Origin of the sequence: Enterocloster sp. OA13 (assembly GCF_022440595.1) — a bacterium.
GTDB classification, from domain to species: Bacteria; Bacillota; Clostridia; order Lachnospirales; family Lachnospiraceae; genus Enterocloster; species Enterocloster hominis.
Map to the genome: position 1 here is coordinate 1 of NZ_JAKNTF010000001.1, position 57,671 is coordinate 57,671.

Sequence of the window (57,671 nt, forward strand, 5' to 3'; positions counted from 1 at the left end):
TGTGCCGGAACAGTATCAGTCCGATGTACTGCAGGCGTATCTGGTGGAGATTGCCGCTATGGCAGGAGGTGGAACGGATGCCACACCGGAAGGTTGACAAGTACGTAGCCCTGTTGGCTACCGGAGGGCTGTTGTACATAATCCTGGAGATGGCCTGGCGTGGCAGGAGCCATTGGACGATGTTCTTTCTGGGCGGCATCTGTTTCATCAATCTGGGCCTGATTAATGAGGTATTACCCTGGGACATGCCCCTGTGGCAGCAGATACTATCCGGCGCCTGCATCGTGACGGCGCTGGAGTTCCTGACCGGGTGCATCGTCAATCTGTGGCTGGGTTGGGGCGTATGGGACTACAGCGGCCTGCCGGGCAACGTCCTGGGGCAGATATGCCCACAGTACTGCCTGCTCTGGCTGCCGGTGTCATTGGCCGGGATAGTGCTGGATGACTGGCTGCGGTATCGGTGGTGGGGCGAGGAGCGGCCGCGTTATAACGTAGGCATTACACGGCGCAGGCCTAATGGATAAACCTAAGAAAGGATATGATAATCATGGATATAAGTGTCAGTATCGCAGCGCTTGTTGGTGCCATGTGCATACCATCAGCAATCACGGGGTTCTGTTTCTGGCTAATACAACGGGAAATCAATAAACGCGATGAAAAAGACAAAACAGAGCGTGAGGCAAGGCAGCAGCTTCTTGATGAGCGCGAAGCCACGCGCGAGAAGAATGAACTATACATTATTAAAAGTGTAAGCGCTTCAATTGCTTTAGGGGAAGCAACGGCTCGTGCTGTCCAGCGGATTCCTGACGCACACTGCAACGGAGATATGCATGCTGCACTGGAGTATGCACAGACAATCAAGCATGAGCAAAAGGATTTCCTTCATGAGCAGGCACTTAAGAATTTGTATTAATAAAACTTAGCATAGAACAAGTAGAAAGAGAGGAATGGATTATGGATTTATCGTTTTTGAGTAACTACACGGTGGCAGTCATTGTAGGAATCTGCCTGGTGACCGGATACATAACCAAGAAGTGGGTGAAGGACCTGGATAACAAGTACATCCCCACCCTGGTGGCCCTACTGGGAGCGGCGCTTAACATTTGGATTATGGGCGGTGTAAGTCCGGATATCATTCTGGCCGGGGCCTTTAGCGGTCTTGCAAGTACAGGCCTGCACCAGGCATTTAAACAGATGATAGAGGGTCAGCAGTAATATAATGCTCGTAACTATTAATCAACCAAGAAAGCGAGGTACACAATGAATTATCCATTACCGAATGAACCATGGAAACCTGTTAACATTGCAGAGATTCCTGACCTGGAGGCAAAGATTGCGGCTGCCAAGGGAACGCCTGAATACGACACCCTTAAATCCCAGTATGATGGCCCGGACCACGGGATTGACTATCACGATGATACCGGGAAGTTTGTGATTGCATCCGGTTGGCATGTGGATGCATCCGGGAATATTGTCCGGGATTAGTTGCGATATCGCAACGATGTAGGCAGGCCTGGGGATATCCCTGGGCCTTATTTTGATTGGAGGAAAGATATGACAGCATTATTAAGTAGACAGGCCGTAATCGATAAATATGCAGAGATTATAGGCCGCAACATATATAGTCAGTCCCTGAGGGACTACTGCTACGTACGGTATAAGGATGGCAACTATTACAGTGACTGCAGCAGTTCCATCTGCCGGACTTATGAGGCGGTAGGACTGGAGTTCGGAAATCTTAACACCGCAGGCATCTACCAGTCCAAAAAGCTGACCACGGTGGATGCGGACATAGCCCAGGGCATCCCGGATACGTCCAGGCTCCGGCCGGGGGACATGCTGCTGTTTGCAGGTACGGACGCCAGCCGTCCCCTGCGGATAGGCCATGTGGAGATGTACTGTGGCAACGGCATCATCTGTGGCCACGGCAGCGGCAGGCCATCCTATAAAGACCTGGTGGCCTACTGTAAGAGCCGGTATAACTCCTGGGCGTCCGGAGGATGGCGTAAGGGGCTGGTGTGTGTGCGCAGATACATACAGGATGATGTGACCTCGGAGCCGGAGCAGCCGAAGAAGTCCGGTTGGGAGCAGGGCGCGGACGGTGCCTGGAGCTTTTACCTGGGAAATACCGGTGAGCCGGTCCGCAACTCCTGGTACCTTGATACGGATGGCAAGTGGTACTGGTTTGACGGCACCGGCCACATGGTCACCGATACCTGGTATCAGTACAAAGGTGACTGGTACTACCTGGGCGCGGATGGGGCTATGGTTCAGGGACTGCAGGCCGGTGGAGGCAACTACTATTACCTGATGCCGGATGGTAAGATGGCCACGGAGCCTGTGACACTAACACCGGATAAGGATGGGGCGTTGCGCTGGCCAGGACTAGGAGAGTAATAAAAAGCGGCGGGGATTATCGGTCCTCGCCGTAATGTTACCTTTTCTTCTTGGGATACGGATCCTTAACATCTGTCCGTCCTATCAGATAATCAACACTGGTGTCATATAAATCAGCAAGCGCAGATAGAATCTGGAACGGTATCATCCGTTGGTCATTCTCATACCTGGAATAGGTCCGTTGGTTTATATGCAGGTAATCCGCAACATATTGCTGTGTCAAATCCTTGTCATCCCGTAAATCCCGTAGTCGTTCCAATCTCATAATCATCCTCCAATACAGAGCATTATAATTTAGTCTGTATTGGCCTATTGAAATTTACTCCAATTTGGCCTAAAATATGTAGCGAGGGGGGATTGTGAGATGGATATAAGAAAAGACGGTAACTACCATAATTTACCATGCTCCATTTGCGCTGGACAGGCGTACAATGTCCTTATAAAGGAGGGACACGGTATGGAAAGGAAACAGGAAGACAAGCCGCCAGAAGAACCACCAGAAGAACTGCTGAAGGAGTTTGAGTGGGCCAAAGACCACATCCCGGATGATGAGGTGCCGCAACCGGCGCCAGATGAGTTTGAGAAGGTGTGGAAACGGATTCAGGATGGACATGGAAAGTAAGGAAAAGGCGGGAACCGGATTGACCGGACCCGCCAATTTCATACTATTTCATACCTATATATGCCGCCCTATTAGACACAGTAAAGTCACAAATGCACTGAAAAACCTTGTAAAACCGTACTTTTTAGGCCATAAATATTAACGACACTTTAATGGCAGAGGGAAACCCGGCAGGCTAAGTAAGGCGCCTGCAGGGTTGGACTTGGCACTGGTTCCTATTCCTTGGTATCTTTGGGCGGACAGCACAGGGCCTGGTGGGCGGCAATGGTAGCTAATGTGTCGCCCAGCTGCATGAAGATGGAACTGATCAGTGCGATTTCCTCAGGGCTTTTGCCCTCGGCAATGCAGCATGCCAAAGTCGATACGGAAAGAGCAAGTTCACAGGATTGCATGATATTCACCTCACATAATGGTATGCGGGGGAAAGGGGATGTAGAATACATACCGGTTTTTCACCGGATGGAATTGGCTGTCATTCCCTCTTTATTAAATGGATCTATCAGTTCTGCTGCAAGAACCGTATTCTGAATATACGGATTACTGGCCGGGACCAGGAGATGGAGGCTTTCAGGTTTCATATAGGGTTATAACATAATTTAGTAGATGAAACGATTTAACATGGGTGATAAAAGTTTTATCAAATTTTCCGTGTGCTGCTGCGCACAATCAGCTTTAAATCAAAGTGTGATATGACAGGTTCCGCATCCTCGTGTTCCGCTGCATGAATCAGGATCCTGGCCGCTTCTTTCCCCATGTCAAAGATAGGCTGATGTACGGTGGTCAGTGGGACACTGAGTATGCCTGATACAAAATGGTCATCGTAACCTACCACAGAGACGTCATCCGGGACAGAAAGGTTATATTTGGCCAGCCCGTTATACACACCGCAGGCCATCAGGTCATTAAATGCAAATACAGCGGTAAATTCTTTATCACTTAGGTAATCAATCCCATCCAGCCCGGACTCGTAGGTGTAATTCCCCACATACACCATATCATCGTCCCATTCCATTCCATAATCATCAAAGGCCTTTTTGCAGCCTTTCAGTCGGCTGTCAGAACCTTCCAGGTAGCTGGGGCCTGTGAGGAAAGCTATTTTTCTGTGTCCCAGCGACAGAAGGTGCCGGGTAGCCATATATCCTCCCTTTACATGGTCGGAAATCACAGCGTTGACAGGCGGACGATAGGATGTCAGGTCCATCTGGACAACCGGGATATTCAAGGAAAGAATCAGTTCAACGTGGTCTGAATTGGATACAGGCGGATTGGGCGGGGTTGACACTACGGAGATACCGTCAATACACTTTGTGCGTAATGTCTCGATATACTGCCTTTCCCGCTCATAGTTAAAGTTGGTGGAACACAGGATCATGCTCCATCCGCATTCCTGGCAGGTATCCTCAAGGCCCTTTGCATAAGTGGCATAGTAGTCATTGCGGATATCCGGCACAATAAGTCCGATTGTATAGCTGCGGTTGGTTTTCAGGCTGACGGCAGCTGAATTTGGCCGATAGCCCATCTCACGGGCAATGGTCAGGATGCGCTCCTTTGTCTGGGGGGCGATTCTGGAAGGCCGGTTGTTCAATACCAGGGATATGGTTGCGGGAGAAAGGCCGGCCGCCTGTGCGATATCTTTTATGGTGACTTTCATTATATTGATTCCTCCTAGATAAAACTTTTATCAAAAGTTTAACACTTAAATGGAAAAAAAGCAAAGGATATTAAAAAATAAAAGCAAAATAGAAAAATATACATAAATAAGTGGCTGATAAACAAGAAAAAAATAAGAAAATGCACAAAAAATTATTGACAAATCGTTTTATCATATGCTAATATAAGACTCATAAGATAAAACGATTTATCATACAAATGGCCATTGTATCATTGATTGTTTCTTACTCACCATCAACATTATTAAAGAAGGACGGTTAAAAGATTATGAATCAGAAAAGAAGGATTATTATTGACTGCGACCCAGGACATGACGATGCGGTTGCCATTATTCTGGCAGCCAGGAACCCCAAGCTGGAGCTTTTGGGAATCACCACTGTAAATGGAAACCAGACCCTGGAAAAGGTCACCAGGAATGCGCTGAATGTATGCCAATACCTGGACATTGATGTTCCGGTTTGCAAGGGGCTGGCAGGACCCATTGTACGGGCTGCTGTTCCTGCGGAGGAAAGGATTCATGGGGATACTGGTCTGAATGGCCCTGTATTCGGGCCACTGACAAAGGAACTGGACCCTCGCCACGCAGTCGATTTTATTATTGAAACAGTGATGGATTCCAGTGAACCGGTCACACTTGTACCCACAGGCCCTCTGAGCAATATTGGTATGGCTATCCGTAAAGAGCCAAGAATTTTGAATAACATAGACGAGATTGTCCTGATGGGAGGGGCATATCAACATGGAAATGTGACGCCGGCAGCAGAGTTTAATATATATGCTGATGCTGAGGCCGCACATGTGGTGTTCAGCTGTGGGCGTCCCATCGTCATGATGGGACTTGATTTGACACGGCAGGCCCTTTGTTATCCTGAGATAGTTGACAGGATGGCCAAGATAGATACAAAGGCAGGCAAACTTTTTGTGGATTTGATGAGATTTTTCTGTATGACCCAGAAAAAGGTATTTGGATGGGAGGGAGGCCCGCTTCATGATCCCACTACCATTGCTTATCTGCTTGACCCAACCTGTATAGAGGTAAAGGCAATGCATACGGAGATTGATATAACGGGAGGACCGAGTCAGGGCAGGACGAATTGCGACTTTTTTAACCTGACGGACAAGGTGAAGAATACAAAGGTGGCTGTTAAACTGGATGCGGAGAAGTTCTGGGATATAGTGGAGGACAGCTTGAAACTGTATGATTAGTTAAATATAAGGAGGGGTTACATAATGAAAAAAAAGATATTGGCTTTTTTACTATGTTGTGCAATGGTAGTGGGAATAACTGCATGCAAAGGCTCTGAAAAACAGACACAGGCGGATACAGGAAACGAAGCTCCTGCGGCAGCCTCAGAGGAACAGGGGAAGGAAGCTGAGGCGGGCCGGGAGCCTGTAAAGGTTGCACTTATTTATTCTGGTTTCCTGGGAGATAAATCCTTTAATGACCTGGCCCATGACGGGGCCATGAAGGCAAAGGAGATGTATGGGATAGAAGTACAGGAACTGGAATCAGGGGAGGCAGCTGACTGGGAGGCTAATTTCGTGGCCATGGCTGATGCAGACTACGATTTGGTAATAGGTGTGTCAACGCAGTTTTTGGATATTATGAAGAAACACTGCCCTGATTATCCAGATACCAAGTTTGCGCTGATTGATGGTGTCAGTGATGCGGGCGATAACGTGGTTTCCACGCTGTTTGCACAGAACGAAGGCTCGTTCCTTGCAGGTGCGGCTGCTGCCATGTTTACTACCAAGACTGAAATTGAAGGCGTGAATGATAAAAAGATTATCGGGTGGGTAGGAGGAATGGATATTCCGGTTCTTCATGACTTCTTTACAGGATATGAGCAGGGCGCCAAATATATTGACCCGGAGATTGAGGTGCTTCAGTCCTTTGCAGGAACATTTACTGATGCCCTGAAAGGCAAGGAACTGGCAACCGCACAGATTAATCAGGGCGCGGATATCATCATGAATGTGGCCAATATCACGGGCATCGGGGCTATGGAAGCTGCATCGGAACTTAATGTATATGCAATTGGTGTGGATACTAACCAGGACAGCCTGTATCCTGGGCATATCCTCACTTCCATGCAGAAAAGGGTGGATATATGTACGTTCCAGATGATTGAATCCGTTGTCAATGGCACATATGAGGGCGGTTCCATAACCTATATGGATCTGGCCCACGATGGTGTTGGCCTGACTGATTTTTCTGTCATGAAAGAAGCGTTGGGGGATAAGTTCCCTCAGGACATTGAGGACAAGGTGGAAGAACTGAAAGGAAAGATTGCAAGTGGGGAAATCGTAGTCAATTCTTATGAAGGGTATGGAAACCCTGAAAAGTAAAGATGTATTTATGGCACGAACTGCCCGGAGGAACTGCCCGGAGGAGGTCTCCGGGCAGTTTTTGCAGGGAGAAGGAGGGTGTACATGGAAAACAGCAGTTATATTGTGGAAATGACGGATATAGATAAAAGCTTTCCAGCGGTCCATGCCGTGGATGGAGGGCAGTTCAACCTGAAAAAAGGAGAAATCCATTCTTTGATTGGGGAAAATGGGGCGGGAAAATCTACTATGATGAAGATGCTTTATGGCCTGTACCAGCCAGACGGAGGAACCATCAGGATATACGGAAAGGAAATGACACATCTGACGCCGGGGATTTCTATTGAACAGGGAATTGGTATGGTCCATCAGGAGTTCATGCTGGTGGATGACCTGACTGTCCTGGAAAATGTAATCCTGGGTTTTGAACCCAGGAAAGGTGTTACCATTGATTTTGAAACATCCAGGGCCAAAATACAGAAATATGTGGACAGTTATCACATGGATATACAGCCAAATAAGAAAATAAACCAGATTTCCGTAGGGGAGGCCCAAAGAGTGGAAATCATTAAGACCCTGTACCGCGGGGCGGATGTACTGATCCTGGACGAGCCCACGGCAGTGCTTACTCCGTTAGAGTGTAAGAAATTTTTTGAAATACTCCAGGAATTGAGAAATGATGGGAAATCCATTATTTTTATTTCCCATAAATTAAATGAAGTCATGGAAATATCGGATCGGATTACCGTTATGAGGGGCGGAAGATTTATCGCAACGGTTAATAAGAGTGAAACAAATACCACAGAGCTTGCCAAGATGATGGTTGGGCGTGAGGTTTTTCTGAATATTGAAAAGGAAAAGACAGATATTGGAAAGCCGATTCTGGAGATTAAGGATGTCTGGACCTCCGGGGAGAAGGAGATGTCAAAGATAAGAGGCGTATCCTTTGATGTGCGTGCAGGGGAAATTGTCGGCATTGCAGGCGTTGACGGTAATGGGCAAAGTGAGCTGGTTGAGGCGGTTGCAGGGCTGCGCAGGGTTGAGAAGGGGAAAATCCTCCTGGATGGGGAGGACATAACGAATTACAGTCCCAAAAAGGCAAGGCTTGCAGGACTGACGCACATACCGGAGGACCGCAACCTGAGGGGGCTGAACAGGGCGATGACAATTGAGGACAACCTGATTGCCTGGAAATTTGAAGATGCTCCGTTTGCCAGCGGGATAACCAGGCATAAAAAGGTGGTTAGACAATACGCTGAGAAACTGATTCCCCAGTTTGATATCCGTCCAACAGAACCGGATGTGATTGCACAGTCACTGTCCGGCGGGAATGCACAGAAAATTGTAGTTGCCAGGGAGGTGGATGCGGATGGAAAACTTCTGATTGCATCCCAGCCATCCAGGGGTGTGGACATTGGTGCCATAGAATTAATCAGGAAGATTCTGAACGATGTAAAAAAGAGCGGAAAAGGAATCCTGTTGGTGTCGGCTGATCTGGAAGAGGTTTTAGCACTTTCTGATAGGATTGTCGTAATGTATGAAGGCAGGATCATGGGGATTGTGGACAGTGATGAGGCCACAACGGATAATGTAGGACTCCTGATGCTGGGGGAGACACAAGGACAAAATAAGGAGGTATCCTGATATGGCGGAAAAAAAGGAAAACCGGTATGTAACCCTGCTGCTTACACTGGTCCTGTCAATGGCAGTTGGGGCAGTGTTCATGATGATTGTCGGATATCATCCCCTGGAGGCATATATCCAGCTATTTAAAGGGGCGTTTGTGGGAAAGGTCAATCTGGGTACAACCTTGCAGAAATTCGTGCCAATCCTGCTGACCGGTGTTGGCTTTTCCATTGCTGCCAAGGTGGGATGCTTTAACGCCGGTATTGAAGGGGAACTATATCTGGGGGCTATTGCTGCTGCATGGGCAGGTCATTATCTGCACGGCATTCCGGCTCCCCTGCATCTGGTTATATGCTTTATGACAGCAGCTGCGGCAGGCGCTTTGTGGGCCGCCATACCTGCAATCCTGAAGGTCAGGTGGAAAGTAAATGAAATCTGTGTATGCATACTGGCTACCTATGTTGCAAAATATCTGACTTCCTGGCTGTGCAACGGACCTATGAGTGCAAAGACGGGAATCCCTCAGACACTCAGTGTTTCGGAGGGGGTCATGCTTGCCAAAATCATGCGGCCAAGCCAGGCCAATACAGGACTGTTTGTGGCCCTTCTGCTGGTTGCGGGGGCAATATGGCTGATATACAGGTCCACGCTGGGATATAAATTCACAACCGTGGGACTTAACATACATCACGCTGAATACATGGGGATTAATGCGCGCAGGACAGTCATCCAGGGAATGATGTTGTCCGGGGCGTTCGGGGGAATTGCAGGCGCAATCGAATCATTGGGGGTTTATGGTTATTTCCTGGATAATTTTTCACTGAACATTGCCAATGACGGCATGCTGTCTTCTATGATTGTGTGGAATGATATCTGCCTGGTCCCAATCATGTCATTCTTTGTGGCTGCGTTAAAAGCAGGAGCGCTTTCCATGGAACGGTTTGCTGGTGTTCCAAGGTCTATTGTTGATACAATCACTGCGGTATTCATTATTTTCGCAACCATGGAAACCCTGTTTACATTTCATAAAAAGAAAAAGGCTGTAAAGAGCGGGGCAGGGGACCAAAAGAACGCTGACAAAGGAGGTGAACGTAAATGAGCAATATTTTCGATTATACGTTAATTTATGCAACTATCCGGTCTGCGACCCCTATTCTGTTTGCGGCTCTGTGTGCCACCATAACACAGCAGGCAGATATCCTTAACATCGGTACTGAGGGAATCATGCTGACATCAGCCTTTGTGGCGGTGCTCACAAGCTTTGTTACTGGAAGCTGGCTGGTGGCCATCGTTGCCGCAATCATCAGCGGGATTGCAATTGCAATGATCATGGCGGTAGCCAACATCAAGTACAATGCCCATATCTGTGCGGTAGGCATTGCTGTCAATATGTTTGCGCTTGCCATCACAAAGTTTGGTATAAAGCAGTTTCTTGGAACCTCTGGTACATTTACCAGCCCTGAGATAGTGCCGATACCAAGAATCCATATAACGGCCCTGGAACAGAATGCCGTGCTTAATGGCATATTTAATAACTGGTGTGTCACGGAAGTGTTTGGAATCATCATGGTGGGGGTCCTTTGGTTCCTTTTATTCCGGACGGTCTGGGGGCTTCGGGTTCGCTGCGTGGGCCGCCTTCCTATGGCGGCTGAGACTGCGGGCATCAATGTAAGGAATTTAAAGTACCAGGTAATGATTATCTCCGGCATCATGGGCGGACTGGCTGGCGCCCATCTGTCCCTGGGATATTCACAGATGTTTGCTGAGAACATTACAAATGGCAGAGGTTTCATGGGGGTGGCAGCCATGAACTTTGGCGCGATGAATCCTATCCTTGTCTGGATGGGAACCCTGATATTCGGATTCATTGACTCTGTGGGGGCCAGGCTTCAGTCCTATGGACTTCCTTCTCAGTTCATCCTGATGCTTCCTTATGTCTTCACAATCACAGTGCTTGTCCTGGCAATGTGGAGAAAGGGCATAAAGGACGAAAAGGCTAAGAGCTCTTTGTGAGGATGATGGGGAATATGAGGAAGGGATGGTGGTATGAATGGGAGCGCAGGCATTACAACAGAGAAAAAAGGTGATATTGGATGTGGATACGGGATCCGATGACGCAATTGCAATTATGCTGGCGGCGTTATCTCCGGAATTGGATGTCCTGGGGATTACCGTAACATGGGGGAACCGCCCTGTGGGGAACTGTGTGGAGAATACCCTGAGGGTCTTAGGGCTTCTGGGAAAGGAAAATGAGATACCTGTGTATAAAGGATGTCCTCAGCCAATGGTACGTTACCTGACAAAGCAGAGAAATGGAGCATTGGAGAAGGATGGAATCAGCGTATGGAAGGATGGGAAGGAATTTTCTATACATCCGGCTTATCTGGATTTGCCGCCGGCAAAAATCAAGGCCCGTGCGTCCCATGCATGTTCCTATCTGGTGGAGACACTGCTGCGGGCAGAGGATAAGATTACAATAATTCCGGTAGGACCTCCTACTAATCTGGCAATGGCAATCAGGATGGAACCATCCATTATAACCCGTATGGAAGAAGTTGTTTTTATGGGAGGGGCTGTTGGGATGGGGAACATAACACCATGCGCAGAAGCTAATTTTTACCACGACCCTGAAGCGGCTAAGATTATTATTGACAGCGGCGTCCCATGCAGGATAATTGGGCTGAATGCAACACATTCCGCTGAACTGGACCTGGAAGATGCAGCCAGCCTCAGGGCCCTTAAAACACCGGCAGCCAGACTTGCAGCCAGCTTGCTTGAGATGCGGATTGAGGCATTGGGTGTAATGGGGGATGGAAACGGACATTCAGATGCTGTCCACGATGCCCTGGCAGTGGCCAGCGTTATTATGCCGGAGGTGATTACGGATATGAGGCGGAGCCGGTGCGATATTGATGTGAATGGCGGGGCAGCAGACGGCCAGCTGATTGTGGATACGCGTATCAGACATGAAAAGGATGGACTGCCCAACATACAGGTTGCCTATAAAGCAGATAAGGAAATGTTTTTCGGATTGCTCTGTGACAGGCTTGGATGTTGTCATACGAAAATATAAAGTCATTTCCGTTATGATATTAGAGGGGGTTACGTCCTCCAATCCTGGCGCCTTGCGGTAGACTTCTGTGGGGACATGGCGTCCCACGCCAGCATCATCTCATTGGAAATCAAGGGCAGATAAAAGATAATGCGGTATGTGTACGGATGGATTGGACACATACCGCATTTGCATTGTGCCTGATTTTAATATGCAGGAATATGCGGTCTTATTTTCCGGTCATTTTATCGTTTTATCGCTTTTGTATCAACTGCTATTGTAATCGCCATATAAATCCGCTATAATGAATACATTCTTATTTATCTAAAAACAGTACCTCCATCAGATCCATATCTTCATCAACCGGCATTTTGCCTGATCCTCACATCAACCCCATCAGAAAAAGCGATTATCACTTGAAGTAAAAATCAAACTCCCATATAATGAAAGGTATGGACAAAACACATTTTCACAGAAGGAAAGACAAATGACACAATATGAAATTTTAAAACAATACTTTGGATATGACACATTCAGGGACGGACAGGATGTGCTGATTAACAGCATCTTAGAGGGGCGGGATGTGCTGGGCGTCATGCCCACGGGCGCGGGCAAGTCCCTGTGCTATCAGATCCCGGCCCTTATGATGGACGGGATTACCCTGGTCATCTCACCTTTAATATCCCTGATGAAGGACCAGGTGAGCAACCTGAACCAGGTGGGTATCCTGGCTGCCTTTATTAACAGTTCCCTGACCGCGTCCCAGTATATAAAGGTGCTGGAACTGGCGAGGGCCGGCCGGTATCCCATTATCTATGTGGCGCCGGAGCGGCTGATGTCCGAGGATTTCCTCCGGTTCGCCCTGGATGGACGGGTTAAGATATCCATGGTTGCGGTGGACGAGGCCCACTGTGTGTCCCAATGGGGGCAGGACTTCAGGCCAAGCTATCTGAAGATTGTGGATTTTATAAACCAGCTGCCGGTGAGGCCCATTGTAAGCGCGTTTACCGCAACGGCCACGGCGGAGGTCAGGGATGATATCATCGATATCCTTATGCTCAGGAACCCCAATGTGATGACGACCGGATTTGACCGTTCCAATCTTTATTTTGCCGTCCAAAGCCCAAAGGATAAGTACGCCACCCTGGTGAACTATCTGGAACGCCATAAGGGGGAGAGCGGGATCATCTACTGCCTGACCAGGAAGGTGGTGGAGGAGGTCTGCAGCCAGCTTATGCGGGAAGGATTTTCCATGACCAGGTACCATGCCGGTTTAAGTGACAGTGAACGCAAGCGTAACCAGGAAGATTTCATCTATGACAGGGCACAGATCATGGTGGCGACCAATGCCTTCGGTATGGGAATCGACAAGTCCAATGTCAGGTTCGTGGTGCATTACAATATGCCGAAGAATATGGAATCCTATTATCAGGAAGCAGGAAGGGCCGGACGTGACGGTGAGCCTTCGGAGTGTATCCTTTTATACGGAGGACAGGATGTGGTGACAAACCAGTTCTTTATTGACCATAACCAGGATAACGAGGCGCTGGATCCGGTGACCCGTGAGATTGTCATGGAGCGGGACAGGGAGCGGCTGCGCAAGATGACATTTTACTGTTTTACCAATGAGTGCCTGAGGGATTACATACTGCGCTACTTCGGGGAATACGGCAGCAATTACTGCGGGAACTGCTCCAACTGCCTGAGCCAGTTTGAAGAGGTGGACGTGACGGAGATTGCCAGGGCGCTGATTGGGTGTGTTGAGAACTGCCGACAGAGGTATGGGACCAATGTGATCATTGATACGGTCCATGGGGCCAATACGGCGAAAATCCGGAATTACAGGATGGATGAAAGTGCATTTTACGGAGCGCTGTCAAAGGTTCCCACTTATAAACTGCGGCAGGTGATGAACCATCTGATGTTAAAAGAATACCTGGCAGTGACAAATGATGAGTATGCGATTGTGAAGCTTACCAGCAATTCCAGACGGGTAATGGAAGACGGCGAGCCGGTTACGATGAAGATGGCAAAGGAACTGGAACATCCGGCGAAGATAAAGGAAGGGAAGAAGCCTAAGAAGGGAAAGGCTGCCGGCATATCACTTCTGGATTCGGACGAAGGATTATTTGAAAAACTGCGGGCGCTGCGGACGGAAATCGCCAAAGAGGAAGGCGTGCCGCCTTATATTGTGTTCTCGGATAAGACCCTGGTCTCCATGTGCATGGTTAAGCCCGGGACGAAGTCTGAGATGCTTTCGGTATCCGGGGTCGGGGAATTTAAGTTTGAGAAGTACGGAGAGCGTTTTTTGGAGTGTGTAAAAGCAGAGGTGGGGGAAAGGAAGCCTGCATCTGCGCTGCCGGTCAACAGGCAGGAAAATGAAAAAAATGGTAGGAACAGCCCGGAGGACTGGATGGATGAGCCGTCCTATTATAGTGACGATGATCTGTATTTTACCAGCGACAGTGATGACTTTGAAGACTGGAACCTGGAGACGGCCATGGCTGCCTGGGAAACTGGAAGCCAGGAAAGGGAAGCAGAGGGCCATAAGCCTGCATCCAATGGCGGGGCCGTGGAGATGGGGACGGTTAAGAAGAAGGGCAAAAAGTCTAAGACAGAGTTCGTGATGACAGAGGAACTGGCAGAACAGATCCATTATTCGGAACGCGTCTCCCTCAGTGATTTCATCGGACAGATGAATGATCTGCGTGACGGGGATGCCATGAAGCGGCTGACCATAAAATCAGTGGAGCAGTGGCTGATGGACAAGGGATGTTTTGAAGTGTGGTTTTTAAACGGGACTCCCCGGAAGCGCCTGACGGACAAGGGGGAGGAGTTTGGGATCATGGTGGAGAAGAGGCTTAGTGAGAAGGGAAATGAATATGATGTGTTCTTTTATTCGGAAGAGGCACAGCACAGCATTGTGGAATGGCTGTCACGGAGTGGATGGGGCCGTGAATGATTTAATCCGGATAAATTGTCAATAACTTAACACAATCCAGCAGGGCAGACCATGGACAGTCTGCCCTTTTCTCCCCTGTTTTGTCTGGATTGCTTGTTCATCATGCATAAACATATTTTGCTTTATTACATTTCCGTGATATAATAACAGAAAAATACAGAAAGTGGAACCGTTGGGGATATGGGGATGCAAAAGAATAAAAAGTGGTATCGAAGGTTTTGTTTCACAGCCTTTTTCCTGTTAATCAATGTATTGGCTGTTCTGGTATTGGGCAAAAGGGAGGCCCTGTCTGTGGATGCCGGCATGTCGGAACATGCAGAAGCTTCCATGGAGGGGGTGGAGGACGTGATGGGGAACTACATACATTCCTTCCGGCTGTTTGCCCACATGATGGCCCGCGAGATTGAGGAACATCCGGACCCGGATGCAATCTGGGATTATCTGAAGGAGATGGATTCCCGGATGCTGGAGATTGAGGGGGACACATTTGACGGGCTTTATATGTATTACAAAGGACGGTACCTGTACAGCTGGGATACCCCGTATTCAGAGTATGAGGATACGGGCTATGAGGCAACGTCACGTCCATGGTATACGGATGCGGTGAAGGGGGATGGACGGATTGTGTTCACGCCGCCTTATATGAGTTATGCAAACCACTACATACTTTCCACCATTTCTCAGCTGCAGCCGGATGGGGAAACCGTGTTTGCCTACGATATACGCATGGGGGACATACAGGAGCTTGTGTCCTCAATGAAGGCGTATGACGGGGAGCAGATGCTGTTGTTTGATAACAATGGAACGGTTATCGGAAGTATGGATGAGGATTATCTGGGCGGGAACCTGTATACGTCCCAGGCAGAGGCAAAGTCCGCGCTGAACGCTTCCATGGAGGCTTCCCTGGAACTGTCCGGGGAACAGCGGGAGAAGATGGATGAGCAGATCCAGTCGGCATCTGCCTTCCATGCGTTCCGCGCAAGCCTTAACAGCGGTCTGCCAAGGCTGTTGGAGCAGGAGGGGACGGCACTGCGTGTAAAGCTTGGGAACAGGGATTACTATGGTTACCTGCGCCACGGGGATATGTACCATGTCATCATACTGGTGCCTGTACTGTCCATGCTGAAGGCCACGGTACAGGTCTGGCTTGTTCCGTTCCTGCTTCTGGAACTGCTGCTCATCTATGGGGCAGGGCGTGTTACCAAGGAACAGAAGAACAGGGAGCTGCGCGCGGCTTATGTGGAGCTGGGGCAGATGCAGAAGCGTCTGGAGCTTGCCCTGACGGCGGCCCAGAGGGCTGCTGCGGTTGATGACCTGACGGGCCTGATGAATTTTAAGTCATTCCGTGAAAATGTATCCAAATGCATTGAAGCCATGGAACCGGATCAGAGCGGTATCCTTATCATGCTGGACGGCGACCATTTTAAACTGATTAATGATAACTACGGACACCTGGTGGGCGATGAGGTGATTAAACTATCGGCCCAGATGATAATCGGGCGTATCAGGACAATCGACCTTGCGTCCCGGCTCCATGGGGATGAGTTTTCCATATTTGTGGCCAATACAAATGATTATTCGGTTGCCGCGCGGATTGTGGAGGATATCAACCATACCCTGTCAGGGGAGGCGGTAAGGAGGAATATCCCGCCCATAACACTGTCCGCGGGTGCCGTGATTGCACATGGAGGGGACAGCTACGCGGAGCTGGCAAAGCTGGCAGATGCCGCCCTGTACCGGGCCAAGGAAACCCATGACGGCGGGTTCGCCAGTGCGGCCGTTTCCTGACTATGAGGATGATCCTATGAAATTACACCAATTACAATACTTCTGCGCCGCATGCAGAAGCGGCAACATAACCAGGGCTGCTGCTGAGCTTCATGTCTCCCAGCCCTCTATCTCCATGGCAATCAGGGAACTGGAAAATGAGTTTGGGGTCCTGCTTCTTCAAAGGAACAACAAGGGGTTTGAGATAACCCGGGAAGGCACGTATTTTTATGAAAGGGCCATGGTGTTGCTGGAACAGGCGGATGAGCTGAACCAGATGATGTGCGATATGGGGAATCAGAGGAAACGGATTAATCTGGGTATTCCTCCCATGATCGGAACCTTCCTGTTTCCAAAAATGTACAGGGAATTCAGGAAAGCCTTCCCGGAGGTCATGCTCAACTCCCGGGAAGGCGGAAGCCGGTATCTCCTGGAAATGCTGGATGACAGTACCCTGGATTTCGCCATCCTGCCCACCAACCAGCTGTCGGAAGACGCTTATAATATCCTGAAGATGACGGATACGGAAACCGTGTTCTGCGTGTCAAAGGACCATCCTCTGGCCAACCATGAAACCGTTTCAATCCAGGAGATAAAAGAGGAGCCGCTCATCATGTTTAATGACGGCTTTTATCAGAATGTGGTGATTAAGGAGAGGTTTGAAAAGGAAGGCTACCGGCCGAACATACTGCATTATTCCAGCCAGTTCTATACCATCAGGGAGTTCATATCCGACGGGATTACAGGCGGGTTCATGTTCCGGGACATAGCCCAGGCCGTGCCGGATATCAAGGGCATATCCCTGGAGGACCCGCTGCATATCCAGATTGGACTGGTCTGGAAAAAGAACCAGCATATGTTCCATGATGCTGCAAGGTTCCTGGAATTCACGAAGAAGTATGTAAAATCCAATATGTAACGTGATTGATCATCCGGGAGCGCAGGTATCACGGGCTGTACAACGCAATATAGGTAATGCAGTTCCATGGGCAGTTCCATGGCAAATGGCCTGGACAGGAAAACGTCCGGTTCCGGAAGGGGGATAAAAAAGCGTGAAACGGCTTTTGGGGCTGGGTGCATTTAAGAATGCCCCCATCCGTAAGAAGTTGATATTGTCCACATGGCTGGTGGCGATTGTGCCCATTGTGGTCATATTTGCAGTGGTTTTCTTTGTGTTTGTCAATACGGGGGCGGAGAGCGCCAGGCGCCAGGCCCAGCTTTTGCTGGATAAGACCGTGGAGGAGATGGACGGGTATTATAACCAGGCCCAGGAAAGCCTGGGCTTCATGGTCACGGATATGAATGTGCAGACAGCCATTGATAATTATGTGGCGGGCACATATAAGGAGCAGCTTGACCTGCGGGATTTCCTTCGGAACAGGCTTGCCAATGTGTCCACGGTGGGAAGACGGACAGGCGCCATCGCCATCTATATCAGGGAGGCGGACAAGACGTATTCCAGGGATTTTTCGGACCAGCCGCTGTCCAGGATATATGGCGGGATGCCCTGGTTTTCGGACCTGCTGTCAGGAAGGGAAGCATTTGTGCGGACCGAAGGAATCTCCGTGCAGGATAAGAGGCCGGTCTGGATCCTGGCATCCAACATCATCAGCGTGCGCAACGGGGAGGTTCTGGGCCTGGTCTATATGGAACTGGATAAGCAGGCCATGATCCAGCCCTTTTATGACCTGGTGTCCGGGGATGGGGATTCCATTGTGTTTGAAGGCAACAGGATCATCTCAGGACAGGAACGGACGGAGGGAGGGTTTGTGTCCCTGTACTCCTATTCACGGATGTTTGACAGCCAGGTGGAGTACAGGCTTCAGATGAAGGAGCTGCGCCAGGGGTACACGGCGGCCTTTGTGTACTTCATGGCAGGCATGGCGGTGCTGGTGCTCCTGATTTATCTGATGGACAGGTTGCTGGCGGACTGGGTGGCCGGCAGGATCATACGGCTGGGGGAAGCCACCAGACGGATTGCAGCCGGGGACCTGGAGGTGGAGGTTAAGGACGGGCTGAAGGATGAAATCGGGGAACTTGCGCGCAGCTTCAATACCATGGCAAGGGATATGAAACAGCTGATTGAAAATGAGTACCTGGTGAAGATTGAGAGCCAGCAGGCAACCCTGCGCGCCCTCCAGAGCCAGATCAATCCCCATTTTGTCTATAATACGCTGGAGAGCATTTCCATGATGGCCCTGGTCAGGGACCACTATGAGATTGTGGATATGACCCAGGCATTTTCCATGATGATGCGCTATTCCATGGAGCCGTCCCCTCTGGTAACGGTACAGGAGGAACTGGAAAATGTAAGGAATTATGTGACCATCCAGAAAATCCGTTTCCCGGACCGGTTCCGGATGGAGTACCGGGTGGAGGAATCATGCCTGCAGGAAAAACTGCCCCGGCTTACCATACAGCCATTGGTGGAAAATGCCTTCCGGCACGGGTTTGAGGACACGCCTAACCATAAGCGCATCCTGGTTTCCATCTGCAGGCGGAGGGGATTTTTGGAGCTGAGGATATTTAATGACGGGACCACGGTTTCCCATGAGCGGTTATTAAGGGTGCGGTTCCTGCTGGACCCGGACTGCCAGGAGAACACCATGGACTGTTATGCGCTGCGCAATTTAAGCCGGAGGTTAAGGCTTCTGTTCGGGGAAAGGAGCCGGGTGACCCTGCGTTCCGGCGCAGGGACCGGGACCATTGTGTCCCTGAGGATTCCATTGGAAAGGGGGGAGGAGCATGAAACGGATCCTGGTGTGTGAGGATGAGGATTTAATCCGCAAGGGCATCTGTAAAATCGTGGAGAGCTTGTGCCAGGATGTCCAGGTACAGGAGTGTGATAACGGGATGGAGGGCTATAAGGCCATCGCAATGTGGAATCCCCATGTGGTGATCACGGATATCCGCATGCCTGTGATGGATGGCCTGGCAATGATTGAAAAGGCCCAGGCTGACGGGGCCAGGTGCAGCTATGTGATCATCAGCGCGTACCGGGACTTTGAATACGCCAGGACGGCTATCCGCTGCGGTGTGCGGGAATATCTCTTAAAGCCCCTGAACCGGTTTGAGGTGGCGGCCTGCCTGGAACGCCTTCTGGATATAAAGCCAGAGGTGAGGACGGCAAATGGCAGCGGTAAGACGGAGGTCGCGGATGATGGGGGAAGCATCGGGAAGGCAATCCAGTACATAGAGAATAATTTTTACCGCAGTATCAGCCTGGAGGAGGTGAGCCAGGCGGTCCACATGAATACGGCTTATTTCTCCACGCTGTTTAAGAAGCAGACCGGGAAAAAATACATTGATTATGTGACGGACCTGCGCATGGAGAAGGCGCGCAAGCTGATTCTCAACACGGACCTTAAGATTGGGGCCATTGCGGAGATGGTGGGATATGGGAGTACCAAGCATTTTACAAGGATTTATAAGGAAAAATTTGGGACCACACCCAATGCGGACCGTTGATATAGACAAAATATTAACGTATTATCGTCAAAAACTATAAAAATAGCACTAAAACCAAATTTTACGTCCCTTCAACTTTGGAGGGACTTTGTTTATAATTTAAGTATGATAGTTGAAACGGGACCATATGATCCGCAGCACAGGCTGCGCAGAGAAGAGGAGGTATTTTATGAAAAAAACACTTGCGGTCATGATGTCGGCGCTGATGGTGGGAGGATTGGCACTCAGCGGCTGCGGAGGCGGCCAGACAGCCACCACGGCAGCGCCCACGGAGGCGGCTAAGACAGAGGCGGCCGGGACAGAGTCCGCGGCAGAATCAGCTGCACCGGTGGCCGCTTCAGGGGAACAGGTGACGATTACGATCAGCAACTGGCTGGAGGCGGAGGAGGCCACATCGGCAATCTTTAAGGAACTGCTGGATGATTTCATGGCTGCCAACCCGGATATCAAGGTTGAGTCCCAGGCCATCCCATTCAACCAGTACAAGGACCAGGTCCTGATTGCAGGTACCTCAGGCAATGCAGCGGACGTAATCATGGGGAATTCACAGATGATGAGCGCCTTTAACGGGGCAGGCATCCTGGCTGAACTGGATTCCCTGGCTTCCAAGGATGTGCTGGATGATATCTATCCCGGTTACCTGTCCGGCACTACATATGGCGGCAAGGTAAAGGCACTGTCATGGGCGCCCCACCCCATTGCCATGTATTACAACAAGGATTTATTTACCAAGGCAGGCCTGGACCCTGAGAAGGCGCCTGCAACCTGGGATGAGATGACGGAGGCTGCCAAGGCAGTGGCAGCGCTTGGCAAGGACGATTCCGGCAATACCATCTACGGCCTGGGGCTTCCCACGGGCAAGGTTGCACACACGGGAACTGTGTTTAACGGTATCTTCTATACCTTTGGCGGACATTTTGTGGATAAGGACGGGGTGGTTGACCTGAATAATGAAGGCAATGTGGCAGCCCTGACCTGGACCAAGGAGCTGGTGGATGCCAAGGTGATTCCGGCAGGACTTGAGATTAAGGATTTGCGCGGATTGTTCGCATCCGGCCAGATCGGCATCATATTTGACGGTGACATGGGCCGCGGCGCGTTCCGGGCCAGCAGCGGTATCGGCGAGGAATTTGATAAGAAAATGGGAATCGCCATTATCCCGGCAGGAGAGACAGGCAGAAGCGAGACCGTGTATACAGAGCACCAGCTGGCTGTATTTGAGAAATCAGAGCACAAGGAAGCAGCCATCCGCCTGGTAGAGTACCTGATTGGCAAGGATGCAATGTTAAAGTACCACAAGTCCAATGCGGTCCTCTCTGCAAGGAAATCCATAGCAACCCTTCCTGAGATGAATGAGGATTATTTCATGGAGGTATTTAACAAGCAGTCTGAAACAGCCAGCCCGCTTCCGGCCACCAATGCCATGTTTGATAATGCCATGAACGAGGTGACCAAGGCCATTGAGCGTATTGTTGTCAATAATGAGGACATTGCCACGGTGCTGGACGAGACAAATGCAACAATCAGAGAGATGTATGGACAGTAAATAAAACGTGAATCCAGAAGTCAGGGAAGCATCAGTCTGAATCAGGAGCGGCTGCAGATCATCCTGCATCCGCTCCGCTTTTATCAATGGGAGGTCTGGCATGGGAACAAAGAAAAAAGTCAACTGGTTTATGGTGATGCTTCTGGTGCCCGCGGTGGCAATGCTCATGGTCACCATCATCATACCTGTGTTTGTTGTGATTGGGATGAGCTTTTACCATTACAACCTATTGGACATGAATCATATCACATGGAATGATTTTGCCAATTACAAGGCGGTGTTTAAGGATGCGGAGTTCATCCGTACCTTTGGGCGGACCCTTATCTATGTGTGCAGTACGGTGGCAGCCCAGTTTTTTATCGGCCTGGGCGTGGCGCTTCTGCTTAACAGCAAAAACCTGAAGGGAAGGAAGCTGTTCCGGAGCCTCCTGTTCCTTCCGTGGACCATCCCGTCCCTGGTGGTGGCGGTTACCTGGATGTTCATATTCCAGCCGCAGTATGGCATTGTGAACTATCTGCTGAACCTGGGGGATTACAGTGTCCTTGGAAGTCCGGGGACAGCCATGGCCGGCGTGGTGATATCCGCGGTCTGGAAGCAGATGCCCCTTATGATGATTATGCTTCTATCCGGGTTACAGACCGTTCCCGAGGATTTAAAGGAGGCGGCTGAGATAGACGGGGCCACGGGACTTCAGAAGTTTTTATGCATCACGGTTCCCTGTATCATGCCGGTTGTGAGGACAGTGACCCTTACCTCCATCGTGTCCAACTTCCAGATGTTCGTGCTGTTCTTCACCATGACAGGAGGAGGTCCGGTAAGGGCCACCACCACGTTGCCGCTGTACACCTATGAGACAGCATTCTCAGGCTTTAACCTGGGTAAGGGCGCTGCCATCGGTGTGTGCTGGCTGGTGTTCCTGATTATCTTCTCCACTATTTACAACAAGGTCCTTTCCGCCAAGGAAGTGGAATATTAAGGAGGTGCGCGGATGAAAAAGAAAATATGGCAGTCCATTCTTAAATATGCATCCATAACAGCCATTACCATATGCTTTGTTTTTCCCATTTACTGGATGCTGCTCACCTCCATCAAGCCCAATGAAGCCATCTTGAAGCTTCCGCCCCAGTTTGTCCCGGTGACCACCACCATGGCCAATTACAGGGGAATCCTGACGGACGGCAAGTTCCTTGTATTCTACAGGAACAATGTGATCGTATCGGGAATCACCACCCTGGTGACCCTTATCCTGGCGGTATTGGCAGCCTATTCATTTTCCAGGTACCGGTTCAGGGGGAGCCGGTTTGTGATGATGCTGTTTCTTTCCACCCAGATGTTCCCGGCCATGACCCTTCTCATAGCCCTTTACAACATGTACTTCCGTCTGGGGCTTTTGAATACCTATACGGCCCTGGTGCTGGCCTGCTCCACCAATGCCCTGCCCATGTCGGTGTGGATACTCAAAGGATTTTTTGACACCATATCCAAGTCCCTGGAGGAGGCTGCCTATATTGACGGCTGCTCCAAGGGAAGGACCCTCATGCAGGTCATCCTGCCCCTGGTAAAGCCGGGTATCCTGGCAGTGGGACTGTACTCCTTCCTGATTTCCTGGGAGGATTTCCTCTGGGGCCTGACCCTGGTCAACAAGACCGGGATGCGCACCCTTGCCTCCGGTATCGCAATGACCTATCTGGGCGAATACAATTACGATTGGGGAAGGGTCATGGCGGCAGCGGTGGGCGCGGCCATCCCCATCCTGGTCATATTCATCTTTTTGCAGAAATACATGATAGCGGGCCTTACCGCAGGGGCGGTGAAGGAATAGGCCTGGATAAAGGAACGGTGGTTTGAGAAATGGAGGAAGTCATGAAACAGAAGCAGAATATAGTATTTTTCTTTTCCGACCAGCAGCGGGCGGACACCCTGGGATGCAACGGGCAGCCCCTGCCGGTCACACCGTGCCTGGACCGGTTTGCATGTGAGGATGCGGTGAATTTTTCCAATGCATTCACGCCCCAGCCAGTGTGCGGCCCGGCCAGGGCCATGCTTCAGACCGGGCTGTATCCGACACAGACCGGCTGTTACCGCAACGCGGTCTCCCTTCCGGCGGAGCAGAAAACCCTGGCCGGATACCTGAGGGAGGCGGGCTACCGGGTGGCTTATGTGGGAAAATGGCATCTGGCTTCGGATGAGCATGAGAACCACTATGAAACCATTCCGGTTCCCCTTGAACGGCGGGGAGGGTATGATGATTACTGGATGGCCGCGGATGTGCTGGAGTTTACCTCCCATGGATATGGCGGCTATGTGTTTGACAAGGATGGCAATAAACTGGAGTTTACCGGCTACAGGACAGACTGCCTGACCGACCACGCGGTCCGTTACATTGAGGAGTATGACGGCGGGGAACCGTTTTTCCTGATGGTTTCCCATATTGAACCGCACCATCAGAATGACAGGGGGGATTATGAGGGGCCGGAGGGAAGCAGGGAGCGGTTCGGGGATTTTGTGCCTCCGGCCGACCTGGAACCTGGAAAAGGGGACTGGGAAAAGTTTTACCCGGATTACCTGGGCTGCTGCCATGCACTGGATACTAATTTCGGCCGTGTGGTTGAGGCATTGAAGGAAAAGGGGATTTACGGACAGACCATGGTGGTTTATGCCAGCGACCACGGCTGCCACTTCCGCACCCGCTCGGATGAGGTGGTGGAACACGGTTATGATGACTATAAGCGCAACAGTTTTGAGGGAACCATCCATGTCCCCCTGCTGATTAAAGGGGATGGGTTCAGGAAAGGCGTAAACGAGGAACGGGTGGTAAGCCTTCTGGACCTGCCGAGGACCATCCTGACAGCGGCCGGGATTGAAACCGGGAAACTGGACCTTCAGGGACGTCCCCTCCAGGAGGTGGATGCCCCTGACTGGGAAGAGGAGGTCTATATCCAGATCAGTGAAAGCTTTGTGGGCCGGTCCTTGCGCACCAGACGGTATAAATATGTGGTATATGCCCCTGAGGCCAACCCCTGGACGGAAAGCGGAAGTCCTGTTTATCAGGAGAAATATCTGTTTGACCTGGAACGGGATCCGTTGGAGAGGAATAACCTTATTGCAGAGCCTGGTTATGGGGCGGTGAAGGAGCGTCTGCGGGAACGGATTTTGAAGCTGGGGGTTAAGGCCGGGGAGGATTTTTGTGTGAAATGAAACCAGCAGAAAGGGCATGGCTGTTTCTGGTATGGAATATACCATGAGGCGGTTATGCCCTTTCTTTTTATGCCTTTTTTGCGATAAGATTTCTTGATGACCTGATTAGAAAAAAATATTTTACTTATGACGGATAAAAGATTACGATATAGGCAGACAAAAAAAAGGAGGGGTATGGCATTGAAGACACATAAGATTGCTGTAATCGCAGGTGATGGAATTGGGCCTGAAGTGCTGGCTGAGGGGGTCAGGGTCTTAAAGCAGGTGGCGGAATGCGACGGAGGATTTTCGTTTGAATTTACATATTTTCCGTGGGGATGCGAGTACTATTTAAAGACAGGGAAAATGATGGATGAGGACGGGATTGGAAAGCTGAAACAGTTTGACGCCATCTTCTTAGGGGCAGTGGGATATCCCGGTGTGCCGGACCACATCTCACTGTGGGATCTGCTCCTGAACATACGCAAAAGCTTTGACCAGTACGTGAACCTGCGGCCGGTAAAGCTGCTGGAAGGGGCGCCGTGTCCCCTGAAGGATGTGGACAGGAAAGACGTTGACATGATATTTGTGAGGGAGAACAGCGAGGGCGAATACGCGGGGAGCGGCAGCTGGCTGTTTAAGGGAAAACCTCATGAAGTGGTGCTTCAGGAGGGCGTATTCTCCAGGCACGGATGTGAACGCATCATCCGTTATGCCTATGATCTGGCAAGGGAAAAGGGCAGGACCCTGACCAGTATCAGCAAGGGGAATGCCCTGAATTATTCCATGGTTTTCTGGGATCAGATATTTAAGGAGGTGGGAGCGGATTACCCGGATGTGAAGACATTTTCCTATCTGGTAGACGCGGCCAGCATGTTCATGGTAAAGGATCCGGGACGGTTTGAGATAGTTGTCACCTCCAACCTGTTCGGGGATATCCTGACGGATCTGGGCGCTGCAATTGCAGGGGGCATGGGACTGGCGGCAGGAGCAAACCTGAACCCGGAACGGGAGTTCCCGTCCATGTTCGAACCAATCCATGGCTCTGCGCCGGATATTGCGGGACAGGGAAAGGCCAATCCCCTGGCCACGGTCTGGTCTGCAAGCCAGATGCTGGATTTCTTTGGATACAGACAGTGGGGGGAAAGGCTGATTGATATCATCGAGGAGATCCTGAAGGAGAAAAAGGTACTTACACCTGACCTTGACGGCACGGCAACCACAAGCCAGGTGGGGGACGAAGTTATTTCAAAGCTGAGGCAGTAAAAGCAAGACTATTATATGGAGGGTGCATATGTGGAGAGATAAGAACTGGGGAGATTATAAGTTCCATTTGGTGATTTTGGTTTGCTGTATCCTGGCAGAGGCTGTTGGCCCTATCAAGATACCGGTTGGCGGGGTTACGGTTACACTTCTTCCGCTGCTGTATTCCATGATTTTCGTTCTGATTGTTTATATGATTAAGCCAATCCGGTTTGTGAAGGAAAAGCAGGCAGAAATCGGTTCGGCGCTTCTGACACTGAGCGTGGCATTCCTGATGGCAAAGCTGGGAATTACCAGCGGCGCTTCCATTAAGGATGTAATCAGCGCGGGTCCTGTGCTGATCCTGCAGAACCTGGGAAATGTGGGGACCCTGCTGGTTGCACTTCCCATTGCCCTTCTTCTTGGAATGGGGCGTGAGGCTGTGGGCATGACCCATGCAATGAGCCGTGAACCTAACGTGGCCCTGATTTCCGATATGTTCGGGGCTGACTCCGCTGAGTTTAAGGGAGTCATGACCTGTTATATCGTGGGTACTATTTTCGGTACCATTTTCATGAGTATTGTACCGCCCATATTTGTGAGCCTTGGCATCTTTTCACCGGAATCAGCGGCCATGGCAGTGGGGGCGGGCAGTGCGTCCATGATGACGGCCGGTCTGGCTGGTGTCATGGAGGCGGCGCCTACAGCTAATCCGGATGTGCTGACTGCATTTGCCAGTATCAGCAATGTGATTTCTTCATCGATTTCAGTATATCTGGGGTTGTTCATCACGGTGCCGCTGGGGAACGTTATCTATAAGGCCATGAAAAAAGGAAAATAGGGGGATTTCATATGGATAAGGAGAACAGAGTCAGTTTTGGGAGTGAGTTTTTTGATTGGGTCATGACATTCATTATCGTGGCAATCCTGTCAGTTGCCTGTAACATTGTAGGCTATGGAGGAATACTTTTGGAGTCCATACCGGGGATGCTTATCTTTGCTGTCATCAGCCTGGCCGGGCTGACGGTGAAGCATTTTGTTCCTGGAAACCTTCCGGCGGTTGCTTACATAGCGCTGATCGGTATGCTGGTGGCAATGCCATTTTCACCCATATCCGGGTTTGTCATCTACTGGGCCAATAAGGTGGCGCTGATGGCGGTCGTGACACCGATCCTTGCATACGCAGGCGTGATTGTTGGCCGTGACTGGCGGGAGTTCGTGAAGATTGGCTGGAAGGGAATCGTTGTCTCGCTGCTGGTCATCCTGGGCACGTTCTTTGTTTCGGGCGGCATGGCGGAAGTGATGGGGCGGATATTTGGTATGTGACGGATTGTGCGTTAAGCAGAGGAAAGGAGAGGGAACATGGAGAATTTCCCATTATTGGAAATAGAGGGTACACCTTATGAGATTGGATATAGGCACGGCGAGGTTTTTAAGGAAAAGATAGCAGGAACCATCCAATGCTACCGGGAAATGTTTAAGGATTATTCGGATTTGGAATGGGAGCGGGCAAAGGAACTTTCCACCCGGTTTACGGATATCATCCGTGACTACAATCCGGATTATCTGGAGGAGATAAAAGGCGTTGCAGCGGGTTCCGGGTTTTCGTTTGAGGATATCCTTGCACTTAACTGCCGGAGTGAACTGGTATTCGTGGGCAACGAGATGGATAAGGCGGACGGCGGATGTACGTCCATCGGAATCAGCAGCGACGCAGGGGCGGGAGGCGACGCCTTCCTGGCCCATAACTGGGACTGGAAGACCAGCCAGAGGGCGTCCATGGTCATGATGAAAATCAGGCAGAAGAACGGAAAGCCGGATATCTTCATGGTGACTGAGGCAGGGATTATCGGAAAGACCGGCTTTAACAGCGCCGGTATCTGCCTGTACCTGAATGCCCTGTCCACTAACCAGGCCCCTAAGGGACTTCCGCTCCACCTGGCCATGAGGGGAATCCTGGACTGCAGCTCACTGGCAGAGGCCATTGGCGCCGCCACCAGGTTCCCGCTGGGGTGCTGTGCCAACTTTATGATTGGCCATAAAAATGGGGAGTGCGCTGACATTGAGATAGAGAACGAGGATTTTGATGTGCTGTATCCAAGGGATGGAATCCTGGTCCACACCAATCATTTTGTCAGCCCCCGCCTTCCTATCCTGCCCAGGAAGGACACGTCCAAGCAGAAGTTCCCGGATACCTTCGTACGGCTGGGAAGGGCGGATAAGCTGCTGAGGAAGAAAGGCAGGGATATATCGGAGAAGGATATCATGGAAGTGCTCAGGGACCATGTGGAATATCCGTCCAGTATCTGCAGACATGAGGATCTGACTGCGCCAAAGGGGAAAAGGATGGGAACCGTCTTCTCCATGGTGGTCAACCTGACCCAGGGGAGGATTTATTTCTGTAAGGGGAATCCTTGTGAGCAGGGGTATGAGGAGTATGGGATTTAAAAACGGAGGATATGGGATTTAAATCCGGATTATAAAGGCTTTAACGGTTAAGGAAAGATGCGTTGGTTATATGAGACAGATTGTGCTGCCCGGGAACGGGCAGCCTTTTTTGGCTGTCATGATGGCTTGATTATTTATTCACTATATGATGTTTGTGTTATGAAAGAAGTAAAAACTTTCTTAACTCTCCTAACAAAACTGGTTGGATTTATGTAATGATTTAGTATCATTTACCCGAGGGGAAAGCTGATTGGAATTAAAAACAGTGAAAATTGATAAAAAATATGTAGAAATTTAGAAAAAATATTGACTTTGCACAAAGAGTGTGGTAAATAATAGATATGAGTTACTTAAGAGGGTTAAGTTAGTCCGGAAAACTACTGAATATAAGGCAAAGGGGGATGGGAAGTTGGACTTGGTAATAGGGGTGGATTTCGGAAGTGACTCTGCCAGGGCAGTTGTGATTGATGCAAAGGATGGACATAAGGAGGGGGAAGGTATCTGTGAGTATCCCAGGTGGATGGAAGGAAGGTACTGTGATTCCTCCAAAGGAATGTTCAGACAGCATCCGAAGGATTATATAGAGGCATTGGAACAATGTGTGAAGGAAGCGCTGGAAGATGCGGGGCCGGATGCAGGGAAAAAGATAAGGGCCATGTCAGTCGATACGACAGGTTCTACCCCATGCCCTGTTGACGGGAACGGGATACCGTTAGCATTGCTTCCGGAATTTTCAGATAACCCTAATGCGATGTTTTACCTTTGGAAAGACCATACTGCAATTGCAGAGGCAGCAGAAATCAATGAAGCGCTTAGTAACTTTGAAGGGGAGGATTACACCAGGTTTCAGGGAACATACTCTTCAGAGTGGTATTGGGCAAAAATCCTGCATGGAGTGAGGACGGATGCAGAAGTAAGAAAAAGGGCTTATTCCTGGGTAGAGCACTGTGACTGGATTCCAGGGATGCTGACTGGGCAGATGAAACCGGATACTATGTACAGGTGCAGCTGCGCGGCAGGACACAAGGCGCTGTGGCACAGTGATTTTGACGGGCTTCCATCAGCAAAGTGCCTGGGAAACGTGGATCCCTATCTGGGGACCATGATTAAGCGGTATGTTTCAGAACCAAAGACCTCGGTACACCCGGTTGGAAGGATAACGAAGGAGTGGGCTGGCCGGTTAGGGCTGAATGAGAATGTAATCATTGGAGGGAGTTCCCTGGATGCCCATGCAGGTGCGGTTGGTGCCGGAATCAAGCCGGGCATCCTGGTCAAGGTAGTGGGGACATCTACTGTGGACATGCTGGTAAACACAAGGGAAGACCTGCGGGGCAGTGACCTTAAGGACTGCTGCGGACAGGCTGAGAACTCAATTATCCCTGGCTATATAGGAATGGAGGCAGGACAGGCGGCTTTTGGTGATATTTACTCATGGTACCGCAGGCTTTTAATGTGGCCGGTGAAGGAACTGGCGTGTCAGATGGGAATGGCGGGCAGGGAAAAGGAACAGTATATAGCCATGATGCAAAAGGAACTGATTAATAAGCTTTGCCGGGATGCCATGAATTTGGAGGATGAAGCGGATCTGATTGTCCTGGACTGGTTTAATGGCAGGCGATATCCCATGATTAATGAGTCAGTCAAAGGCGCGGTCAGCGGACTGACCCTGGGAACCAGCGCGGTATCACTGTTCCGGTCCATTGTCCTATCAACTGTGTTTGGTTCCAGACGTATTTTTGATTCATTTATCACCAGGGGCATTAAGATTGACGAGGTGATTACGGTAGGTGGCATAGCCAAGCGTTCCCCGCTGGTAATGCAGATGATGGCCGATGTGCTGAAAAGGCCCATTAAAGTGGCCAGGTCAGAACAGGCCTGTGCCCAGGGCGCTGCCATGTATGCGGCTGCCGCGGCAGGCATTTATGCAGATTTACTGGAAGCCCAGGAGCATATGGTGGAAGGTTTTGAAAGAATTTACACACCTGATGTGAAAATGTTTGGGAAATATGATATTCTATATAAAAAATATCTATCATTAGGACGTCATATTGAACAGATGCAGGGAGATATGTAATCCTTTTGAGGAAAGAGAAGAATACATATGCAAAAGGGTGACAACAGTTTAATTAATTTTACAAATAAAGTAAATGTACTCAATCTGTTATGGAAAGAACCATCAATCTATCGCGCTGAAATTGCAAGATGTACCAGTCTCTCCATACCTACTGTCATGAAAATCATAGATGATTTATCTGCCAGGGGTCTGGTAAAGGAAGTTGGCAAGGGAGTCTCAAGCGGAGGAAAACCGCCTGTGATGCTGGAGTTCAGTAAATCAGCATATTACATTATTGGGGTTGATATCAATGAGTCCTGGACTGAGGTTGTTCTTGTGAATCTTTTACTGGAAATAGAAGAAAAAAGGATTCAGGATATACGGGTAACAGATACGGTTGATTCTGTCATCCAGCGGGTCATAAAGGAAATACATACAATCCTGGAACATAATAGTGACAAAGCAGGGAAGATTCTTGGCATTGGAATGGGAATACCGGGGCTGATTGATCCCAAACAGGGATATATATCCTATTCGCCGGAACTTAACTGGCGTGATGTGAGGATGAAGGAAATATTCCGAAAGCATTTTGATGGCGAGATTGTCATTGAAGAGCGCACCCGTGCCATGGCATCTGCCGAGATGCGGATTGGCAGGGCACAGAATGTGAAGAATTTCCTGTATGTGAATATCAGTTCGGGTATCGGTTCTGCCATTGTAATGAATGGAAAACTGTATTATGGAAATAACAAATCCTCAGGAAGGCTGGGCCACATGGTGGTGGAAAAGGACGGTTTTTCCTGTAATTGCGGAAATCATGGATGTCTGGAGCTATATGCTTCCGGTAATGCCATAGCAAGGAATGCAAGGCAGATGATACAGAAGGACCATAATTCATTGATTTATGACCTGGTTTTTGGGGACGTGGAGAAAATAGATGTATATACTGTATTTGAAGCAGCCAGGAATAATGATGGACAGGCACTTAAGGTGTTAAAGGATGCAGCACAATATCTTGGGATGGCTGTTTCCAGTGTCATTAACCTGATGGATCCCCAGCTGATTATATTTGAAGGAAAGGTCTGCAGGACAGGGGATGTTTTTATGGGCCTGTTTGAGCAGGCGCTGAATGAACGCTATTCCGGGTATATTGACAATGAGATTGAAATCGTTATTGGCAAAGGAAGCAGTAATATGGCTTCCATTGGAGCAGCAACTTTTATATTGGAGCAGTTCCTTGCCACAGGGGGAGATTTTAGCAAAATCCTGGAGCCAGTAGAGAATGGTATAGGAGAGTAAGCGCCTTAAGGGAGATTGTTTTTTATAGCAAAAACAATGGAATGTATTAAGGAGGTATTTATGAGAAAGAAATTAGTTGCAGCAGTATTAAGTATCTGTATGTGCCAGTCGCTGCTGGCAGGGTGCGGTCAGAAAGCAGAGGAAAAGACAACCGGGGCACCGGACGGCACGGCCCAGACAACCGGACAGGAGTCTCCGGCAGCAGAGGTTAAGGAGGGGGAGGATATTACCCTTAAATTTGCCACTTGGGAAGCCAGTGACCTGGAGCGTCAGGCCATCCAGCGCGCGATTGACGGATTCGAAGATTCCCATCCCAATGTATCCGTGGAATATACGGTAAATTCCTTTAGTGAACATCATGCCAAGCTTAACACACAGATTAATGCCGGTGATGCCCCGGATGTATTCTGGGTGAATCCGGAATATATGAGGGATTTTGTGGACCGCGGCCAGCTGATGGACCTGACGGACCTTATGGATGAGAAGGGGGTGGATGTATCCGATTATCTGCCTTCATCCCTTGAGAAAATGCAGTATGAGGGAGAAAACGGGGATACACATATATATGGCGTTGACTGCTGTATTGTAGGACCGGTTATTTTCTATAATAAGGATTTGTTTGACGAAGCAGGGGTGGAATATATTCCTACTAAGAAGGAAGACCAGTGGACCTGGGATGAATTTGTGGAAAACATGGAGAAACTTACTAAGGTGGAGGATGGCAAGACAGTACAGTACGGTACCAGTAATTTCGAGGAAAAATTTTCCCTGTACACAACACTGGAACTGTTGGGGTCCAATGGAGCTGATTGGTTTAATGATGATTATACACAGGCGGTAGGGATTGATTCTGAAGCAACCAGGGACACCCTGACTAAAATAAAGGAGCTCAGGACCGTGTACGGTGTAGCCCCCAATCCCACGGCAGTTGGTGTTGACACAAGCCATTCACCGACCCAGATGTTCATGACGGGACAGGTTGCTTCTATTTTTGTCGGTTCCTATGCACTTCAGGAACTGTCACAGTCAGGAATCAATCTGGGGGCCGGTCTTCCTCCTAAGATGGCAGAAGGCACAAAACCAATTGGCTCAGCTAACCTTGATTGTATCTGGAAGGATACAAAGCATCCGGAAGAGGCATTTGAACTGGTGCAGTACCTGACAAGTGTTGATGTGTGCTCAGATGTTTATAAGACGGGACTTTGGATGCCGAACCGGGTTTCACTTTACAAAGAAGAGAACCAGGATAAATGGTACAATCCCGAGGTATATCCGGAAGGGTGGCTGGATATGACATGGCTGTGGACAGAAGCGTCCCTGAGGCCATTTGACCATCTGCGCAATACGGATGAAATCTATGATACATGTACCGTTTATATGGAGGATTATTTCTATAATGATGGAGATTTGGACTCCATACTTCCGGAGTGGCAGGAAGAGGTAAATGCGCTTCTGGAAGAATAGAAGGTCTGATTTCAAGTTGACTTACAGGACAGGACGTGGAGGGTACAATGGGTAAGGGACGAAAGAAAGTTGTGTACAATGATGCCTTCTGGGCAGGCATATTCCTGCTGCCCAGCCTGATTGGGCTGGTGATATTCACAATCTATCCGCTGTTTAAATCATTATATCTGAGTTTTACGGATTGGGATTTTGTGCATAAGGCTAACTTTATTGGTGCTGGAAACTATGTAAAGATGGTTTCGGATACAAAGTTTTTAAGGGTGCTGCAGAATACCCTTGCCTATACAGCAGTTACGGTTCCTGTCCTGATTATAGTTCCGCTGGTACTGGCGGTTGCACTTAATCAGAAGATAAAAGGAATCCGGTTTTTCCGGGCAGCCTACTTTGTTCCGGTCATTGCCTCCACGGTGTCTGTTTCATTAATCTGGCAGTGGATGTTCAATGCGGACTTTGGAATGGTAAACTACATTCTGGGGGTGCTGGGGATTCCCGGCCCTAACTGGCTGACAGATAAGTCCTTTGCGCTTCCGGCAGTCATGTTTACAAGCATTTGGAAAAATGTGGGTTATAATATGATGCTGTTCCTGGCAGGACTGCAGAATATACCGGGGGATTATTATGAGGTGGCAGAACTGGAGAAAATAACCATCTTGCAGAAGTTCAGGTACATAACCGTACCTCTGTTAAAGCCCACCACGCTGTTTGTGACGATTATTACAATCATCAATTCCTTTCAGGTCTTTGACCAGGTTGTCATCATGACAGGCGGTGGGCCTGCCAGGCACTCATCCGTCCTTGTGCATTACATTTACCAGAATGCATTCAAATTCTATAATATGGGTTATGCCTGTGCACTTGGATGGGTACTGGCTGCCATTATATTCATACTCACATTAATCATGTTCGTGATTAATGGACGCAGTGACGGTTAGGGGGTGCGGTATGAAAAAGAAAACAAAAGAACGGCTTGTAAAGACCTTTTCAATGATTATCCTGCTAGCTGGTTCAGCGCTGATGCTTCTTCCGTTTTTCTGGATGGTATCCACTTCCTTTAAGGATTTAAGTGATGTATTTGTGTATCCTCCCAAATTTTTTGGCTCATTCTTAAAATGGTTCAATTATGTGGATGTGCTGCAGCGGTTTGATTTCCTGCCCATGTTTACCAATACGCTTCTGGTGACCATCGGGGTACTGGTAACTGAGCTGATTACTAGTACTATGGCTGGATATGCATTTGCCTGCCTGAAGTTCAGGGGAAAGAACGTATTGTTTTTATTTTATCTGATTTCCATGATGATTCCGTTCCATGTCATGCTGGTTCCTACCTTTGAACTGCTGAAGAATATGAATCTGCTGAACTCCCTGTGGTCGCTTATCTGGCCGGTTCTTACACTTCCATTTGGCGTATTCCTGATGAGACAGTTTTTTGGGGACCTTCCTATTGAACTGGCTGAATCCGCCAAGATTGATGGGTGTACTCCATGGGGGATTTTCACAAAGATATATCTTCCCCTTTCAAAACCATCCGTTGCGACACTTTCTATTTTTATTTTTATTGCTACATGGAATGATTTTTTAAAGCCTTTGATTTATTTAAGTGACAGTAAGAAGAACACGCTGACATTGGGAATCTACCTGATGCAGGGCACCTACTCAACCAACTGGCCTGTCCTGATGGCAACCTGTACGTTGAGCCTGCTTCCGGCGCTGATACTTTTCCTGTGCATGCAGGATCTGTTTGTGGAAGGGATTGCAATGTCTGGTATTAAGGGTTAAGGAATGAATGTTAAAACACACCCTAGGAGGATGTATCATGCTTGAGACACGGGAACAATTAGAAGAACTGTTAAAAAACGGGGTCAGGGATATTGAAGATGCCGCAGAAATTGCTGACAAAGATCCATTGAGGCCAAGGTATCATTTCCATTCCCCTTCCCAATGGATGGATGACCCGAACGGTATTATTTATCATAAAGGATATTACCATATGATGTACAGCTTAAATCCCAATACATCAAAGCACCGCGCCGGAATGGTATATAAGACCGCCCACCGGGTGTGGGATCCACGGCATGAGGACTGGACAGGCGGAATTACGGTTTGGGGGCATGCGCGGAGCAAGGACATGGTGCATTGGGAGCATCTGCCCATAGCCCTTTACCCTGTCATTGAAAAGGGTGAGCATTTTATCTGGTTTGGGACAACTGCTTTAAATGATAATGGAACCCCGATAGCTGTTTATACAAGTGTCGGTCCTGAAAAGCGTCCGGAGGATACGGCAGACCAGTGGCTGTGGTTTGGGGACGATGACCTGCTGGAATGGAAACCTGCTGAGGATAATCCTGTACTGGATTATGATCTGCACGGGGATGAACGGCTTACTGAGTGGAGGGACCCCTTCGTCGTGAAGCACGGCGGGAAAGGATATCTGATTCTGGGAGCCAGACGCATTGGGAAAGAAAAGAACGATGCGGTGATTGCACTGTATGAAGCACGGAATCCTGAATATACGGAATGGTCCTATAAAGGCGTCATCTTCAGCTTGGAAGACAGGGAGGTGCCCAGCTGTGAATGTCCTAACCTTGTAAAGATACAGGATAAATGGGTCATATTGGTATCGCCTCATGGCGCGGTTGAATACTATGTGGGGAACATGGATTTTGAACACGCGCATTTTACTGTGGAATCCAGTGGGATGGTGGATTTTAGCACTAATTTTTATGCAACGAATGTTCTTGAGGATGACAGAGGACGTAAAATCATGTGGGGAGCAGTGGAAGGCTTTTCCAACACAAAGGGATGGAATGGGTGCGTATCCCTTCCAAGGCAGCTTTCTGTTTCTCAGGACGGACATCTGCGTCAAAATCCGGTGGAAGAGCTTAAATCCCTTAGGGATGACCATACTGCATTTTCCGGTGCTGTGACAAGCGATAAGAACCAGAAGCTATTTGACATCAGGGAAGGCACCGCAGAAATCAAGCTTTGGGTCAGGCTGGACAGCGCCATCAAGCTCATCCTGCCTTCAGGAAAGGGCGAGGTAATCAGGATAGGATGTGATTTTGTCAGCGCAGGTACAAAAAAGGCTCCTTGGGAGAAAAAGGATGAACATGAACTGACTATATTCCTGGACAGGACGGTTATTGAGATATTCCTCGACGATGGTACATGCCTGACATCCGTGCTGCCACAGGCTATTACAGAGGGAACTGTGGAAGCCGCAGCCGAAGGCGGGCCGGCCGAAGTAAAGGCGGATGCATATAATCTGCGATGTGCGGATTTATTTTCGAAAGAGTTATTCCGCTAGTGGATGATTGCAAAAGAAAACAGCAGGCGGCTGGATGAAGGGAATGGGTTCATTCAGCCGCTTATTTTTTGGAGGTAAAAATGAAGGATACGGAACTTAGAAAAAAAGCGGTAAAGGTGCGTAAAGGCGCGCTTGAAGCAATCTATGAGGCTGGTTCGGGGCATCCGGGGGGCTCGCTTTCCTCGGCTGATTTATTTACATATCTTTATTTTGAGGAGATGAATGTGTCGCCGGAATTGGCTGACAGTGGGGACAGGGACAGGTTCGTACTGTCCAAAGGACATACGGCGCCTGGTCTGTATTCCGTTCTGGCGGAAATGGGATATATTCCCCGTGAGGACCTACGTACTCTCCGGCACACCGGTTCTTATCTGCAGGGACATCCGGATATGAAGCATACCCCAGGAATTGATATGTCTACAGGTTCCCTTGGACAGGGGATATCTGCTGCAGTGGGGATGGCTCTAGCAGCTAAAATGCAGAAAAGGGATTACAGGACCTATGTATTGGTGGGGGACGGTGAGATTCAGGAAGGACAGGTATGGGAGGCCGCCATGTTTGCAGCTGCCAGAAGACTGGATAATATGGTTGTGATTGTGGATAATAACGGATTACAGATTGATGGAAGGATTGAAGATGTTTGCAGTCCTTATCCGATTGCGGATAAATTCCAGTCCTTTGGGTTTCATGCCATGTGCGTGGACGGTCATGATTTTTCAGCACTGAGAAGTGCTTTTCAGGAGGCAAGGCAGATAAAGGGAAAGCCCAGTACCATTATTATGAAGACTGTAAAAGGAAAGGGTATTTCTTTTATGGAAAATCAGGCAGGATGGCATGGAAAAGCACCCAATGAAGCAGAATACCGGATGGCAATGAAGGAATTGGAGGAATGGGAGGCAGGATTATGCAGCAAGTAAAAAAGACTGCTACAAGGGAGAGCTACGGCAATACCCTGGTTGAACTGGGAAAGGAAGATAACAGGATTGTGGTTCTGGATGCAGACCTGGCGGGGGCCACCAGGACGGCGTACTTTAAAAAGGCGTATCCTGACAGGCATATTGACTGTGGTATTGCAGAGGCTAATATGATAGGAATTGCTGCCGGGCTTGCTACAGCCGGTATGATACCTTTTGTCAGCAGCTTTGCCATGTTTGCGGCAGGAAGGGCATATGAACAGATACGTAACTCTGTTGGATACCCTCATCTGAATGTAAAAATAGGGGCAACCCATGCAGGTATATCGGTGGGAGAGGACGGCGCTACCCATCAATGTAATGAAGATGTGGCGCTAATGCGCACGATTCCGGGCATGGTGATAATCAATCCGTCCGATGATGTGGAGGCAAGGGCTGCAGTACGTGCTGCTGCCATGTATGACGGACCGGTATATCTGCGGTTCGGCAGGCTTCCTGTACCGGTAATCCATTCGGACCCGGATTATAAGTTTGAGATTGGAAAAGGAATCCAGTTGTCAGAAGGGGAGGATGTTACCCTGGTCGCGACCGGGCTGATGCTTGCAAAGGCATTGGAGGCTATAAAGTATCTGGAGGCAGATGGGATTCATGCAGGTGTAATTGATATTCATACTATTAAGCCGTTAGATGGTGAAATTATTCTGAAGGCAGCCAGAAAAACAGGAAAGATTGTGGTTTTGGAGGAGCATTCTGTTATTGGGGGACTGGGAAGCGCTGTAACAGAACTGCTGTCAGAATTTTTCCCGGTACCTGTGAAGCGTATCGGAATGAATGATGTATACGGACAGTCCGGTCCGGCAGAAGAACTGCTGCAATATTACGGGCTTAACGCAGAAGGCATTTACCGCCAGGTGAAAGTATTCCTGTGAAACTGTAAAGTTTCCGCTATCTGGTACGATAATATAAATAACAGGAATTTACTATCGGCCAAGAGGGAGGATACAGGATGAGGATACAGTTCAGTGCGGGCCAGCCCCGCAATACGGTCATCAATGCTGCGAGGGTCAACGCATCCTTTGCAAAAAGAGGGGCTGCCGGCAGCAGGGAAAGTCAGGGGAACAGGGCCAGGAAGGACCGCCTTACGCTCTCGCCCCAGGGGAAGCTGATGAGCATGATAGACAACCTGACAAAGCAGAAGCAGTCCATCATGGACCGGAAAAACAGCCTGATTGAGGAGACGCTTAAAAACGGCGGGAAGGTGGAGGATATTAAGGACCAGCTGAAAAATTATGGCAGGCAGCTGGCTGATATCGATAAGCAGATTACGGGACTCTATGCCCAGCAGGCCAAAGAGGCCGCAGGACAGGAGGATAAGAAAAAGTCAGGAAAATCCCATGCCGCCAGGACGGAAGAACAGGCTGAGACAGAATATCTGAGCAATCTGGCCAACCTGTCGGACGGCATAAAGCATGCGGAGACGGTTTCCTCGGTGAAAAACCGTGTTGAGGGAGAGGTTCATGTAAAGGAAGCGGAGCTTGGCATGGGTGAACTTCATGTGGATGTGCTGTCCGGCAAGGGAGAGGGTGTCACGGTCAAGGACATGATTGATAATGAGATGGGCGCCCTGGAAAGAAAGGAAAAGGAGATTGCCGGGTTAAGGGACCAGGCGGACCAGCTGGCTGAAAGCCAGGGCAGGGAACTGAAGGAGTCTGTGGATGAACTGAAGGAGAGCAAAGAGGACGCCAGCCACGCGGATGAGGAGGAACCGTCCAAGGGGATGCTGACGGAAGGACAGGAATAAGGTTATCAATAAAAGGGCTGATGCAAAGAGACTGCCGGGGGTGATGAAACCCCAGGCGGATCCGTCTTTTTGCCAGCCCTTTTATGTGTCAGCCTTTTATGAGTCAGCCCTAAGGAATCCGCCAGAGGTACCCCCTTAGGACTAAGCACGCCACACTATACCAGCCCGGCCCTATACAGTTCCCAGGCAATCCGCGCGCTTTCCTCCAATTCTTCCAGACAATAGAATGCATCCATGACTGTTTTGCCGGGAACCACTGGTCCGTGGTTTTTCAGCAGATAGCCGTCGCTGTCACTGACCCGCTCACGGAATGCTGAGAAAAGGGCTTCGGAGCCAGGCTTTTCATAGGGAACCAGGCCCACGGTCCCCAGCTTCATTTTCAGATAGGGTGTGTGGTCCGGTATGCAGTCCTGCTCTGATTGGGCAGGGACAAAGCTCCAGAGCACGGAGTAGGTGCTGTGGGTGTGGATGACCGCGCCTATGTCCGCGGATTTCCCATAGAGCGCCAGATGAAGGGGCCACTCCTTGCTGGGCTTTTTGTCCGATACAGATGTGCCGTCCATTCTGACAGCCGTGAAATCTTCCCTGCGCATGGTGCCGAAACAGGAGCCGCTGGCGCTGATATAGACCAGGTCATTGTGCCTGAAGCTCATGTTAGCGGAAGAACCAGCGGTCTTTCCCCGTTCAAACAGGCTGTGGGCAGCCCATACCGCTGAATCCAGCTTTTCTTGTAATATTAAGTCTTCCATAATTGCCTCCCTGTATTAGTAATTTGGTTTTGCTGTCATGGACAGGGCGCGTCCGAAGAAGTCCTCCTGTCCAAAGTTCCCGCTCTTAAGGATCAGGCGGATATCCGGTCTTTCTGCCGGAACCATGATTGGTACGCCGGGGGCCACGCTTTCGCCCATCCAGTAGGAGGAAAAGCCCAGTCCCTTGGTAACTGCCCCCGAGGTTTCGCCCCCGGCGGATATGATTCTGGTATATCCGGCTTTTACTGCGCGGACAGCCAGTTCGGCGGCCGCTCCTTCCAGCATGGCGGCTACCTTTTCGGCGCCTAGTTTCTGGTATTCCCTTACCTTATCCGGGGTGTCGGAACTGTATACGAGGACGGCGGCTGTTTCACTGCTGTGTTCCTTTATAAACCTCCATGCGTCATCAACGGTCTGCCTTCCCTCCAGCATTTCCCTTGGGTTCAGATGGCAGCAGGGACCGCCCTGGCTCTGATACCATGCAATCTGTGAAAGGGTGGCCTTGGAACAGCTGCCCGCCAGAAGAAGGGCCATTCCTGCTGTGGCATTATCAGGAATCTTTCCCTGGGAGGAAAGCTTTTTGGTCCATTGTCTGGCCAGTGGCTCCAAAAGGCCGCTGCCTCCTGTAAGAAGCGCAAGATGCCCGAACATGGAGGCAATCCGTTCACCGTCCTCCTCCGTCCTGTAGTCCGGGATGAGATAGAATGGTTCCCCGGGCTGTCTGTCCCCGGTTTCTCCGGAACCTGACCCTGCCATGAATCCATCGGCTCCCTGCTCCCCCACACAGCGGCAGGAATACCGGCTCTGAGGTTCCATCAGCTTATCAATCCTGCTGTCCCACATGGGGGTGAGCGGATGGTTTTTCATGTGGCTTTCATGGAGGGGGATACCGCCCACCATAAGCCTGCCGTCCTCCACGGTCCGGCCATTGACCGGAAGGGCAGGGCACAGAATGGTGTAAGGCACCTTCATAAGGTCCATCAGGGCGTCTGCAACAGGCCCGATATTGCCTTTGGGTGTGGAATCAAAGGTAGAGCAGTATTTAAAATAAATCTGTTCCACTCCCTGGCTGAGCAGGAAACGGGCCGCCTCAAGGCTGTCGGACACGGCCCGTGCAGTCTCCTGGGTCCTGGATTTAAGTGCGATTACCACGGCCTGAGCTTCTTCCTCCTGCCCTCCTGTCTCATTGTCCTGTGCCTGTATGTCTGGAATACCATTATAAAGCCGTACGCTCATCCCTCCCTTGACCAGGAACGAAGCCGCATCGCTGGCTCCGGTAAAATCATCGGCAATACATCCTAAAACCGCCATCTGTAGTCCTCCTTTTAATCTGTCCTTCTAACCTGTCTTTCTGACATATGATACTGTATTTCCCTTTATTATATAGCAAATTTCATGCCAGGCACAGCAAATTGGAAAAAACCCGCGTATGCGGCTTTTTCTGTTGACTTTAAATCGCAGGTTATTATATAATCAGGCAAATGCAACATCGATGCAACACTTTTGATGAAACCGTGGGGAGGTAGTGTATGATCCGTCTTCTGTTTATTGTCCCGTATCCTGAATTAAGAGAAAAGGTAGAGCATGTCATATCCCATCATCCGGAGAAAAAGCGGCTTAACGCGGACATCCAGGTCATGACGGTGGAGGATACGCCGGATATCCCGGCAGATGAGTATGATGCCATCATTGCCAGGGGATACACGGCCCAGAAGACAGTGGCCAAATACAAACAGGTGCCCACCATCGGACTGTCCATATCCGGGTATGACATGGTAAGGGCCATCTCGGAGTGCTGTGAGAAGTATCATCCGAAAAAGGTGGCTGTCCTTGGGTTCGGCGGGCAGATGTATGAGGTGAAGAACATATGCCGTTTTTTCAAAATCGATGTGGAGGTCCATGCGCCGGTCCGCCATGAAGACCTGGCGGCAAAGCTTGACCAGGCCATTGCGGCTGGCTGTGATGCCCTGATTGGGGGATATTCCGCCAATATCCTGGCACGCCAGAAGGATTTTCCGGCTGTGGTGATACGGACAGGCGAGGATACGGTGCTTCAGGCAGTGGATGAGGCAATCCATACCGTGGACCAGATACGCCATCAGAGGATTATTTCCCAGATGTATAAAACCATCATCTATTCCTCCAAGGACGGCCTGCTTTATGTGGATGCAGCCGGGGTCATCCAGGTCCGCAACCGGGTCATCCGTCAGATGAACGGGGACATCAGCCTGATGGACCGTCCGTTAAAGCAGGCCCTTCCGTACCTGTATAAAATGTTCCATTCCGTGATTACCAGCGGACAGGAGGAGAGCGGCAGGATCCTCACCATCCCCGGAACAAAGGTCACGGTGTCGGTCAGCTGTACCCCGGTCATTGCCAATAAGGAAATCTCAGGGGTGGTATTCTTCCTGTCCGACATCACAATGATCCAGAACCTGGAAAGCCAGATACGCCGCAAACTCAGCGAGCGCGGATTCCAGGCAAAATATACGTTCCAGGATATCATCCACCAGAGCCGGGTCATTGACCAGACCATTGAGACAGCCAGGCGGTATGCCGCGTCTGATTCCAACGTGATCATTGTAGGGGAAACAGGAACAGGCAAGGAACTGTTTGCCCAGGGTATCCATAACAGCAGCAGCCGGAATAACGGCCCGTTCGTGGCCATCAACTGTGCTGCCCTTCCGGAGAACCTTCTGGAGAGCGAACTGTTCGGATATGTGGAAGGCGCCTTTACCGGGACCAGCAAAGGCGGGAAGATGGGGCTTTTTGAGCAGGCCCATGGCGGAACCCTGTTCCTGGATGAGGTGGGGGAGATATCCCTTCCCATTCAGAGCAAGCTCCTGCGAGTCCTCCAGGAGCGCCAGGTGCGCAGGATTGGTGACAATAAGGTGATTGACGTGAATGTGCGTATTATTTCCGCCACCAATAAGAGCATATCAAAGCTCTCTGACAAGGGGCAGTTCCGCAGGGACCTGGTGTACCGTCTGGATGTGCTGCGCCTGTTCCTGCCGCCTTTAAGGGAGCGGGAAAATGACGTGGAGCTTCTGTTCCTCCATCTCCTGCAGGTCCAGGGACGGGAAACCAGGACACCCTTGCCTCAGTTGGAGCCGGGCGCCCTTTCCCTTCTGCATCAATATCCGTTCATCGGTAATATCCGGGAACTGAAGAATATGGTGGAGCGGGCCAGCGTGCTGAAAACCGGGAATATCATTACCAGGAAAAACCTTCAGGATGCCCTTTATCCTCCGGATCTGGATATGGATCCGGATTCAGGCGGATCCCTCATGCTGTCTGCCAGGGAGGGGATAAAGGACGCTGCCGCGCTAAGCGAACCGGAAAGGCTGCGCCAGGCCCTGGAACAATGCAATGGCAGCCGCACCCGGGCAGCCAGGCTTCTTGGCATGGACCGGTCAACCTTATGGAGGAAAATGCAGAAGTACGGGATGTAGCTGGAAAGGACGGCTCTAAAACCGTTTCGGAATATAGTCTTTATAAGGAAAATCAGAGGTAACATGGGAAGAGTGATGCAAAATGTTGCAATATTTAAAGTAAATGTTGCAGGCGTTGCATCGCTTTTTCTGTTTTACAGCCAAAGGATATCAGTTCCGTGCAAGCAGATAATTCTTTTTTCCCTAATTTTATATAATGTTTATAATTGCATCAAAAAAGTTGGCATGAAGTTTGCTTTTTAATCTGGCAACAAAACTTGCTGTCCGGTTTCGGTGAATCAGTTATGCTAGTGCTCCATCCGGCCAGAAACCATACTCCCAGCACTGCCTATTTTGCCATCTGCTGCGTTGTCGTCAGTCAGCGGAGGACCCACTCCGCTTCCTTCCTCCGCCTTGCAGGCTGACAAAATATCCAGCACTGGCAGTATGGTTTCTGGCCGGATGGAGCACTAGGAGTACCTGATGAAAAGAAATCCGGCAGTAAAATACAAATTTGGGAGGGTTGGTTTTATGTCAACATCATATGTACTTATTGTTTTTGCACTTGTAATCCTGTTAATGATTTTCCTCATCTCCAAATGCAAGGTCAATGCGGCAATGGGAATCCTGATTGCCGCCCTGATACTGGCAATTGCACTGGGAACCCCATGGGCTGAAATCGAGGGAACCATAAACAGCGGCTTCTCAGGAACCATCAAAAGCGTGGCAATCGTCATCTTCCTCGGATGTACCATGGGTACGGTCCTGGAGAAAACAGGGGCGGCTGTGCGTATTACTAAATGGGCCATCAAGCTGGTTGGTGAGAAGAACATGATCTGGGCCATTGCCCTCAGTTCCTTTATCCTGGGCATACCGATTTTTGCCGATACCGTGGTCATCCTGTTAATCCCCATCGTATCTCTGTTAGCAGTACAGACCAAGAAATCCATGATGAGCTACGGCGCGGCCCTTTACCTGGGCGCCCTGGTAACCGCTTCCCTGGTACCTCCCACACCAGGACCAGTGTCCGCCGCAGCCCTGTTAAACGTACCTCTGGGCCAGGCAATCCTGTGGGGACTTATCGTTGCAATCCCCAGTGTGGTGGGTGCAACCATTTACTGTATGACACTGAAGACACCGGTGCTTCCAAAGGAGGAATTCCTGAAGGCGGCCCAGGAGACAGAACACATGGAACTTCCGTCCCTGTCCAAGTCCCTGCTTCCAATCCTGTTCCCCCTGTTCTTAATCCTGGCGAATACGGTTGCATCTGTCATGATGCCGGAGACACCGGTGGCAAACTTCTTTGCATTCATCGGAAGCCCGCTGGCAGCGCTGTTTACAGGATGTATCCTTTCCCTGCTTCTGACAGGTAAGGAATGGAAGAGCAAGAAAGTATTAAATGACTGGGTAAATGAAGGAATCGTTGCAGCTGCAATGCCTATCGTTGTAACCGGTATGGGCGGCGCCCTTGCAACCTTTGTAAAGAACGCCGGCGTTGCTGAGAAGATTGCGGACATCATCGTACAGTCCTCCTTCCCTGCCATCCTGATTCCAATCATCATCGCGGCCATCATCCATGTGGTAACCGGATCCAATGCACTTGGCGTCATGACAGCGGCAGCGCTGGTAGAGCCGATGCTGGCAACCCTGGGCATTTCCCCGGTCGCAGCCTTCCTGGCATGCGGAACAGGCGCCCTGATGTTTAAACATGCCAATTCATCCGGATTCTGGGTAACCGTATCCATGTCCAATATGGATGTGAACCAGGGCATCCGCGCGGTTGGCGGCGCGTCCACGGTGGCTGGGTTCATCGGCGCCATATTTACCTGTATCCTGTTTGCGCTGCATGTAATCTAACCCGGCATGTAATCTAATCCGGCATGTAATTGGATCCGGCATGTAATCTAACCTGGCAAGTAATCGAATCCGGCACAGATGGAAATTCAAACAGGGAACATTTCCCTGAAGAAAGGAACCAGAAAGGAAACTGATAAATGGAAAAATTTGTAACACGGGCAGCACGCCTGAACAAAGCATACGACATCGAGTTAATTGAACGTGAACTGGAATGCGGCGAGGATGACATCATTGTAAGGAATCATATGATGGGAATCTGCGGCTCAGACAAAAGCTTTTACAGGGGATCCATGCCGCCCCAGACAGCGGAGTTCCGCCAGCCGCCGGAATTCCCATTCCTCCTCGGACATGAGAGCGGGGGGACCGTTGTTGCGGTCGGGGACCGTGTCAGCGGCTATAAAGTGGGCGATAAGGTGATGGCATTTGGCTGGAACAATAACTTTGCCGACTACTTCAAATCCAAGGCATTCCAGCTTCAGCCGGTTCCGGAGGGACTGGATATGGATATAGCCGCCCTGGGTGAACCAACGGCCTGCGCCATGTATTCCGGGCTTAACACAGGCGTACAGCTGGGGGATACGGTGGTAATCATGGGCGGCGGCTATGCCGGACAGATCATTGCCCAGTGTTCCAAATTAAAGGGTGCCTATCAGGTGATTGTGGTGGATGTGCTGGAGGGCAAGCTTGACCTGGCAAAATCCCTGGGAGCGGATGTGGTGATTAATTCCAGGGAAGAGGACCCGGTGGCAAAGGTAAAGGCCCTGACCGGAGGACGCGGCGCGGACGTGGTGGTTGAGGCTGCCGGAACAGCGGAATCCTTTAATGCGGCAAGTGCAATGATACGCCACAACGGCAAGTTCGTATTCTACAGCTGGGTAACCACACCGGTGACCCTGAATATCAGCCGCTGGCATGATGACGGCCTGGAATTCGTAAATACCTGTCTGGTACACCACACATGGCAGCAGCGCTATGTATGGGTTCCCGACACCCTGCGCCCCATCATCCAGGGAACGGTCAGGATTGCGCCGTTGATTACCAATGAGTTTAAGCTGGCTGACATAAAGGCCGGATTTGACCTGGCGGACAAGGACGATGCCGCAATTAAGATTGTATTCCGTCCATGAGAACGCACGCAGATAAGCCAATGAATCAATAAAGGAGAGTATCATAATTATGGATTATACCAACTTAATCAACAATAACAATGGAAAGACATCAAAGGTGGGAATCATCGGGGCTACCCGGGGATATGGCTATACACTGCTTGCCCAGATTCCCAAGGTAAAGCATATGCAGCTTCGGGTCATCAGCTCCAGGCACACGGACGAATGCCTGGAGGTGCTGAAGGAAATCGGATACGATGAAACCAATATCGTAATCTGCGGAACCAGGGAGCAGATTGACCAGGCGCCAGAGGATGCAATCCTGATTGTCAGCGATTACCGTCTGGTGATGGAATGCGGGGTCACGGCCCTTGTGGAGTGTACCGGCAATACGGCAGTAAGCTCTGACGCAGCTCTTTCGGCCCTTCGCAGAGGCATCAACGTCTACATGGTTTCCAAGGAAACGGACAGCGTGTGCGGTCCCCTCCTAAACCAGGTGGCTGCTGAGAACGGCGCGGTATATTCCCTGGTTAACGGCGACCAGCCAAGGAACCTTTTAGACCTCTATTCATGGGCAATGCTTCTGGGGCTTGAGGTGGTATGCGCAGGAAAGGCCAGCGAGTACGACTTTGTCTGGGACAGGGAGACAGGTGAATTTACCCTGACGGACGGAACCGGAGTCACCCAGCCGTTACCGGAAATGATGGACCACTGGCGTTACAAAGGCGTTGAGACACTTGAAGCCCGCCGCAGGATGCTGGAAAAATACACAGGCGTCATATCCGCCGACCTTTGCGAGATGAACCTTGTGTCCAACATAACCGGATTCGTACCGTCCTCGCCGTTCTTAAGCTATCCCATTGCCAAGACCAGCGAGCTTGCGGACATTTTCATTCCTGAGGAGGACGGCGGCATCTTAAAGAAAACAGGAGTTGTGGATGTGTTCTATAATCTGCGGGGAACGGATGAGGCCAGCTTCTGCGGAGGTGAATTCATCATCGTCAGATGTGAGAATGAGAAGATGTGGGATATCCTGAAGGGCAAAGGCCATGTGATGAGTAAAAACGGCAAGTACTGCTGCATCTACTATCCATATCACTATATGGGCCTTGAAACCCCGGTATCCATCCTGTTAGGGGACTTAATGGGAATCGGCACGCACCCGGAATGCCGCCAGGTATCTGTCCTGGCCGGAGTGGCTGACCGGGATCTGCCAAAAGGCACTGAACTTAAGGTGCAGGGACACCATCATTCCATAGACGGCCTGATTCCTGAGCTTCTTGAGAGCAGTTCCGTTGGGCATCTGGCGCCATTCTATCTGTTGAACGGCACGACCCTGCTGCGGGATGTGAAGAAGGGGGACCCCGTCACACTGGAAGACGTGGAGCTGACCCATCTGGAGACATATAAGCTGTATGCCAAAGGATTGGAAATCTGATGGATGGAGGAAATCTAATCCCTAAATACCGATAGCAGCCATCCTTGCAAGTACTCTCTTTGTCCTTGCCCCCATATCCGTTTCACTGAACTTTTGCAGCAGCAGGTCAGAAACGATGGCGCCGTCTTTGGTGAACAGCACCCTGTCAGCCTTGGCGGCGACCAGCGCATCGTGGGTCACGAGCAGGATTGCGGTGCCATTCCTGTTGATATCCACAAGCAGCCCCATGATTTCCTCCGCTGATTTTGAGTTAAGGGCGCCGGTGGGTTCATCGGCAAAGAGAATCTCCGGATGGTTCATCAGGGCGCGGCAGATTCCCGCGCGCTGGAGCTGTCCGCCGGAAACCGCCCGGGTATCCCTGTGCTCAAGTCCTCCAATGCCCATTTCCTTCATCAGGGCCTTTGCCTTTTGAACGGATCCGGCGGCAGCACGCCTGCCGCCCAGGGCTGCGGGAAGGATGATATTGTCCAGGAGGTTAAGGTTCTTCAGCATGGCAGGCTGTTGGAAGATGAAGCCCATTTTTGTCCGGCGTATATCCGCAAGTCCGTCTTCGCTGAGACCGGACAATTCCTTATCCATGAACTTCACTGAACCGCTGCTAATGCTGTCCATGCCGGAAAGCACGTGCAGCAGCGTGGTTTTCCCTGAACCGGAAGGACCCATCACTGCGGTGAACTCACCTCTTTTGATTTGTGCGTTGACGGAGTTTAACGCCTTCACCTGTTCTTCTCCGGTTCCAAAAATTTTCACTATATTTGTTCCAGTAACAATGTCTTCCATATCCTATGCCTCCTTAAATATGTTCCGAAATTTTCAATATGCCTCCTTAATATGTTCCGGAATTTTCAACCGGCGTATATCCGATACGCCGGATACCGTTGCAACCATCACGCAAGCCCCAAGTAACAGCGGGGAAAGCAGATAAGCAAACCACGGGTTTACTGCAAATTTGAAGGCGGTGCCGCCTAAAGAGGAAATCAATACCCCGCCCGCCGCCTCTCCCAAGGTGTCTGCCAGGATTACGCCGCATATGACCCCGGACAATGCCACGGTTACGGAACGGGTCATATATTGCCTGCGGATATCCGCGCTGGTAAAACCAATGGATTTCAGGACCGCGATGGGATAGCGGTCTTTTGCCACCAGCATTTTCATGAACAGCAAGGTGACCAGGATGGTAAGCAATACGGCGGCAGAGGCAGAGGCGTAAGACACTTTCCGTATGGCCTCCAATGTGCCGCCGAATGTCTGGCGCACATATTCGTCCGCAGCCGTGACCGTGGCGGATGGGAACTCCCACTGATATCGGGCCACTGTTTTGGCTGCTGCCGTCTTATTCCGGAGTTCCACAGGGATGACCACCCGCATTAAATCAGCATCCCCTGCCTCAAAGGAGGCCTTTGCTGTTTTCCCGGCGTTGGTGATGTCGGGATAGATTCCGCATACGGTCATGTGTTTTTCCCTGCCGTCCACAATGAGTGTCAGCCCATCCCCCATTGTCTTCCCAAGCTCCCGGGCGTTCAGGGAGGAAAGGGCGATTTCCCTGCCGGTTGCAGGAGGGCCTCCCTGGGAATACATGACAGGGAAGGCGTTATGGTCGCCCAGGTCCACCCGCAGCCGCTCCACGCGGCCGTCTGTCCCCGGCATGCTGAATACCATACCGGAAAGCACCGTGTATCCCTCAACATTTTCATCCGCCGCCAGCGCGGCGCTTAGGTCCGCTGTTACCTGCCGGACATCGTCTGTCCGTGTCTGGGACAGATATACCGAAATGTCGCTTTCACCAACACCCATGTATGTCATGAAGCTTCTGGCTGAAATGGTGTTGTAGATGTTCTGCGGGACAATCAGGATAAGGGATGAAATAGCCAGCACCGCGAACATGGTCATGTAGAGTTTTTTGCGGGAAAGCACATCCCTGATACCGAGGAAGACATTGAGCGGAAGGAGCCTGTTTTCGCTGAAACAGAATCCCTTTGCAGCGTTGGGGTGTTCCATGGGTGCGCCGAACCGGACCGCCTGTGCCGGGGGGATTTTACGGAAACGCCCCAAAACGGCTTTTACATACCACATCACCACAAGGAAGATGGTTAAAGTCCCAAGTGCGCCTATGAATGGCGTAACCGCGCCCCTGCCGCTGTCACCCATGTAAATGCGCATATTGCCCATCAGTGGGGCAAGGAGGGGGAAGGAGAGCAGGAATCCCAGGACACAGGCTGCCCCGGCAATGGCTCCGTATTTGGCAGAATACAGCTTTGCAATGTCCCTGGCGCGCAGGCCCAGGGCCTTGAGTACACCGATTTCCCTGTAATCCTCCTCGATTTTGGCGAGAAGCGTAAAGCGGATACAGAGGAACGCCACGATGATTACCAGGATGCTTATCATGACCAGCACTGCAATCATCATGCCGTCGGTTCCTGCGTTCATCATGGCAAGCAGCGGACGGCTGATGACAGGCGGGCCATTGGACGGCAGTCCGGCCTCGAAATAATCCGACTGGAACGCAGGGAAGGCCGCAGGGTCTTTTAAACGGAACTCAATCAGATACTCCATGCTGCCGGAGCCTTCCAGATCCCTGAACGTATCCTCACTGACAAGAAACCGCTTGGAGCCGGTAATATCGGCGTTCATCGCGGAGTCACGCAAAAATCCGGCCACCGTGAGGGACACGCCGTGCACGGTCAGCGTATCGCCTATTTGGGCGCTTCCGTCCTTTTTATAGCAGAGAGGGACATAGACCACGCCGTCAGCCGGATGGATGACATCACCGTTTAAATCCAATAAAAAGTCAAAGGTCCTGTTCTGCGTGGTAAATCCATTGTCCTGCACACTTCCCTCCAGGGACTTTTCCCCTATGGAAATGTCTAATCCCTTCACATTAAGGAACCTGGCCAGCTGGTATGCCTCCACGTTGCCCTGGATATCCGCGAAGTCCTGAAGCTGCCGTACGTCAATATCACCGGAATGCATCTGCAGGAAGTGGACCGCCTTTGCCTCCTCCATCAGATGGTCAACCGCTCCGGACAGATTCATGCCCAGCATGGCTGCTGCCGATGTCAGGGCCGCCGAAGCCACGATAAAGGCCGCGGTCGTGATGGAAACCAGTTTACTTTTGCGTATGTCGTTCATGATCAGTTTTCCGTACATGGTGTGACCTCCTCATATTTTAACAGATACCATGTCAGGACACCCAGAAGCAGTGTCATGATACCCACTAAGAATGTGGGTATGAATACCTGGGTGCTCCATTTTTCAAAGATAACGCCGTACAGTATCTGGCCCAGGGGCGCTGCGCATTGGGAGACTGCCGTAATGATTGCCATGACCTTTCCAAGGTTTTTGTCCGGTGTTATTTTTTGGACCTTTGTGATGATGTAGATGGAGATGACCGTCATGCTTGCCGCAATAGGGATGGCGCCCAGCATGAACAGGATAAACGAAGGGTAATACCCCAGCCTAAGAAAAAGGGGCATTAGGGATGCTGCCATCAGCACCATCATCAGGGCGCAGGCAAAAAGCCAGCGGTGCAAGGTTTTAAGGCTCATCTTCTTTGCGAAAAAGCCAATGGACAATGCGCCTAATATGGTGGCGGAGTTAATGAGTCCCATCCCAATCCCGTACAGGGTATCGCTGCTTTGCATCGTTACCCGCAGCACAATCGGGGCGCCCACAAGGAAATAAGGAATCAGGACCAGGTTGAGCAGGACGGCAATCATGCTGACCCTCCGTATGAATTCCTGCTTAAGGACGTATGTGAATCCTTCTTTCATATCCCTTGCGATGGCCGGTATGACAGGCCCGGTCCATTGTCTTTTCACAAAAGGTATTTGGATGAAAAGCTCCATTACGGCAGACAGGAAAAATGAGATACAGCTAACCGCAACAACGGTCTTAAGGCCCATGAGTCCGTACAGGATCCCGCCAAGGACCGGAGCCGCAACCGCTGACAGGGCCTGAACCGCCTGGACAAGACCATTGGCCCCTTCCAGCTTCTGCTCCTCAACCAACAGGGGGATACTTGCCGTTACGGCGGGGGTATAAAGGGCGCTGACAATAGACAGGAGCACCATGGACGTCCCGGCTGTGAAGACAGAGATACTGCCCACACTCATAAGTATGATCAGGGACAATACAATTGCGCTGCTGGTAAAATCAAATATCACCATCAGATTGCGGCGGTTGAACCGGTCGGCAATGGCCCCGCCCAGGGGGGCAAGCAGAAGGGGGATATTGGATATGGCAAACAGCGTGGCAAATAAAGACCCGCTGCCTGTTGTATCCAGGACGTACAGGGAGAGCGCAAACCGCAGCAGCGCTGAACCTAATATGGAGATGATTTGGCCGGACACCATTAAATTGAAGTTTTTAGGTGATGGGGTATGGATTGTTTTTTCCTGCATTCTGAAACCTCCTATACAAACTGACCGTCAGTCTATAAAAACTGTAAAAAATTGCATGATAATGGGTGACACAGGTATCATGCAAATTTTTTCTTGAGTTCATTAAAATATCCAGGGGGGACCCCTAATGTTTTTTCCATCATTTCAATGAAGGCAGCCGCATACCGGGCGTTCTCCCCGCTGCTCCGCTGAAATAATCCTTCATCGAAGATCACTTGCCCTGCGGCCAGGAACAAAGCCATTGTCTCCTGGGGATAATCCGTGGAGAATGCAGCTGCGCCGTTTCCTTCACTGAGTATTTCCGCCATGACAGGCGCAAGGTTCTTTATGCTTAGCGATAAACTTTTCTGGTGCATCTCGGCGTTCTGGACCTCATGGAACTGCCGGGTCATGTTTTCCTTATCTTTTATCATTCCCTCTGACTGGCCCTGGCCCATTAAAATGGCAAATATCTTCTGGGGCGGGGTCATGTCAGGGTTTTCCACGATTTTCCTGGCATGGACCACCATATCGTCAACCATGCGCTGAATGATTGCATCCATAACCTCTTCTTTGGATTTGAAATAGTAGTAGAATACGCCTTTTGACAGCCCGTATACGTTCAGGATATCCGTAACCGTTGTTTTTGCATATCCTTTTTCCACAAACAGCTTTTGTGCTGCATCTAATAACTCATTTTTTCTTACTTCCGGCTCTTTGGGCCTGCGCATCATCCATTCACCACCTTATAGACCGACGGTCAGTTTAATAAAGAATATCATAGAGTGATACAAAAGTCAAGGAGTGTTTTTGGTAACATATCCGAGCGTATGATTAAAGTTTATCCAATGGGTGGAATCCCGTATTCCAGAACAGCTCCATGGCCCTGGTAACCGGGCGCCCTTTATGTCTGGCAAGCACCACGGGAAGGGGGATTTCCGGCGCCAGCGGGATGACCGCGATGTGTTCCGGTTTGAATATCCGCACACTGTTCCCTGCCAGCAGGCTGATTCCCTCGCCGATGAGCACCGCGCTTAGTATGGACTCAACCCGTGCCGTGCGCAGGATCCTGGGGGAAAAACCTGCTTCACGGCACCGGATTACACACAGGTTATAGATGGAGGTATAAGGGTTCATGAAAATAAAATCCTCATCCTTCAGTTCCTCCAGGCGGAGCCTGCTTTTAGCGGCCAGGGGATGGCCGGATTCCAGCACGGCGGCCAGCTCGTCGCCGGCAATGAACTGTGTCTGGCAGCTGGTCCCGTAAAACATTGCGTCCCGGCCAATCACCAGGTCATAAATCCCTTTTTCAAACCCTTCCATCAGTTCCAGTTCCTCCACCTCATGGAGGGACAGGCGTATATCAGGATGGGCTGCCTGGAAATCCCGGAACGCGGGCGTGAGCTGGTATTGGGTTAAAATGGGCAGTGTGCCGATGGACAGTGCCAGCTGCGGTTCTTCCCGGAACCGGTCCAGCCTGTTCCTGGCCTGGGAATATTGTTTCAGTAAAATAAGGGCGTCCTGATAAAATATGTTCCCGGCCTCGGTCAGTCCGGCCTTGCGCCTGCTCCGGTCCCACAGCATGACCCCCAGCTCCTGCTCCAGCTTCATGATCTGTTTGGAAAGGGAGGACTGGGAGATATAAAGGGATTGGGCGGCATCAAAGAATGTCTTTTCCTCCACGGATGCAATAAAGCATTGTAATTGTTCAAATGTCATGGCCTGCCTCCAATGATTCCATTATGGAAACAATTATACCACAACTTGAATTGATTCCATAGATGAAAAAATATAAACTGGACATGGAAGCATTCATATGGATAAAATGACAACAAAGAGGAGGTATATCAGGTGGGACAGATGGTAAATGACCTGCGTTCGGCCCTGGAGCTTTTAAAGACCATGCCGGGCCAGTATGCAGAGACAGAGGTGGAGGTGGACCCCAGGGCGGAGCTTTCCGGCGTATACCGTTACGTCGGTGCAGGAGGAACGGTGATGCGCCCCACGAAGGAAGGGCCTGCCATGGTATTTAACAGGATAAAGGGGCATCCGGATGCAAAGGTGGCAATCGGCGTTTTATCCAGCAGGACCCGTGTGGCTGCCCTTCTTGGCTGCCGGAGCGGGGATCTGGGGAAGAAACTGTGGGAATGTGCGTCACACCCCATACAGCCGGTTGTGACAGAGGAAAAGGCGACCTGCCAGGAAGTGGTGCACCTGGCAAATGAGCCGGGATTTGATTTGGCCAAGCTGGTCCCGGCGCCGACCAATACGCCGGATGACGCGGGGCCTTATATTACCCTGGGGATGTGTTATGCCAGCCATCCCGACACAGGGGCCAGCGATGTGACCATCCACCGGCTCTGCATCCAGGGAAAAGATGAGCTGTCCATTTTCTTTACCCCGGGGGCGCGTCATATAGGCGCCATGGCGGAACGGGCGGAAGAACTGGGACAGGCACTGCCCATATCCATCAGCATTGGCGTGGATCCTGCCATCGAGATCGGTTCCTGCTTCGAACCGCCCACAACACCTCTTGGATACGACGAGCTGTCCATTGCAGGCGCGCTCAGGGGGGAACCGGTGAAGCTGTGCAGGTGCCTTACGGTTAAAGAGAGGGCCATTGCCAATGCAGAGTATGTCATTGAAGGGGAGGTGGTTCCGGGCGTGCGGGTCCAGGAGGACCAGAACAGCAACACAGGATTCGCCATGCCGGAATTTCCGGGCTATACGGGTCCTGCCAGCAGCCAGTGCTGGCTTATCCGGGTAAAGGCGGTGACCCACAGGAAGGATCCCATCATGCAGACCTGTATCGGCCCCAGCGAGGAACATGTGTCCATGGCGGGAATCCCCACAGAGGCCAGCATCTACGGCATGGTGGAGAAGGCCATGCCGGGGCGGCTTAAGAATGTATACTGTCCTTCGGCAGGAGGCGGCAAATACATGGCGGTACTGCAGTTTGAAAAGAAGACGGAAAGCGACGAGGGGCGGCAGCGCCAGGCGGCCCTGCTTGCATTTTCCGCGTTCAGCGAGTTAAAGCATGTGTTCCTGGTGGATGAGGATGTGGACTGTTTTGACATGAGCGATGTACTGTGGGCCATGAATACAAGGTTCCAGGGAGACGCGGACATCATCACGATTCCCGGCGTGCGCTGCCATCCCCTGGACCCGTCCAATACCCCGGAGTGTTCACCTGGTATCCGGGGGAAAGGCATTGCATGCAAGACAATCTTTGACTGTACCGTGCCCTATGACCAGAAGAAGCGGTTTGTCAGGGCGCGTTTTATGGAGGTGGACCCGGAAAAATGGCTGACAGGATTGTCATAGGAATCAGCGGCGCTTCCGGCGCGCCCATTGCGGAAGCCCTTTTAAAGGCGCTTAAAAAAGAGAGGGTACAGACCCACCTGGTCATCTCAAGAGGCGGCGCCATGACCATCGAACAGGAAACCGGGATGTCCGCCGGGGAAATCGGGCAGCTGGCAGATGTGGTTTATGATAACCAGGACCTGGGCGCGGCCCTGGCCAGCGGAAGCTTTAAGACAATGGGCATGGTCGTGGTCCCCTGCAGCATGAAGACACTGGCCGGCATCCACAGCGGATACAGTGATAACCTGCTCCTCAGGGCGGCGGACGTGACCCTGAAGGAAAGGCGCAGGCTGGTGCTGGTGGCCAGGGAATGCCCGCTGAGCCAGGTCCATCTGCGCAACATGTACGAACTGTCCCAGATGGGCGCTGTCATCCTTCCTCCGGTCCTCAGTTATTATCATAAGCCGGAGACACTGGAAGAAATGACCAATCACATAGTCGGAAGGATAATGGACCAGCTGGGCATGGAATATGAAGGCTTCAGGCGCTGGGGAGGCTGACGGTTATGGGGAAGATTTGTGCAGAAAAAATCCATATGGAAAATCCGCCCTGTCCTGCTGTTATAGAAAAATGGATTGATGATCCTGAAGTTTCCGGCTGCATCAGGGCATATATGTTCCGGCTGGATGAAGGGGGCAGTGTGTTGATTACAGGAGGTTCAAGAACCCATGTGGGCGCCTTCAGCCGGACTGCGCCGGGCCGGGATACAGAAACAATCCAGTTTCCGGGACATAAAGACGGCGTGGTCAGCAGCCATTGGTCGGAAACGCTTTGCCGTGTCCTGGGGGAGCCGTTCAGCGTGGAGTGCGGGATTCATTTTGATGGCCTGTCTAAGAACGGCATCGGACTGGTTGTGCAGATCTGCGGGGAAATGCTGGAGGAGGCCTGCCGGTTTTATAAATCATGTGAATCCGATGGGACATCTGTGGTATAATACAGAGTGAACCCGCAGATGGCGGAAAACATTTTCAGGAACGGTCTGAAGCACAGGGATAACGGACAGGAGGATTGACTGTGAAATATTTTATGGTAGAAGGGATCATCCGGGCAGCGGAAAACATGGATGATGCCATCATGGAACAGCACATGGCTTACACACAGAAGGCCATGGACCAGGGGAACTTCTTGATTTCCGGATTAAAGACAGATATGAGCGGCGGTGTTTTTATTATAAGGGCGGATACCGCAGAACAGGCAGAGGCGTATCTGGATAACGAACCATTTAAACTGCATGGCATCCAGGACTACAGGTGGGTGGAGTTTGAACCCCACTATATAAATCCGTCCGCCGGAACCTGGATGGAATAAAATGAAAGAAAAGTAAGGGCATTCAGGTCCTCTCCGTCATATCCTATACCATAGGATGTGAGATCCGGAGGGGACCTTTATGCATTATGGACTGGCATTGTCAGGGGGCGGGACCAGGGGGGCTGCCCACGTGGGCGTACTGAAGGCGCTGGAAGAAGCGGGGCTTCTGCCGGATGCAGTGGCAGGCACCAGCGCGGGCAGCATCGCCGCGGGCCTGTATGCCTCCGGTATGCAGATTCATGAGATGGAGAAGGCAGTACACCAGCTGGCTGTCCATGGAAATGACTACCTGGACCCGGACTATTCCGGGATTATGGAATTTGTGCCCCGGCTTCTGACCGGGAGAAGAATCAATCTGCAGGGGTATATCAAGGGGGATAAGCTGCTCTCCTACTTCTGTGAACTTACCGGCAGAAAGCAGCTGGACGAATCCGTGGTAAAGCTTGTGATTCCCGCAGTGGACCTCATAAGCGGCCAGACCCTGTGTTTTACCAATTCAGAAACAGTCAGGCCGCAGATGCATGTGAGATGGTCCTGGGACGCCTATCTGTGTGAAGCCATGATGGCCAGCTCCAGCGTGCCGGGAGTATTTGCCCCCAGAAAAATCGGGTCCTGCCTTCTGGTGGACGGAGGCGTTACCCACAACCAGCCGGGCGGGCTTTTGAAAGCAGCCGGGGTGTGGCCCGTCATAGCCGTGGACGTAGGGGCGCCGTATTCGGCGCCGGATGATGATTCGGTCATTGAAGTACTTTCCCATTCATTTTCCATTATGGGAAGCCTTCTGGAAGAAGGCCGTCCACCGTCAGAGGCACTCCGGCTCCATCTGCCCCTCCCGGAAGATGCCGGACTGCTCTCATTTGATAAAATGGAGGCATGTGTGGAGATTGGATACCAATATA

General features: G+C 50.6%; 53 protein-coding genes (1 of these 53 running past the window's edge). 43 read left to right on the plus strand and 10 right to left on the minus strand.

Annotated elements, in window-relative coordinates; translation table 11 throughout:
* Positions 1-77 precede the first annotated feature (77 nt).
* The 5 genes from MCJ35_RS00005 to MCJ35_RS00025 all read left to right on the plus strand — a co-directional run bounded on the left by MCJ35_RS00005 (position 78) and on the right by MCJ35_RS00025 (position 2,397).
* The gene (locus MCJ35_RS00005; RefSeq protein WP_025483586.1) at positions 78-524 is read left to right on the plus strand and encodes a putative ABC transporter permease; all 447 of its coding nucleotides are present in this window, start codon (positions 78-80) and stop codon (positions 522-524) included.
* Between the two features lie 23 nt (positions 525-547).
* The gene (locus tag MCJ35_RS00010; protein WP_034576588.1) at positions 548-913 is read left to right on the plus strand and encodes a hypothetical protein; all 366 of its coding nucleotides are present in this window, start codon (positions 548-550) and stop codon (positions 911-913) included.
* 41 nt (positions 914-954) lie between these two features.
* Positions 955-1,215: a phage holin family protein gene (locus tag MCJ35_RS00015; RefSeq protein WP_025483584.1), complete on the plus strand. Its 261-nt coding sequence runs from the start codon at positions 955-957 to the stop codon at positions 1,213-1,215.
* 45 nt (positions 1,216-1,260) lie between these two features.
* Positions 1,261-1,485 (plus strand): hypothetical protein, encoded by a 225-nt coding sequence (locus MCJ35_RS00020; protein WP_025483583.1) that lies wholly within the window; start codon positions 1,261-1,263, stop codon positions 1,483-1,485.
* Between the two features lie 69 nt (positions 1,486-1,554).
* Positions 1,555-2,397: an NlpC/P60 family protein gene (locus MCJ35_RS00025; RefSeq protein ID WP_025483581.1), complete on the plus strand. Its 843-nt coding sequence runs from the start codon at positions 1,555-1,557 to the stop codon at positions 2,395-2,397.
* Positions 2,398-2,434: 37 nt separating this feature from the next.
* On the opposite strand, the gene MCJ35_RS00030 is transcribed toward MCJ35_RS00025, so the two are convergent.
* Positions 2,435-2,662 carry a helix-turn-helix domain-containing protein gene (locus MCJ35_RS00030; protein WP_025483580.1) on the minus strand — a complete coding sequence of 76 codons (228 nt, stop codon included), beginning with the start codon at positions 2,660-2,662 and terminating at the stop codon, positions 2,435-2,437.
* A 192-nt stretch (positions 2,663-2,854) separates the two neighbouring features.
* On the opposite strand from MCJ35_RS00030, the gene MCJ35_RS00035 reads away from it, so the two are divergent.
* On the plus strand, positions 2,855-3,019 hold the full coding sequence (locus MCJ35_RS00035) for a hypothetical protein (protein WP_240299301.1): 165 nt from the start codon (positions 2,855-2,857) through the stop codon (positions 3,017-3,019).
* 215 nt (positions 3,020-3,234) lie between these two features.
* On the opposite strand, the gene MCJ35_RS00040 is transcribed toward MCJ35_RS00035, so the two are convergent.
* Positions 3,235-3,411: a DUF6774 domain-containing protein gene (locus tag MCJ35_RS00040; protein ID WP_168164728.1), complete on the minus strand. Its 177-nt coding sequence runs from the start codon at positions 3,409-3,411 to the stop codon at positions 3,235-3,237.
* Between the two features lie 245 nt (positions 3,412-3,656).
* Entirely contained in the window at positions 3,657-4,670 is a 1,014-nt protein-coding gene (locus tag MCJ35_RS00045; RefSeq protein ID WP_025483579.1) for a LacI family DNA-binding transcriptional regulator, read from the minus strand.
* Between the two features lie 287 nt (positions 4,671-4,957).
* On the opposite strand from MCJ35_RS00045, the gene MCJ35_RS00050 reads away from it, so the two are divergent.
* From MCJ35_RS00050 to MCJ35_RS00185, 28 genes are all read left to right on the plus strand, one after another.
* Positions 4,958-5,896: a nucleoside hydrolase gene (locus tag MCJ35_RS00050; RefSeq protein ID WP_025483578.1), complete on the plus strand. Its 939-nt coding sequence runs from the start codon at positions 4,958-4,960 to the stop codon at positions 5,894-5,896.
* A 24-nt stretch (positions 5,897-5,920) separates the two neighbouring features.
* Positions 5,921-7,039 (plus strand): BMP family lipoprotein, encoded by a 1,119-nt coding sequence (locus MCJ35_RS00055; RefSeq protein ID WP_025483577.1) that lies wholly within the window; start codon positions 5,921-5,923, stop codon positions 7,037-7,039.
* 84 nt (positions 7,040-7,123) lie between these two features.
* Complete coding sequence (locus MCJ35_RS00060; RefSeq protein ID WP_025483575.1) at positions 7,124-8,662, plus strand: ABC transporter ATP-binding protein; 1,539 nt, start codon at positions 7,124-7,126, stop codon at positions 8,660-8,662.
* A gap of 1 nt (position 8,663) precedes the next feature.
* Positions 8,664-9,743, plus strand: a complete 1,080-nt coding sequence (locus tag MCJ35_RS00065; RefSeq protein ID WP_025483574.1) for an ABC transporter permease — start codon at positions 8,664-8,666, stop codon at positions 9,741-9,743.
* Positions 9,740-10,657, plus strand: a complete 918-nt coding sequence (locus tag MCJ35_RS00070; RefSeq protein WP_227795181.1) for an ABC transporter permease — start codon at positions 9,740-9,742, stop codon at positions 10,655-10,657. The genes MCJ35_RS00065 and MCJ35_RS00070 overlap by 4 nt, the downstream gene beginning before the upstream one ends.
* Positions 10,658-10,694: 37 nt before the next feature.
* Positions 10,695-11,717 carry a nucleoside hydrolase gene (locus tag MCJ35_RS00075; RefSeq protein ID WP_025483572.1) on the plus strand — a complete coding sequence of 341 codons (1,023 nt, stop codon included), beginning with the start codon at positions 10,695-10,697 and terminating at the stop codon, positions 11,715-11,717.
* A 466-nt stretch (positions 11,718-12,183) separates the two neighbouring features.
* On the plus strand, positions 12,184-14,658 hold the full coding sequence (gene recQ / locus MCJ35_RS00080) for a DNA helicase RecQ (RefSeq protein ID WP_240299302.1): 2,475 nt from the start codon (positions 12,184-12,186) through the stop codon (positions 14,656-14,658).
* A gap of 186 nt (positions 14,659-14,844) precedes the next feature.
* Complete coding sequence (locus tag MCJ35_RS00085) at positions 14,845-16,446, plus strand: sensor domain-containing diguanylate cyclase (RefSeq protein ID WP_025483569.1); 1,602 nt, start codon at positions 14,845-14,847, stop codon at positions 16,444-16,446.
* A gap of 16 nt (positions 16,447-16,462) precedes the next feature.
* Complete coding sequence (locus tag MCJ35_RS00090; protein ID WP_008721213.1) at positions 16,463-17,344, plus strand: LysR family transcriptional regulator; 882 nt, start codon at positions 16,463-16,465, stop codon at positions 17,342-17,344.
* Positions 17,345-17,477: 133 nt separating this feature from the next.
* Positions 17,478-19,193: a sensor histidine kinase gene (locus MCJ35_RS00095; RefSeq protein ID WP_025483566.1), complete on the plus strand. Its 1,716-nt coding sequence runs from the start codon at positions 17,478-17,480 to the stop codon at positions 19,191-19,193.
* Positions 19,171-19,893, plus strand: a complete 723-nt coding sequence (locus MCJ35_RS00100; protein ID WP_025483564.1) for a response regulator transcription factor — start codon at positions 19,171-19,173, stop codon at positions 19,891-19,893. The genes MCJ35_RS00095 and MCJ35_RS00100 overlap by 23 nt, the downstream gene beginning before the upstream one ends.
* Before the next feature lie 169 nt (positions 19,894-20,062).
* Complete coding sequence (locus MCJ35_RS00105) at positions 20,063-21,439, plus strand: ABC transporter substrate-binding protein (RefSeq protein ID WP_025483562.1); 1,377 nt, start codon at positions 20,063-20,065, stop codon at positions 21,437-21,439.
* Between the two features lie 100 nt (positions 21,440-21,539).
* Entirely contained in the window at positions 21,540-22,415 is an 876-nt protein-coding gene (locus MCJ35_RS00110; protein ID WP_025483560.1) for a carbohydrate ABC transporter permease, read from the plus strand.
* Between the two features lie 12 nt (positions 22,416-22,427).
* Positions 22,428-23,261 carry a carbohydrate ABC transporter permease gene (locus MCJ35_RS00115; RefSeq protein ID WP_025483559.1) on the plus strand — a complete coding sequence of 278 codons (834 nt, stop codon included), beginning with the start codon at positions 22,428-22,430 and terminating at the stop codon, positions 23,259-23,261.
* Positions 23,262-23,302: 41 nt separating this feature from the next.
* Positions 23,303-24,637: a sulfatase family protein gene (locus tag MCJ35_RS00120; RefSeq protein WP_025483558.1), complete on the plus strand. Its 1,335-nt coding sequence runs from the start codon at positions 23,303-23,305 to the stop codon at positions 24,635-24,637.
* Positions 24,638-24,811: 174 nt separating this feature from the next.
* Positions 24,812-25,882, plus strand: coding sequence for a tartrate dehydrogenase (locus MCJ35_RS00125; RefSeq protein WP_034576568.1), 1,071 nt, complete (start codon positions 24,812-24,814; stop codon positions 25,880-25,882).
* A 28-nt stretch (positions 25,883-25,910) separates the two neighbouring features.
* A complete protein-coding gene (locus MCJ35_RS00130) occupies positions 25,911-26,699 on the plus strand; it encodes a DUF3100 domain-containing protein (protein WP_034576566.1) in 789 nt (262 codons plus the stop codon).
* Positions 26,700-26,710: 11 nt separating this feature from the next.
* Positions 26,711-27,184, plus strand: coding sequence for a hypothetical protein (locus MCJ35_RS00135; protein WP_025483555.1), 474 nt, complete (start codon positions 26,711-26,713; stop codon positions 27,182-27,184).
* A 36-nt stretch (positions 27,185-27,220) separates the two neighbouring features.
* A complete protein-coding gene (locus MCJ35_RS00140) occupies positions 27,221-28,306 on the plus strand; it encodes an acyl-CoA--6-aminopenicillanic acid acyl-transferase (protein ID WP_025483554.1) in 1,086 nt (361 codons plus the stop codon).
* Between the two features lie 409 nt (positions 28,307-28,715).
* Complete coding sequence (locus tag MCJ35_RS00145) at positions 28,716-30,380, plus strand: ribulokinase (RefSeq protein WP_025483553.1); 1,665 nt, start codon at positions 28,716-28,718, stop codon at positions 30,378-30,380.
* 27 nt (positions 30,381-30,407) lie between these two features.
* Positions 30,408-31,658 carry an ROK family transcriptional regulator gene (locus tag MCJ35_RS00150; RefSeq protein ID WP_025483552.1) on the plus strand — a complete coding sequence of 417 codons (1,251 nt, stop codon included), beginning with the start codon at positions 30,408-30,410 and terminating at the stop codon, positions 31,656-31,658.
* Between the two features lie 60 nt (positions 31,659-31,718).
* The gene (locus tag MCJ35_RS00155; RefSeq protein ID WP_025483551.1) at positions 31,719-33,122 is read left to right on the plus strand and encodes an ABC transporter substrate-binding protein; all 1,404 of its coding nucleotides are present in this window, start codon (positions 31,719-31,721) and stop codon (positions 33,120-33,122) included.
* Positions 33,123-33,169: 47 nt separating this feature from the next.
* Positions 33,170-34,054 (plus strand): carbohydrate ABC transporter permease, encoded by an 885-nt coding sequence (locus MCJ35_RS00160; RefSeq protein WP_025483550.1) that lies wholly within the window; start codon positions 33,170-33,172, stop codon positions 34,052-34,054.
* 10 nt (positions 34,055-34,064) lie between these two features.
* The gene (locus tag MCJ35_RS00165; RefSeq protein WP_025483548.1) at positions 34,065-34,898 is read left to right on the plus strand and encodes a carbohydrate ABC transporter permease; all 834 of its coding nucleotides are present in this window, start codon (positions 34,065-34,067) and stop codon (positions 34,896-34,898) included.
* 37 nt (positions 34,899-34,935) lie between these two features.
* On the plus strand, positions 34,936-36,426 hold the full coding sequence (locus MCJ35_RS00170) for a glycoside hydrolase family 32 protein (RefSeq protein WP_025483546.1): 1,491 nt from the start codon (positions 34,936-34,938) through the stop codon (positions 36,424-36,426).
* An 80-nt stretch (positions 36,427-36,506) separates the two neighbouring features.
* Positions 36,507-37,343, plus strand: coding sequence for a transketolase (locus MCJ35_RS00175; protein ID WP_025483545.1), 837 nt, complete (start codon positions 36,507-36,509; stop codon positions 37,341-37,343).
* Positions 37,331-38,269 (plus strand): transketolase family protein, encoded by a 939-nt coding sequence (locus MCJ35_RS00180; protein ID WP_025483544.1) that lies wholly within the window; start codon positions 37,331-37,333, stop codon positions 38,267-38,269. Before MCJ35_RS00175 ends, MCJ35_RS00180 begins: the two co-directional genes overlap by 13 nt.
* A 77-nt stretch (positions 38,270-38,346) precedes the next feature.
* Positions 38,347-39,141 carry a hypothetical protein gene (locus MCJ35_RS00185; RefSeq protein WP_025483542.1) on the plus strand — a complete coding sequence of 265 codons (795 nt, stop codon included), beginning with the start codon at positions 38,347-38,349 and terminating at the stop codon, positions 39,139-39,141.
* 155 nt (positions 39,142-39,296) lie between these two features.
* Here MCJ35_RS00185 and MCJ35_RS00190 read toward each other — a convergent pair whose 3' ends face one another.
* Both MCJ35_RS00190 and otnK read right to left on the minus strand, forming a co-directional pair.
* Complete coding sequence (locus MCJ35_RS00190) at positions 39,297-39,890, minus strand: class II aldolase/adducin family protein (protein WP_025483540.1); 594 nt, start codon at positions 39,888-39,890, stop codon at positions 39,297-39,299.
* A gap of 15 nt (positions 39,891-39,905) precedes the next feature.
* Entirely contained in the window at positions 39,906-41,201 is a 1,296-nt protein-coding gene (otnK, locus tag MCJ35_RS00195) for a 3-oxo-tetronate kinase (protein ID WP_025483539.1), read from the minus strand.
* A 218-nt stretch (positions 41,202-41,419) separates the two neighbouring features.
* On the opposite strand from otnK, the gene MCJ35_RS00200 reads away from it, so the two are divergent.
* The 4 genes from MCJ35_RS00200 to MCJ35_RS00215 all read left to right on the plus strand — a co-directional run bounded on the left by MCJ35_RS00200 (position 41,420) and on the right by MCJ35_RS00215 (position 47,722).
* Positions 41,420-43,342: a sigma 54-interacting transcriptional regulator gene (locus MCJ35_RS00200; protein ID WP_008721246.1), complete on the plus strand. Its 1,923-nt coding sequence runs from the start codon at positions 41,420-41,422 to the stop codon at positions 43,340-43,342.
* A 510-nt stretch (positions 43,343-43,852) separates the two neighbouring features.
* Positions 43,853-45,178 carry a GntP family permease gene (locus MCJ35_RS00205; RefSeq protein ID WP_227795197.1) on the plus strand — a complete coding sequence of 442 codons (1,326 nt, stop codon included), beginning with the start codon at positions 43,853-43,855 and terminating at the stop codon, positions 45,176-45,178.
* A gap of 137 nt (positions 45,179-45,315) precedes the next feature.
* Positions 45,316-46,305: a zinc-dependent alcohol dehydrogenase gene (locus tag MCJ35_RS00210; RefSeq protein WP_025483537.1), complete on the plus strand. Its 990-nt coding sequence runs from the start codon at positions 45,316-45,318 to the stop codon at positions 46,303-46,305.
* A 49-nt stretch (positions 46,306-46,354) separates the two neighbouring features.
* The gene (locus MCJ35_RS00215; RefSeq protein ID WP_008721256.1) at positions 46,355-47,722 is read left to right on the plus strand and encodes a homoserine dehydrogenase; all 1,368 of its coding nucleotides are present in this window, start codon (positions 46,355-46,357) and stop codon (positions 47,720-47,722) included.
* A gap of 21 nt (positions 47,723-47,743) precedes the next feature.
* On the opposite strand, the gene MCJ35_RS00220 is transcribed toward MCJ35_RS00215, so the two are convergent.
* The 5 genes from MCJ35_RS00220 to MCJ35_RS00240 all read right to left on the minus strand — a co-directional run bounded on the left by MCJ35_RS00220 (position 47,744) and on the right by MCJ35_RS00240 (position 53,820).
* Positions 47,744-48,502, minus strand: coding sequence for an ABC transporter ATP-binding protein (locus MCJ35_RS00220; RefSeq protein ID WP_008721257.1), 759 nt, complete (start codon positions 48,500-48,502; stop codon positions 47,744-47,746).
* A 33-nt stretch (positions 48,503-48,535) separates the two neighbouring features.
* Positions 48,536-50,869, minus strand: coding sequence for an ABC transporter permease (locus MCJ35_RS00225; protein ID WP_240299303.1), 2,334 nt, complete (start codon positions 50,867-50,869; stop codon positions 48,536-48,538).
* Positions 50,854-52,122 (minus strand): MFS transporter, encoded by a 1,269-nt coding sequence (locus MCJ35_RS00230; RefSeq protein ID WP_025483532.1) that lies wholly within the window; start codon positions 52,120-52,122, stop codon positions 50,854-50,856. The genes MCJ35_RS00225 and MCJ35_RS00230 overlap by 16 nt, the downstream gene beginning before the upstream one ends.
* 77 nt (positions 52,123-52,199) lie before the next feature.
* Positions 52,200-52,835, minus strand: a complete 636-nt coding sequence (locus MCJ35_RS00235; protein WP_081739075.1) for a TetR/AcrR family transcriptional regulator — start codon at positions 52,833-52,835, stop codon at positions 52,200-52,202.
* Between the two features lie 100 nt (positions 52,836-52,935).
* Complete coding sequence (locus tag MCJ35_RS00240) at positions 52,936-53,820, minus strand: LysR family transcriptional regulator (RefSeq protein WP_008721265.1); 885 nt, start codon at positions 53,818-53,820, stop codon at positions 52,936-52,938.
* Positions 53,821-53,961: 141 nt separating this feature from the next.
* Here MCJ35_RS00240 and MCJ35_RS00245 point away from each other — a divergent pair, with 141 nt between their 5' ends.
* The 5 genes from MCJ35_RS00245 to MCJ35_RS00265 all read left to right on the plus strand — a co-directional run.
* A complete protein-coding gene (locus MCJ35_RS00245; protein ID WP_275891654.1) occupies positions 53,962-55,425 on the plus strand; it encodes a UbiD family decarboxylase in 1,464 nt (487 codons plus the stop codon).
* Positions 55,404-55,964, plus strand: a complete 561-nt coding sequence (locus MCJ35_RS00250; protein ID WP_034576552.1) for a UbiX family flavin prenyltransferase — start codon at positions 55,404-55,406, stop codon at positions 55,962-55,964. Before MCJ35_RS00245 ends, MCJ35_RS00250 begins: the two co-directional genes overlap by 22 nt.
* A 5-nt stretch (positions 55,965-55,969) precedes the next feature.
* A complete protein-coding gene (gene lpdD, locus MCJ35_RS00255; protein ID WP_025483530.1) occupies positions 55,970-56,398 on the plus strand; it encodes a prenylated flavin chaperone LpdD in 429 nt (142 codons plus the stop codon).
* An 80-nt stretch (positions 56,399-56,478) separates the two neighbouring features.
* Entirely contained in the window at positions 56,479-56,772 is a 294-nt protein-coding gene (locus MCJ35_RS00260) for a YciI family protein (RefSeq protein WP_025483529.1), read from the plus strand.
* A 79-nt stretch (positions 56,773-56,851) separates the two neighbouring features.
* Positions 56,852-57,671 carry the 5' portion of a patatin-like phospholipase family protein gene (locus MCJ35_RS00265; RefSeq protein WP_025483528.1) on the plus strand. Its footprint extends 62 nt past the window's final position, so only the first 820 of its 882 coding nucleotides appear in the window; it begins with the start codon at positions 56,852-56,854; its stop codon lies off the right edge, out of view.

Excerpts from the sequence above, each read along its gene's own strand:
- otnK (WP_025483539.1), bottom strand. The coding sequence starts at position 41,201 with ATGGCGGTTTTAGGATGTATTGCCGATGATTTTACCGGAGCCAGCGAT.
- MCJ35_RS00020 (WP_025483583.1), top strand. The coding sequence starts at position 1,261 with ATGAATTATCCATTACCGAATGAACCATGGAAACCTGTTAACATTGCA.
- recQ (WP_240299302.1), top strand. The coding sequence starts at position 12,184 with ATGACACAATATGAAATTTTAAAACAATACTTTGGATATGACACATTC.
- MCJ35_RS00160 (WP_025483550.1), top strand. The coding sequence starts at position 33,170 with ATGGGTAAGGGACGAAAGAAAGTTGTGTACAATGATGCCTTCTGGGCA.
- MCJ35_RS00165 (WP_025483548.1), top strand. The coding sequence starts at position 34,065 with ATGAAAAAGAAAACAAAAGAACGGCTTGTAAAGACCTTTTCAATGATT.
- MCJ35_RS00200 (WP_008721246.1), top strand. The coding sequence starts at position 41,420 with ATGATCCGTCTTCTGTTTATTGTCCCGTATCCTGAATTAAGAGAAAAG.
- MCJ35_RS00055 (WP_025483577.1), top strand. The coding sequence starts at position 5,921 with ATGAAAAAAAAGATATTGGCTTTTTTACTATGTTGTGCAATGGTAGTG.
- MCJ35_RS00175 (WP_025483545.1), top strand. The coding sequence starts at position 36,507 with ATGAAGGATACGGAACTTAGAAAAAAAGCGGTAAAGGTGCGTAAAGGC.
- MCJ35_RS00205 (WP_227795197.1), top strand. The coding sequence starts at position 43,853 with ATGTCAACATCATATGTACTTATTGTTTTTGCACTTGTAATCCTGTTA.
- MCJ35_RS00245 (WP_275891654.1), top strand. The coding sequence starts at position 53,962 with ATGGTAAATGACCTGCGTTCGGCCCTGGAGCTTTTAAAGACCATGCCG.
- MCJ35_RS00210 (WP_025483537.1), top strand. The coding sequence starts at position 45,316 with ATGGAAAAATTTGTAACACGGGCAGCACGCCTGAACAAAGCATACGAC.
- MCJ35_RS00060 (WP_025483575.1), top strand. The coding sequence starts at position 7,124 with ATGGAAAACAGCAGTTATATTGTGGAAATGACGGATATAGATAAAAGC.
- MCJ35_RS00025 (WP_025483581.1), top strand. The coding sequence starts at position 1,555 with ATGACAGCATTATTAAGTAGACAGGCCGTAATCGATAAATATGCAGAG.
- MCJ35_RS00075 (WP_025483572.1), top strand. The coding sequence starts at position 10,695 with ATGGGAGCGCAGGCATTACAACAGAGAAAAAAGGTGATATTGGATGTG.
- MCJ35_RS00155 (WP_025483551.1), top strand. The coding sequence starts at position 31,719 with ATGAGAAAGAAATTAGTTGCAGCAGTATTAAGTATCTGTATGTGCCAG.
- MCJ35_RS00085 (WP_025483569.1), top strand. The coding sequence starts at position 14,845 with ATGCAAAAGAATAAAAAGTGGTATCGAAGGTTTTGTTTCACAGCCTTT.
- MCJ35_RS00130 (WP_034576566.1), top strand. The coding sequence starts at position 25,911 with ATGTGGAGAGATAAGAACTGGGGAGATTATAAGTTCCATTTGGTGATT.
- MCJ35_RS00015 (WP_025483584.1), top strand. The coding sequence starts at position 955 with ATGGATTTATCGTTTTTGAGTAACTACACGGTGGCAGTCATTGTAGGA.
- MCJ35_RS00235 (WP_081739075.1), bottom strand. The coding sequence starts at position 52,835 with ATGATGCGCAGGCCCAAAGAGCCGGAAGTAAGAAAAAATGAGTTATTA.
- lpdD (WP_025483530.1), top strand. The coding sequence starts at position 55,970 with ATGGGGAAGATTTGTGCAGAAAAAATCCATATGGAAAATCCGCCCTGT.
- MCJ35_RS00140 (WP_025483554.1), top strand. The coding sequence starts at position 27,221 with ATGGAGAATTTCCCATTATTGGAAATAGAGGGTACACCTTATGAGATT.
- MCJ35_RS00135 (WP_025483555.1), top strand. The coding sequence starts at position 26,711 with ATGGATAAGGAGAACAGAGTCAGTTTTGGGAGTGAGTTTTTTGATTGG.
- MCJ35_RS00010 (WP_034576588.1), top strand. The coding sequence starts at position 548 with ATGGATATAAGTGTCAGTATCGCAGCGCTTGTTGGTGCCATGTGCATA.
- MCJ35_RS00225 (WP_240299303.1), bottom strand. The coding sequence starts at position 50,869 with ATGTACGGAAAACTGATCATGAACGACATACGCAAAAGTAAACTGGTT.
- MCJ35_RS00070 (WP_227795181.1), top strand. The coding sequence starts at position 9,740 with ATGAGCAATATTTTCGATTATACGTTAATTTATGCAACTATCCGGTCT.
- MCJ35_RS00190 (WP_025483540.1), bottom strand. The coding sequence starts at position 39,890 with ATGGAAGACTTAATATTACAAGAAAAGCTGGATTCAGCGGTATGGGCT.
- MCJ35_RS00040 (WP_168164728.1), bottom strand. The coding sequence starts at position 3,411 with ATGCAATCCTGTGAACTTGCTCTTTCCGTATCGACTTTGGCATGCTGC.
- MCJ35_RS00050 (WP_025483578.1), top strand. The coding sequence starts at position 4,958 with ATGAATCAGAAAAGAAGGATTATTATTGACTGCGACCCAGGACATGAC.
- MCJ35_RS00250 (WP_034576552.1), top strand. The coding sequence starts at position 55,404 with ATGGCTGACAGGATTGTCATAGGAATCAGCGGCGCTTCCGGCGCGCCC.
- MCJ35_RS00170 (WP_025483546.1), top strand. The coding sequence starts at position 34,936 with ATGCTTGAGACACGGGAACAATTAGAAGAACTGTTAAAAAACGGGGTC.
- MCJ35_RS00220 (WP_008721257.1), bottom strand. The coding sequence starts at position 48,502 with ATGGAAGACATTGTTACTGGAACAAATATAGTGAAAATTTTTGGAACC.
- MCJ35_RS00230 (WP_025483532.1), bottom strand. The coding sequence starts at position 52,122 with ATGCAGGAAAAAACAATCCATACCCCATCACCTAAAAACTTCAATTTA.
- MCJ35_RS00125 (WP_034576568.1), top strand. The coding sequence starts at position 24,812 with ATGGCATTGAAGACACATAAGATTGCTGTAATCGCAGGTGATGGAATT.
- MCJ35_RS00035 (WP_240299301.1), top strand. The coding sequence starts at position 2,855 with ATGGAAAGGAAACAGGAAGACAAGCCGCCAGAAGAACCACCAGAAGAA.
- MCJ35_RS00090 (WP_008721213.1), top strand. The coding sequence starts at position 16,463 with ATGAAATTACACCAATTACAATACTTCTGCGCCGCATGCAGAAGCGGC.
- MCJ35_RS00180 (WP_025483544.1), top strand. The coding sequence starts at position 37,331 with ATGCAGCAAGTAAAAAAGACTGCTACAAGGGAGAGCTACGGCAATACC.
- MCJ35_RS00150 (WP_025483552.1), top strand. The coding sequence starts at position 30,408 with ATGCAAAAGGGTGACAACAGTTTAATTAATTTTACAAATAAAGTAAAT.
- MCJ35_RS00045 (WP_025483579.1), bottom strand. The coding sequence starts at position 4,670 with ATGAAAGTCACCATAAAAGATATCGCACAGGCGGCCGGCCTTTCTCCC.
- MCJ35_RS00065 (WP_025483574.1), top strand. The coding sequence starts at position 8,664 with ATGGCGGAAAAAAAGGAAAACCGGTATGTAACCCTGCTGCTTACACTG.
- MCJ35_RS00100 (WP_025483564.1), top strand. The coding sequence starts at position 19,171 with ATGAAACGGATCCTGGTGTGTGAGGATGAGGATTTAATCCGCAAGGGC.
- MCJ35_RS00215 (WP_008721256.1), top strand. The coding sequence starts at position 46,355 with ATGGATTATACCAACTTAATCAACAATAACAATGGAAAGACATCAAAG.
- MCJ35_RS00120 (WP_025483558.1), top strand. The coding sequence starts at position 23,303 with ATGAAACAGAAGCAGAATATAGTATTTTTCTTTTCCGACCAGCAGCGG.
- MCJ35_RS00240 (WP_008721265.1), bottom strand. The coding sequence starts at position 53,820 with ATGACATTTGAACAATTACAATGCTTTATTGCATCCGTGGAGGAAAAG.
- MCJ35_RS00110 (WP_025483560.1), top strand. The coding sequence starts at position 21,540 with ATGGGAACAAAGAAAAAAGTCAACTGGTTTATGGTGATGCTTCTGGTG.
- MCJ35_RS00005 (WP_025483586.1), top strand. The coding sequence starts at position 78 with ATGCCACACCGGAAGGTTGACAAGTACGTAGCCCTGTTGGCTACCGGA.
- MCJ35_RS00105 (WP_025483562.1), top strand. The coding sequence starts at position 20,063 with ATGAAAAAAACACTTGCGGTCATGATGTCGGCGCTGATGGTGGGAGGA.
- MCJ35_RS00185 (WP_025483542.1), top strand. The coding sequence starts at position 38,347 with ATGAGGATACAGTTCAGTGCGGGCCAGCCCCGCAATACGGTCATCAAT.
- MCJ35_RS00030 (WP_025483580.1), bottom strand. The coding sequence starts at position 2,662 with ATGAGATTGGAACGACTACGGGATTTACGGGATGACAAGGATTTGACA.
- MCJ35_RS00115 (WP_025483559.1), top strand. The coding sequence starts at position 22,428 with ATGAAAAAGAAAATATGGCAGTCCATTCTTAAATATGCATCCATAACA.